Source organism: Janthinobacterium sp., assembly GCF_009923995.1.
Taxonomy (GTDB): Bacteria; Pseudomonadota; Gammaproteobacteria; order Burkholderiales; family Burkholderiaceae_D; genus Janthinobacterium.
In genome coordinates, this window is the sequence record NZ_RFSK01000026.1 from 1 (window position 1) to 57,671 (window position 57,671).

General features: G+C 63.8%; 45 protein-coding genes, 1 tRNA gene and 1 pseudogene (1 of these 47 running past the window's edge). 38 read left to right on the top strand and 9 right to left on the bottom strand.

Annotated features, from left to right (window positions below; all coding sequences use genetic code 11):
* Positions 1-81: 81 nt before the first annotated feature.
* From rpoA to dsbD, 3 genes are all read left to right on the top strand, one after another.
* Positions 82-1,059, top strand: a complete 978-nt coding sequence (gene rpoA / locus EBS11_RS14395) for a DNA-directed RNA polymerase subunit alpha (RefSeq protein ID WP_008444343.1) — start codon at positions 82-84, stop codon at positions 1,057-1,059.
* Between the two features lie 133 nt (positions 1,060-1,192).
* A complete protein-coding gene (rplQ, locus tag EBS11_RS14400) occupies positions 1,193-1,585 on the top strand; it encodes a 50S ribosomal protein L17 (RefSeq protein WP_034753219.1) in 393 nt (130 codons plus the stop codon).
* Between the two features lie 156 nt (positions 1,586-1,741).
* Positions 1,742-3,691, top strand: coding sequence for a protein-disulfide reductase DsbD (gene dsbD, locus EBS11_RS14405; RefSeq protein ID WP_290603696.1), 1,950 nt, complete (start codon positions 1,742-1,744; stop codon positions 3,689-3,691).
* 69 nt (positions 3,692-3,760) lie between these two features.
* On the opposite strand, the gene EBS11_RS14410 is transcribed toward dsbD, so the two are convergent.
* A complete protein-coding gene (locus tag EBS11_RS14410) occupies positions 3,761-4,282 on the bottom strand; it encodes a Spy/CpxP family protein refolding chaperone (RefSeq protein WP_290603698.1) in 522 nt (173 codons plus the stop codon).
* A 200-nt stretch (positions 4,283-4,482) separates the two neighbouring features.
* Between EBS11_RS14410 and EBS11_RS14415 the strand changes: the two genes are divergently transcribed.
* The 5 genes from EBS11_RS14415 to EBS11_RS14435 all read left to right on the top strand — a co-directional run bounded on the left by EBS11_RS14415 (position 4,483) and on the right by EBS11_RS14435 (position 12,094).
* Positions 4,483-5,211, top strand: coding sequence for a response regulator (locus EBS11_RS14415; RefSeq protein WP_290603700.1), 729 nt, complete (start codon positions 4,483-4,485; stop codon positions 5,209-5,211).
* Entirely contained in the window at positions 5,208-6,566 is a 1,359-nt protein-coding gene (locus tag EBS11_RS14420) for an ATP-binding protein (protein ID WP_290603702.1), read from the top strand. Before EBS11_RS14415 ends, EBS11_RS14420 begins: the two co-directional genes overlap by 4 nt.
* A gap of 87 nt (positions 6,567-6,653) precedes the next feature.
* Positions 6,654-7,829, top strand: coding sequence for an efflux RND transporter periplasmic adaptor subunit (locus EBS11_RS14425; protein WP_290603704.1), 1,176 nt, complete (start codon positions 6,654-6,656; stop codon positions 7,827-7,829).
* Entirely contained in the window at positions 7,826-10,936 is a 3,111-nt protein-coding gene (locus EBS11_RS14430) for an efflux RND transporter permease subunit (RefSeq protein WP_290603706.1), read from the top strand. The genes EBS11_RS14425 and EBS11_RS14430 overlap by 4 nt, the downstream gene beginning before the upstream one ends.
* A gap of 270 nt (positions 10,937-11,206) precedes the next feature.
* On the top strand, positions 11,207-12,094 hold the full coding sequence (locus EBS11_RS14435; RefSeq protein ID WP_290603708.1) for a hypothetical protein: 888 nt from the start codon (positions 11,207-11,209) through the stop codon (positions 12,092-12,094).
* Positions 12,095-12,173: 79 nt separating this feature from the next.
* Here the strand turns inward: EBS11_RS14435 and yihA are convergent, their stop codons facing one another.
* A complete protein-coding gene (gene yihA, locus EBS11_RS14440; RefSeq protein WP_290603710.1) occupies positions 12,174-12,911 on the bottom strand; it encodes a ribosome biogenesis GTP-binding protein YihA/YsxC in 738 nt (245 codons plus the stop codon).
* A gap of 186 nt (positions 12,912-13,097) precedes the next feature.
* Here yihA and EBS11_RS14445 point away from each other — a divergent pair, with 186 nt between their 5' ends.
* The 5 genes from EBS11_RS14445 (at position 13,098) to EBS11_RS14465 (ending at position 19,115) form a co-directional block, all read left to right on the top strand.
* Positions 13,098-13,787 carry a c-type cytochrome gene (locus EBS11_RS14445; protein ID WP_290603712.1) on the top strand — a complete coding sequence of 230 codons (690 nt, stop codon included), beginning with the start codon at positions 13,098-13,100 and terminating at the stop codon, positions 13,785-13,787.
* A 186-nt stretch (positions 13,788-13,973) separates the two neighbouring features.
* Complete coding sequence (locus EBS11_RS14450; protein WP_290603714.1) at positions 13,974-16,082, top strand: cytochrome c biogenesis protein ResB; 2,109 nt, start codon at positions 13,974-13,976, stop codon at positions 16,080-16,082.
* A gap of 49 nt (positions 16,083-16,131) precedes the next feature.
* On the top strand, positions 16,132-17,283 hold the full coding sequence (gene ccsB, locus EBS11_RS14455; protein WP_290603795.1) for a c-type cytochrome biogenesis protein CcsB: 1,152 nt from the start codon (positions 16,132-16,134) through the stop codon (positions 17,281-17,283).
* 191 nt (positions 17,284-17,474) lie between these two features.
* Positions 17,475-18,452, top strand: coding sequence for a protein-methionine-sulfoxide reductase catalytic subunit MsrP (gene msrP, locus EBS11_RS14460; protein ID WP_290603716.1), 978 nt, complete (start codon positions 17,475-17,477; stop codon positions 18,450-18,452).
* 9 nt (positions 18,453-18,461) lie between these two features.
* Complete coding sequence (locus tag EBS11_RS14465; protein WP_290603718.1) at positions 18,462-19,115, top strand: protein-methionine-sulfoxide reductase heme-binding subunit MsrQ; 654 nt, start codon at positions 18,462-18,464, stop codon at positions 19,113-19,115.
* On the opposite strand, the gene EBS11_RS14470 is transcribed toward EBS11_RS14465, so the two are convergent.
* Positions 19,112-19,294: a lipoprotein gene (locus EBS11_RS14470; RefSeq protein WP_290603720.1), complete on the bottom strand. Its 183-nt coding sequence runs from the start codon at positions 19,292-19,294 to the stop codon at positions 19,112-19,114. The two genes, EBS11_RS14465 and EBS11_RS14470, sit on opposite strands and share 4 nt — an antisense overlap.
* Positions 19,295-19,334: 40 nt before the next feature.
* On the opposite strand from EBS11_RS14470, the gene cyaY reads away from it, so the two are divergent.
* Complete coding sequence (cyaY, locus tag EBS11_RS14475; protein WP_290603722.1) at positions 19,335-19,664, top strand: iron donor protein CyaY; 330 nt, start codon at positions 19,335-19,337, stop codon at positions 19,662-19,664.
* A gap of 181 nt (positions 19,665-19,845) precedes the next feature.
* Here the strand turns inward: cyaY and EBS11_RS14480 are convergent, their stop codons facing one another.
* Positions 19,846-22,191 (bottom strand): penicillin-binding protein 1A, encoded by a 2,346-nt coding sequence (locus EBS11_RS14480; protein ID WP_290603724.1) that lies wholly within the window; start codon positions 22,189-22,191, stop codon positions 19,846-19,848.
* 307 nt (positions 22,192-22,498) lie between these two features.
* On the opposite strand from EBS11_RS14480, the gene pilM reads away from it, so the two are divergent.
* The 10 genes and pseudogenes from pilM (at position 22,499) to EBS11_RS14530 (ending at position 36,602) form a co-directional block, all read left to right on the top strand.
* Positions 22,499-23,122, top strand: a complete 624-nt coding sequence (gene pilM, locus EBS11_RS14485; RefSeq protein WP_290603726.1) for a pilus assembly protein PilM — start codon at positions 22,499-22,501, stop codon at positions 23,120-23,122.
* Positions 23,119-23,691, top strand: a complete 573-nt coding sequence (locus EBS11_RS14490; protein ID WP_290603728.1) for a PilN domain-containing protein — start codon at positions 23,119-23,121, stop codon at positions 23,689-23,691. The genes pilM and EBS11_RS14490 overlap by 4 nt, the downstream gene beginning before the upstream one ends.
* Before the next feature lie 18 nt (positions 23,692-23,709).
* A complete protein-coding gene (locus tag EBS11_RS14495) occupies positions 23,710-24,747 on the top strand; it encodes a pilus assembly protein PilP (RefSeq protein ID WP_290603730.1) in 1,038 nt (345 codons plus the stop codon).
* Between the two features lie 86 nt (positions 24,748-24,833).
* Positions 24,834-26,165, top strand: a pseudogene (locus EBS11_RS14500) (type IV pilus secretin PilQ family protein); the annotation flags it as partial.
* Between the two features lie 112 nt (positions 26,166-26,277).
* Positions 26,278-28,488 carry an Ig-like domain-containing protein gene (locus EBS11_RS14505; RefSeq protein ID WP_290603732.1) on the top strand — a complete coding sequence of 737 codons (2,211 nt, stop codon included), beginning with the start codon at positions 26,278-26,280 and terminating at the stop codon, positions 28,486-28,488.
* 76 nt (positions 28,489-28,564) lie between these two features.
* Complete coding sequence (gene aroKB / locus EBS11_RS14510; RefSeq protein WP_290603734.1) at positions 28,565-30,226, top strand: bifunctional shikimate kinase/3-dehydroquinate synthase AroKB; 1,662 nt, start codon at positions 28,565-28,567, stop codon at positions 30,224-30,226.
* Position 30,227: 1 nt separating this feature from the next.
* A complete protein-coding gene (locus EBS11_RS14515) occupies positions 30,228-31,364 on the top strand; it encodes a deoxyguanosinetriphosphate triphosphohydrolase (RefSeq protein WP_290603736.1) in 1,137 nt (378 codons plus the stop codon).
* 176 nt (positions 31,365-31,540) lie between these two features.
* Positions 31,541-32,260 carry a sulfate reduction electron transfer complex DsrMKJOP subunit DsrO gene (gene dsrO, locus EBS11_RS14520; RefSeq protein ID WP_290603738.1) on the top strand — a complete coding sequence of 240 codons (720 nt, stop codon included), beginning with the start codon at positions 31,541-31,543 and terminating at the stop codon, positions 32,258-32,260.
* 3 nt (positions 32,261-32,263) lie between these two features.
* Positions 32,264-33,370 (top strand): NrfD/PsrC family molybdoenzyme membrane anchor subunit, encoded by a 1,107-nt coding sequence (gene nrfD, locus EBS11_RS14525; protein WP_290603740.1) that lies wholly within the window; start codon positions 32,264-32,266, stop codon positions 33,368-33,370.
* A 10-nt stretch (positions 33,371-33,380) separates the two neighbouring features.
* A complete protein-coding gene (locus tag EBS11_RS14530; protein WP_290603742.1) occupies positions 33,381-36,602 on the top strand; it encodes a molybdopterin dinucleotide binding domain-containing protein in 3,222 nt (1,073 codons plus the stop codon).
* Here EBS11_RS14530 and EBS11_RS14535 read toward each other — a convergent pair.
* From EBS11_RS14535 to mutM, 5 genes are read right to left on the bottom strand one after another with little or no spacing between them, the layout of a single operon-like run.
* On the bottom strand, positions 36,599-37,213 hold the full coding sequence (locus EBS11_RS14535; protein ID WP_290603744.1) for a response regulator: 615 nt from the start codon (positions 37,211-37,213) through the stop codon (positions 36,599-36,601). The two genes, EBS11_RS14530 and EBS11_RS14535, sit on opposite strands and share 4 nt — an antisense overlap.
* Entirely contained in the window at positions 37,210-39,012 is a 1,803-nt protein-coding gene (locus tag EBS11_RS14540) for a sensor histidine kinase (protein ID WP_290603746.1), read from the bottom strand. Before EBS11_RS14540 ends, EBS11_RS14535 begins: the two co-directional genes overlap by 4 nt.
* On the bottom strand, positions 39,012-40,175 hold the full coding sequence (gene mutY, locus EBS11_RS14545; RefSeq protein ID WP_290603748.1) for an A/G-specific adenine glycosylase: 1,164 nt from the start codon (positions 40,173-40,175) through the stop codon (positions 39,012-39,014). The genes EBS11_RS14540 and mutY overlap by 1 nt, the downstream gene beginning before the upstream one ends.
* A 40-nt stretch (positions 40,176-40,215) precedes the next feature.
* Positions 40,216-42,117 (bottom strand): dynamin family protein, encoded by a 1,902-nt coding sequence (locus EBS11_RS14550; protein ID WP_290603750.1) that lies wholly within the window; start codon positions 42,115-42,117, stop codon positions 40,216-40,218.
* 37 nt (positions 42,118-42,154) lie between these two features.
* Complete coding sequence (gene mutM / locus EBS11_RS14555; protein WP_290603752.1) at positions 42,155-42,991, bottom strand: bifunctional DNA-formamidopyrimidine glycosylase/DNA-(apurinic or apyrimidinic site) lyase; 837 nt, start codon at positions 42,989-42,991, stop codon at positions 42,155-42,157.
* Between the two features lie 167 nt (positions 42,992-43,158).
* On the opposite strand from mutM, the gene EBS11_RS14560 reads away from it, so the two are divergent.
* The 14 genes from EBS11_RS14560 to EBS11_RS14625 all read left to right on the top strand — a co-directional run.
* Positions 43,159-44,943 carry a tetratricopeptide repeat protein gene (locus tag EBS11_RS14560; protein ID WP_290603754.1) on the top strand — a complete coding sequence of 595 codons (1,785 nt, stop codon included), beginning with the start codon at positions 43,159-43,161 and terminating at the stop codon, positions 44,941-44,943.
* A 60-nt stretch (positions 44,944-45,003) separates the two neighbouring features.
* Complete coding sequence (locus tag EBS11_RS14565; protein ID WP_290603755.1) at positions 45,004-45,648, top strand: outer membrane lipoprotein LolB; 645 nt, start codon at positions 45,004-45,006, stop codon at positions 45,646-45,648.
* A complete protein-coding gene (gene ispE / locus EBS11_RS14570; RefSeq protein WP_290603756.1) occupies positions 45,645-46,529 on the top strand; it encodes a 4-(cytidine 5'-diphospho)-2-C-methyl-D-erythritol kinase in 885 nt (294 codons plus the stop codon). The genes EBS11_RS14565 and ispE overlap by 4 nt, the downstream gene beginning before the upstream one ends.
* An 88-nt stretch (positions 46,530-46,617) precedes the next feature.
* Positions 46,618-46,694, top strand: a tRNA-Gln gene (locus tag EBS11_RS14575).
* Between the two features lie 151 nt (positions 46,695-46,845).
* Complete coding sequence (locus EBS11_RS14580; RefSeq protein ID WP_034753270.1) at positions 46,846-47,796, top strand: ribose-phosphate pyrophosphokinase; 951 nt, start codon at positions 46,846-46,848, stop codon at positions 47,794-47,796.
* 166 nt (positions 47,797-47,962) lie between these two features.
* Positions 47,963-48,571: a 50S ribosomal protein L25/general stress protein Ctc gene (locus tag EBS11_RS14585; protein WP_128141099.1), complete on the top strand. Its 609-nt coding sequence runs from the start codon at positions 47,963-47,965 to the stop codon at positions 48,569-48,571.
* 115 nt (positions 48,572-48,686) lie between these two features.
* Complete coding sequence (gene pth / locus EBS11_RS14590) at positions 48,687-49,271, top strand: aminoacyl-tRNA hydrolase (RefSeq protein ID WP_290603759.1); 585 nt, start codon at positions 48,687-48,689, stop codon at positions 49,269-49,271.
* Between the two features lie 201 nt (positions 49,272-49,472).
* On the top strand, positions 49,473-50,564 hold the full coding sequence (gene ychF, locus EBS11_RS14595) for a redox-regulated ATPase YchF (RefSeq protein ID WP_152256820.1): 1,092 nt from the start codon (positions 49,473-49,475) through the stop codon (positions 50,562-50,564).
* A gap of 219 nt (positions 50,565-50,783) precedes the next feature.
* Positions 50,784-51,302, top strand: coding sequence for a sigma-70 family RNA polymerase sigma factor (locus EBS11_RS14600; RefSeq protein WP_290603797.1), 519 nt, complete (start codon positions 50,784-50,786; stop codon positions 51,300-51,302).
* Positions 51,303-51,310: 8 nt separating this feature from the next.
* On the top strand, positions 51,311-52,318 hold the full coding sequence (locus tag EBS11_RS14605; RefSeq protein WP_290603760.1) for a FecR domain-containing protein: 1,008 nt from the start codon (positions 51,311-51,313) through the stop codon (positions 52,316-52,318).
* A gap of 95 nt (positions 52,319-52,413) precedes the next feature.
* Positions 52,414-54,198: an ABC transporter ATP-binding protein gene (locus tag EBS11_RS14610; protein WP_290603761.1), complete on the top strand. Its 1,785-nt coding sequence runs from the start codon at positions 52,414-52,416 to the stop codon at positions 54,196-54,198.
* Positions 54,192-55,958: an ABC transporter ATP-binding protein gene (locus tag EBS11_RS14615; protein WP_290603763.1), complete on the top strand. Its 1,767-nt coding sequence runs from the start codon at positions 54,192-54,194 to the stop codon at positions 55,956-55,958. The genes EBS11_RS14610 and EBS11_RS14615 overlap by 7 nt, the downstream gene beginning before the upstream one ends.
* Before the next feature lie 13 nt (positions 55,959-55,971).
* On the top strand, positions 55,972-56,928 hold the full coding sequence (locus EBS11_RS14620) for an iron chelate uptake ABC transporter family permease subunit (RefSeq protein WP_290603765.1): 957 nt from the start codon (positions 55,972-55,974) through the stop codon (positions 56,926-56,928).
* Positions 56,925-57,671 carry the 5' portion of an iron chelate uptake ABC transporter family permease subunit gene (locus EBS11_RS14625; RefSeq protein WP_290603767.1) on the top strand. 204 nt of this gene lie beyond the right edge of the window, so the window shows 747 of its 951 coding nt (coding positions 1-747); the start codon lies at positions 56,925-56,927; its stop codon lies beyond the right edge, outside the window. Before EBS11_RS14620 ends, EBS11_RS14625 begins: the two co-directional genes overlap by 4 nt.

The following is a 57,671-nucleotide window of genomic DNA, read 5'->3' on the forward strand; positions in this document are numbered from 1 at the left end:
CCCACTCGATCGAGTGGGCGTTTTACTAATGCCATCAGCCTTATCGGTGTAATGAGCCGAGGGTATTGAAAAGGACATTTCATGCAAAACAGTTTGTTGAAGCCACGTATTATCGATGTTGAAGCTCTCGGTGCAGGTCACGCCAAGGTCGTGATGGAACCGTTCGAGCGCGGCTATGGCCACACATTGGGTAACGCGTTGCGCCGCGTTCTGCTGTCGTCGATGGTAGGCTACGCGCCGACCGAAGTGACGATCGCTGGCGTCGTCCACGAATATTCTTCCCTCGATGGCGTGCAAGAAGACGTCGTCGACCTGTTGCTGAACTTGAAGGGTGTGGTTTTCAAAGTCCACAACCGCGATTCGGTAACCCTGACCCTGAAAAAAGAAGGCGAAGGCGCGATCCTGGCCTCCGACATCGACCTGCCGCATGACGTCGAACTGATCAACCCTGACCACGTGATCGCCCACCTGACCGCTGGTGGCAAGCTGGACATGCAGATCAAGGTTGAAAAAGGCCGCGGCTACGTTCCTGGTAACGTGCGTCGCCTGTCGGAAGACACGAACAAGACCATCGGCCGCATCATCCTGGATGCGTCGTTTTCGCCAGTGCGCCGCGTATCGTACTTCGTTGAATCGGCCCGCGTTGAACAGCGTACCGACCTGGACAAGCTGATCATCAACATCGAAACCAACGGCGTGATCTCGCCGGAAGAAGCGATCCGCCAGTCGGCCCGCGTCCTGGTGGACCAGTTGAATGTGTTCGCTGCCCTGGAAGGCACGGAAGCTGCCGCCGAAGCGCCATCGCGCGCGCCGCTGGTCGATCCTATCCTGTTGCGTCCAGTCGACGACCTGGAGTTGACCGTGCGTTCGGCAAACTGCCTGAAAGCGGAAAACATCTACTACATCGGCGACCTGATCCAACGTTCGGAAAACGAACTGCTGAAAACGCCAAATCTGGGCCGCAAGTCCCTGAACGAAATCAAGGAAGTGCTGGCATCGCGCGGCTTGACCTTGGGCATGAAGCTGGAAAACTGGCCGCCTGCCGGCCTGGAAAAGTAATTCGTAGTTGTAGCAAACTGCCTGGGACAGGTGTCCCAGGCTTTTATTTTGTAGTACCAAACCGGCCCGCGATGAAGCTTCTGCCTCATTGATCGAAGAGCTGGAATTTAAACACTCACCGAAAGGATTTATCATGCGTCACGGTCACGGCCTCCGTAAACTGAATCGTACCTCGTCCCACCGTCTGGCAATGCTGCGCAACATGACAGTATCGCTGCTGCGTCACGAAGCGATCAAAACCACCCTGCCAAAAGCAAAAGAACTGCGCCGCGTTGTCGAGCCAATTCTGACCCTGGGCAAAACCGACTCCCTGGCAAACAAGCGTCTGGCCTTCAACCGCCTGCGCGACCGTGAAATGGTCGTCAAACTGTTCGCTGAACTGGGCCCACGTTTCGCCAACCGTAACGGTGGTTATGTGCGTATCCTGAAAATGGGTTTCCGCGTCGGCGATAACGCTCCTATGGCGTTCGTTGAACTGATGGATCGTCCAGATACGACCGAAGCAGTTGAAGTTGCTGGCGAGTAATCCCAGTAATTGCATCTGAGAAAGCCAGGCCTAGCCTGGCTTTTTTGTTTTCTGCTGCAGCTATCCTTGCTGCGGTGTACTATTCTTCTTTCGCGCCGGCCCTGCAGCCACTGCACGCTCCGCGCGTCCTCTGTCGAATGGTTGAAAAGGTAGTTCATGTCCCGTTTCCCCTCCAGCGCCACCGCGCGCGCCGCCCCATTACGTCAGCTGCTGATCTGGTTTGCCAGCTGTTTGCTGCTGGCCATGGCCGTCTTTGGCGCCAATCATGCCCGCGCCGACGATGAATTCCTCGATCCCGAGCTGGCTTTCAAGTTTTCCGCGCGCATGCAGGACCCGTCCACCATCGCCGTCACCTATGTGATCGCCGACGGCTACTACATGTACCACGAGCGCTTCAAGTTCGAGGCCGTGGGCGCCAAGCTGGGCACGCCCGTGTATCCGGCTGGCAAGGTCAAGTTTGACGAGACCTTCCAGAAGAACGTGGAAACCTTCCGCAAGACGCTGACGATCACGATACCCGTGGAAGCGGCCGGCGCCTTCACCCTGAAGGCCACGGGACAGGGCTGTTCCGACAAGGGCCTGTGCTACGCGCCGCAGGACGCCACTGCCCAGCTGGTGGGCGGCGGTGGCCAGAGCGTGGCGCCTGGCGCCGGCTTGCCATCGAAGTTCGCCTTGCCGGCCGCGCCGGCAGCCGATATGGCGGCCGTCAACGGCCCGCAGGCGCAGGCGTCGCCTGGCGTGTCTGTCATGAGCATTCCCCAGGCGGATATCACCAGCACGCCCGAGCCGGTGGCGGCAGCGCCCGTGGCAGCGTCCGCTGCGCCAGCGCAAAGCGAGATGGGCAAGATCGAATCGGCCCTGAAGGGCGGCAAGCTGCTCGTCATCGTGCCCCTGTTCATGCTGCTGGGCCTGGGCCTGGCATTCACGCCATGCGTGCTGCCGATGGTGCCTATCCTGTCGTCGATCATCGTTGGCGATGGTGCCAAGGTCAGCCGTTCGCGCGGCCTGCTGCTGTCGCTGACGTACGCGCTGGGCATGGCCATCGTCTACACGGCGCTGGGCGTGGCGGCCGGCCTGGCCGGCGAAGGCCTAGCGGCCAAGCTGCAGAATCCGTGGGTACTGGGTTTCTTTGCCTTGCTGATGGCGACGCTGTCGCTGTCGATGTTCGGCTTCTATGAACTGCAAGTGCCGGCCTTTCTGCAAGGCAAGCTGACGTCCGTGTCGAACCAGCAATCGTCGGGCCGCCTGGCGGGCGTGTTCGTCATGGGCGCGATTTCTGCCCTGATCGTGGGACCGTGCGTGGCCGCGCCGCTGGCCGGCGCCTTGCTGTACATCAGCCAGACGCGCGACGTCGTCATCGGCGGCAGCGCCCTGTTCGCCATGGCGGTGGGCATGAGCGTGCCCTTGATCCTGGTAGGCGTGTCGGCCGGCACCTTGCTGCCGCGCGCGGGCGCCTGGATGGATGCCGTCAAGCGCTTCTTCGGCGTGCTGCTGCTGGGCGTGGCCTGGTGGCTGGTGTCGCCCGTGCTGCCGGGCGCCGTGCAGATGCTGGGCTGGACGGTATTGTTCGTTGGCTACGGCATGTATCTGCTGGTGGGCAAGAGCGGCGCGAAGAACGCGTGGGTGGCCAAAGCCTTCGGCCTCGTGTTTGCCGTGCTGGGCGTGCTGCAGTTGGTGGGCGTGGCCAGCGGCGGCCGCGACCCGCTGGCGCCGCTGGCGCACCTGGGCGGCGGCCAGGTGCATGCGCAAGCCTTTACGCGCGTCAAGACCGTGGCGCAGCTCGATGCGGCGCTGGCGCAGCTGAATGGCAAGCCGGCCCTGCTGGACTTCTATGCGGACTGGTGCGTGTCCTGCATCGAAATGGAAAAGCTGACCTTCGTCGATCCCGCCGTGCGCGAGAAGATGGGGCAAGCCGTGCTGCTGCAGGTGGACGTGACGGCCAATGATGCGGACGACAAGGCCATGTTGAAACGTTTTCAGCTGTTCGGGCCGCCCGGCATCATCATGTTCAACCAGCAGGGGCAGGAAATTGCCCAGTCGCGCGTGATCGGCTTCCAGAATGCCGCCACCTTCCTCGCTTCCTTGCGCAAGCTCGATGGCCAGTAAGCGTTCACTGGCGTTATAAACAAGAAAAAGGCCTGCATTGCAGGCCTTTTTGCTACCCGCTACGCGTACTTAACCGGCTTTGGGATGCTGCTGCATGCCGTGGTGGCCGCCGCGGTGACCGCCATGCTTGCCGCCGGGCACGTTGTCGTCAAACACTTTCTTCTGTTCCGGCGTCAGCTGGGCGTAGAAGGTCTTCAGCGAGGCCAGACGGCTTTCCTGGCTGGCAATGCGTTCCTTCGACATGGCGATCCATTGTTCCATGCGCTCCGGTGCCGACAGCTTGGCAAACGCTTCGCGCTTGGCTTTCCAGTCGCCCATGGGCTGTTTCGGCGCATTGGCGGCCGTGAAAGTGGCCCAGGCCGGTTCCTGCGCGGCCGTCAGCTTCAGTTTGTCATGCAAGCGGGCCTGGTATTTGGCCATGCGTTCGGCGGGATTGCCACCGCGGTGCTGGCCTCGCGGGCCGTCGTGCTGCATCTTGGTACTGGCAGCTGGCGCGCTGGCGGCGGCTTCCTGGGCGTGGACGGTCAGCGATGCCGCACCCATGCTGAGCACGCTCATGGCGATGATCATATTCTTGCGTAAGGTTTTCATTGAGGCGTTCATCTTGATTCCTTTATAAGTGATGAGAGATGTACATGTTGCTGCACATGGAAGCTATGTTGGGCGCCCCATGTTTCCCCGAAGTGTCCGCTGCCCGGCAGTTTGTATCTATATGTTTCCTCGCGTCTCCTATATACAAGACGATACAAATGCGCTGTGCAAGGCGGTTCGAAGTGGGGATAATTCGTCATATGGAACCCTCATCTACAATTCTCATCGTCGACGACGACCGCGATATCCGCAGCCTGCTGGCGGATTACCTGGAAACGAACGCCTACCGCACCCTCGGCGCGGCAGACGGCACGGCCATGTGGAAAATCCTCGATGAAACGCGGCCCGACTTGATCGTGCTCGATTTGAATCTGCCGGGCGACGACGGCCTGACCCTGTGCCGCAAGCTGCGCGCCCAGTCGACGGTGCCCGTGATCATGTTGACGGCGCGCAATGAGCCCCTGGACCGCATCCTGGGCCTGGAGATGGGGGCCGACGATTATCTGCCCAAGCCGTTTGAACCCCGTGAATTGCTCGCGCGCATACGCAGCGTGCTGCGCCGCAGCCACGCCATGCCGTCGAATGCCCCGTCCGACAAGGCACAGCAAATCCGCTTTTCCGGCTGGACCCTGGACCTGACGGCGCGCCACTTGCTCAATCCCAACGGCCTGGTAATCATGCTGTCGGGCGCTGAATTCCGCCTGCTGCGCGTGTTCCTCGAGCATCCGAATCGCGTGCTCAACCGCGACCAGTTGCTGAACCTGACGCAGGGCCGCGATGCCGATCCCTTCGACCGCTCGATCGACATCCAGATCAGCCGCCTGCGGCAAAAGCTCGGTGAAGATGCCCGCTTGCCGCAAATCATCAAAACCGTGCGCAACGGCGGCTATGTGCTGGCCGGCCAGGTCAACGTGGAGCCGCACGCGTGAGGGCGTTCCTGGGGTCGATGACCGGCCGGGTCTTCATGTTCTTGCTGATCGGTATCGTTGCTTCGGCCGCGCTGACGCAGTGGCTGGCCGTGGGCGAACGCCAGCGCGCGCTGGAGCAATACCGCGACTACCATGCCGTGGAGCGGGCCGAGCAATTGGTGATGGCGGCCGACATCGTGCCGCTCGCATCGCGCGCGGCCTATCTGAAAGTGGCCAACAAGGGCAGCGTGCGCCTGGAACTGCGTCCCGATGCCGAACACCTGCCTGGCGCGCCGACGGAATTTTCCACGGCCCTGCAAGCCAAGCTGGGCGACGGCTTCAAGGTCAGCGCGTTGGCCGAGCGGCCGTCCGCCTGCACGCAGCCGCGCAAGTCGAGCGGCCTGTTCGGCCCCAAGCCCTGGGGCGGCACCTGCGAAAACCTCGATGTACGCATGCAGGATGGCCATGTGCTGCGCCTGATGGTCTTGCCGCCGCGCCAGCAGCCGCCATTTGGCGAGCACAGCGACTGGGTCACCCTGTTGCCATTCCTGATCAGCATCGCCATCCTCGCCTACCTCGTCACGCGCATGACCATGCGTCCGCTGAAACAGCTGGCGCAGGCGGCAAAAGACCTGGGCAACGACATCAACCATCCGCCGCTGACCCTGTCGGGCGCCAGTGAAATCCGCCAGGCCAGCGCCGCCTTCAATGCCATGCAGGCGCGCATCCGCCAGCATATCTCCCAGCGCACGCAGATGCTGGCAGCCATCACGCACGACTTGCAGACACCGCTCACGCGCCTGCGCCTGCGCCTGGAAAAGGTGGCCGATACGGAATTGTATGACCGCCTGGTGGGCGACCTGTCGGCCATGCAGAGCATGGTCAAGGAAGGGCTGGACCTGGCCCGCTCGATGGACAGCACGGAAGCCATGCAGGCGCTCGACCTCGATTCCCTGCTCGACAGCGTGTGTTCCGACGCCGCCGATGCCGGCCAGAAAGTGACCCTCAGCGGCCATGCGGGCATGGCCTTGATGGCGCGCCCCATCGCCATGCGGCGCTGTCTGGTGAACCTGATCGACAATGCCGTCAAATATGGCCAGTATGCGCAGGTGACCGTCGAGCGCATCGCGGGCGCGGCGCGCATCCGCATCCGCGATGGCGGACCTGGTATTGCGCCAGATCAACTGGCCAAGGTGTTCGAACCGTTTTACCGTATAGAAACCTCGCGCTCGCGCGAATCGGGCGGCACGGGCCTGGGCCTGACCATTGCGCGCAATATTGCTGAGCAGCATGGCGCCACGGTCTTGCTCGCCAATCACGTCGATGGTGGACTGGAAGTCACCCTCATCGTGCCAGAGTATTACGCAGGAAAGTAAGCATTTCCGTGCGACAATATCGCGCTTTAAGCCCTCTGGTAACCACTTTCAACCTGCAGCCTTGCGCTGCAACAGCGTGACAGAATAATGAAAAAGACTAGCCTGGCAATCCTGGTGGGTGCGGCCCTGTGTATCGGTGGCGGCATCTGGTATTTCAATCATCAGTCCGGCACATCGGCCGATGGACAGGGAGGCAAGGGAGGCAAGGGCGGGGCGCAAGCAGCGACCACGGTCAGCGTAGTGCTGCCCCTGCGCCAGGACGTGCCGATGGTGCTGCAAGCCAACGGCAGCGTGATGCCGATCAGCAGCGTCGACCTGCACCCGCAAACGACGAGCACGATTACCAAGGTGCATATCCGCGAAGGCCAGTTCGTCAAGCAGGGCGAGCTGATGTTTACGCTGGACGCGCGCACCGAGCACGCGAATGTTGACAAGGCGCAAGCGCAAGTGCTGCGTGACCGTGCCTCGGTGGAAGACTTCGAACGCCAGCTCAAACGCAACAAGGATTTGCTGAGCAAGAACTTCATCGCCCAGGGCGTCGTCGATACCCTGCAAAGCCAGCTCGACGCGGCGCGTGCCCTGCTGGCTGCCGACCAGGCCGCCTTGCGCGCTGCCCAGGTCGATTCCAGCTACACCGTCCTGCGTGCGCCGCAGGGTGGCCGCGTGGGCGCCATCAACGTCTATGCCGGCAGCCTCGTGCAGCCGACCACCTCGCTGACCAGCATCACCCAGCTCGACCCCATCGACGTGTCGTTCACCTTGCCGGAAAGCAGCCTGTCGGGCCTGCTGGCGGCGCAAAAAGCGGGCGACGTGACCGTCAAGGCCTTGCTGTCCGATGCGGGTGGCAAGCAGCTCGACGGCAAGCTGAGTTTCATCGACAATGCCGTCGATCCGGCGACCGGTGTGATCAAGGTCAAGGCCCGCTTCAATAACGGCGGCACGGACCTGTGGCCTGGGCAGTACGTGAATACGCAGCTGACCGTGCGCACCCTCAAGGATGCGCTGGTGATCCCGCAAAACGCCATCATCACCAATACCACGGGCATCTTCGTGTATTCGATGGAAGCCGATAACACGGCCAAGGTGCGCAAGATTGCCCGTGTGTATGCGTTCGGGGCGAATGCCGTCGTCACGGGCTTGAACGGCGATGAACACGTCATCGTCGATGGCAAGCAAAACCTGCGTCCAGGCGGCAAGGTTCGCCTGGCGGACAAACACAAGGCCGCCGATGGCGCCGCCGCACCGCAGGGCAAGCCAGCATGAATCTGTCCGAACTGAGCATCCGCCGCCCCGTCATGGTGGTGCTGCTGTCCCTCTCCATCATCCTGGCCGGCGTGCTGGCGTATGGCCATATCCCCGTGGCCGCCTTGCCAAGCTACAACACGCCCGTCATCAACGTCAGCGCCGACCTGGCCGGCGCCAGCCCCGATACCATGGCGTCCTCCGTGGCCTTGCCGCTGGAAAAGCAGTTTTCCACCATCGCGGGCTTGAGCCTGATCACTTCCACGAGTACGCTGGGTAATACCTCGCTGACCCTGGAGTTTGATGCCAGCATCAATGTCAACGAGGCGGCCGTCGACGTGCAGGCGGCCCTGCTGCGCGCGCAGCGCCAGTTGCCGACGGAAATGACGGACTTGCCGTCCTACCGCAAGGTCAATCCGGCCGATGCGCCCGTGCTGTTCATCCAGATGACGTCGCCATCGCTGAACTTGTCGGATCTGAATGATTATGCGGAAAACCTGATCGCGCCCAGCCTGTCGACCTTGCCTGGCGTGGCCCAGGTCAGCGTGAATGGCCAGAAACGCTTCGCCGTGCGCGTGCGTGCCCGTGCCGACCTGATGAATGCGCGCAACCTGACGATGGATGAGCTGGCCGTGGCCCTGCGCGCCTCGAACACGAATTCGCCGCTGGGCATCCTCGATGGCCCCAGCCAGACCTTGACCATCCAGGGCAACCCGCAGATGATGAAGGCGGCCGATTTTGCCGAACTCATCGTCGCCACGCGCAACGGCCAGCCCGTGCGCCTGAAGGAAGTGGCCGATGTGGAAGACAGTTTCCAGTCGACCAAGACGGCCGGCAGCTTCAATGGCGAGCGCTCGATCACCTTGCTGGTGCAGCGCCAACCGGATGCGAACACGGTGCAAGTGGTCGATGCCGTGCGCAAACTCTTGCCAGGATTCAAGGCGCAATTGCCCGCTTCCATCCAGATCAGCCTGGTCAACGACCGTTCCGTCTCGATCCGCGAAGCCATCCACGACGTCAACCTGACCCTGGCCCTGACGGTGATTCTCGTGGTGCTGGTGATCTTCCTGTTCCTGCACCGCGCGGCGGCGACCTTCATTCCGGCCGTCACCATGCCCATTTCCCTGCTCGGTGCGCTGGCCCTGCTGTACTGGCTGGGCTACAGCCTCGACAACGTGTCGCTGCTGGGCATTACCCTGGCCGTGGGCCTGGTGGTCGACGATGCCATCGTGGTGCTGGAAAACATCGTGCGCCATATCGAGATGGGCAAGAAGCCGATCCAGGCGGCCCTGGTGGGGGCCAAGGAGATGGGTTTCACCATCATTTCCATTTCCGTCTCGCTGGTGGCCGTGTTCATCCCCATCTTCTTCATGCCGGGCGTGATCGGCCTGCTGTTCCATGAGTTTGCCGTCGTCGTCTCGCTGTCCATCCTCGTGTCGGCCATCGTCTCGCTGACCCTCGTGCCGATGCTGGCCAGCCGCTTCCTGCCGGCCGATTCGCGCGAACACAATGACAGCGATCCCACGCACGGTGAGAAAACCTTCATCGGCCGCCATTTCGAGGCGGCATTCACGAAACTGCGCAACGGCTACGTGCATCTGCTCGACAAGGCCCTGGCACACCGCAACGTGGTGCTGTTCATTGCCGTGTGCACCTTTGCGCTGACGGTGGTGCTGTACGCCACCATCCCGAAAGGCTTCTTCCCCGAGGAAGACCTGGGCCAGATCCAGGTGAATACGGAAGCCTCGGAGGATATTTCCTCGGCGGCATTGCAAGATTTGCAATCCCGCGTGGCGGCCGTGCTCAAGGCGGACCCCAGCGTGCAGGACGTGACGTCGTTCGTCGGCGGCGGCAATACGGGCCGCATGTTCATGGTGCTCAAGCCGCGCAGCGAGCGGCCGAAAATGCCCGTGGTGCTGGAAAACCTGCGCCGCGCGACAAGCGCCGTGCCCGGCATGGCCGTGTATTTCCGTCCCGTGCAGAACTTGCAGCTGGGCGGCCGCCAGAGCAAGAGCCGCTACCAGTACACCCTGCAAAGCGTCAGCCCCGACGCCTTGAATGACTGGGCGGAAAAGTTTATTGCGGGCATGCGCGCCGATCCGGCCTTCCGCGACGTCACCAGCGATTCGCAGATCAAGGGCTTGCAGGCTTCCCTGCGGATCGACCGCGACAAGGCCAATCTGCTCGGTGTGCAGATGTCCGACATCCGCACGGCCCTGTACAGCGCGTTTGGCGAGCGGCAAGTCTCGACCATCTATTCCTCGGCAGCCAGCTATTACGTGATCCTGGAAGCGGCCACGCCGGATCGCCAGTATGACGATGCGCTCACGCGCGTGTCCGTGCGCAGCAAGTCGGGCGAGCTGGTCAAATTGTCGAGTATTGCCTATGTGGAACGCACGATCGGTCCCACGTCCGTCAATCACCAGGGGCAGCTGCAGGCCGTCACCATCGCCTTCAACCTGGCGCCGGACGTGCCGCTGGGCATCGCCACGGGCAAGATCGACGTGATGGGCAAGGACATGAGCTTGCCGGCCTCCATCATCACGCGCTACGGCGGCGATGCGGCCGTGTTCCAGGATTCGCAGTCCAGCCAGATCATCCTCATCATCGCCGCGCTGGCCGTGATCTACGTGCTGCTCGGCGTGCTGTATGAGAGCTACATCCACCCGCTGACCATCCTGGCCGGCCTGCCGTCGGCGGCCGTGGGGGCCTTGCTGACCTTGCGCCTGTTCGGCATGGACCTGACCATGATCGCCATCATCGGCATCTTGATGCTGATCGGTATCGTCAAGAAAAACGCCATCATGATGATCGACTTCGCCCTGCATGCGCAGCGCAACGAGGGCATGAGCCCGCCGGAAGCCATCCGCCAGGCGTGCATCCTGCGCTTCCGTCCCATCATGATGACGTCGGCGGCAGCCCTGATGGGCGCCTTGCCCATCGCCCTGGGCCTGGGCGCGGGTGCCGAGCTGCGCCAGCCGCTGGGGCTGGCCGTGGTGGGTGGCTTGATCTTCTCGCAAGTGATTACCCTGTTCATCACCCCCGTCATCTATTTGTTCCTGGACAAGTACAGCGGCACGGGGCCGTTGACGGACGAGCAATTGCTGGTACTCGACAGCAAGGCTTGACAGGCAGCATGCTTCTCGCCGGCGCCCCGTTCCATCGTGAATGCGGCGCCGGTTTTGTATGGGCCATGATACATACGGTAACAACCGTCAAGGGCCGGCTCGGGTACTCTGGTAGCGCTGCAAGGAATGTCGCTATCCTGTACGCTTCGGGTTGGAAAGGCCGAGGAAGTGTTCCCAAAAGCAAGGGACTCTGGCACTATGGCTGCCCTGTAATGTTATTTCTTCGCTACACAGAAAGCACGATTCATTTTGCATGACACGACCCATCTGATGGCTGCCGATTCCGACATTTGTCCCACCTGCGGGCAAGTGATCCAGCCACCACCGGCCTACGGGTCCAAGACCAGCACCATGCGCAAGGTGGCGCTGGGGGTGTCCGTCTTGCTGCACGTGCTGCTGGCCGCCTATGTACTGTTGCGTAGCGACAAGATCGAAAAGATTCCGCCGCCGAAGAAGGAAAGCGCGATGGTGTATATCGCGCCGCTGAAGGACAAGCCGCAACCGAAGCCGCAGCCGAAACCCACGCCGAAGCCGAAAGATACAAAAGTTGCCAAAGTGAAACCGCCGCCGGCGCCGAGCAAGCGCGTGGTCACAAAAGACGTGCCGCGCGACAAGCCGAAACTGGAAACGTTTACGCCGCCGCTGGTATCGAAAGTGCCGTTGCCGCCGCCGCCGGCCGAAGACATGAGTTCGATGATCGAGCAGCGCCGCAAGCAGCGCGAGGCGCAAAATCCTGCGCCGCCGGCCGAGGAAAGCGAAAACGACCGTGCCATGCGCGTGGCCAAGGCGAATATCGCCGGCGCCCAGGGACGCAATTCCGGCAGCGACCGCGAGGATTCGGGCGGCGTGTTTTCCATCGTCAACCAAACCTCGTTCAGTGCCGAAGTCAAGTTCAAGGGCTGGAATGGCAACTTCAAGCGCAATTGGCTGAAGCAGGAAAAAGTGGAACTGGGCAACGAGCCCGATATCGAAACGGCCATCATCAAGAAGATGATCCAGCTGATCCGTGCCGAAAAACCCGGCGATTTCGTCTGGGAATCGCGGCGCCTGGGGCGCAACGTCAACCTCAGCGCCCGCGTCGAAGATACGGCCGAGCTGAGCGCCTTCCTGCGCCAGGAATTCTTTTCCGAGAAGCGGCCGGGGCCGGGACGGCGCTAAGGCTTCCACACAATAAAAAAGCGGCCATGCGGCCGCTTTTTTTACGCCGGCTGTTTCAGCCGGGACGTGCTGGCCTCGTTCAGGCTGGTTTATCCGCTTCCGGCTCGACGTCGTCTTCCATCTCGATCAGGTCGACCATCTGGGCGGCGCCGTCTTCGCTGATGCCGGCCAGTTCCATGATCTTGTCGTTGGCTTCTTCGATGCCGACCCGCTTCAGGGCCGAGAACAGCTGCACGGTGAACGGGAAGCCGATGCCGTCCTCATCCACATAGCTGTCGAGCTTGGCTTTTGCCTGGCGCAGCGCGTTGACCGACTCATTGCGGTTGAGCTTATCGACTTTCGTCAGGATGCAGTGGATCGGCTTGCCCGTCGGGGCGAACCATTCCAGCATTTGAATGTCCAGGTCGGTGAACGGGCGGCGCGAATCCATGATCAGGATCAAACCGGCCAACTGTTCGCGGCGCTGCACATAGTCGCCCAGCAGGCGCTGCCAGTGCAACTTCGCCGAACCCGATACTTCCGCATAGCCATAGCCCGGCAAGTCGACCAGCAGGCATTCGATCTCTTCGACGATGGTGGCATCCTTGCGGTGCTGCGCCACGTGGGCGCCGCCGATGGAGAAGTAATTGATGTGCTGGGTACGGCCAGGTGTCTTGGAGGCGAACGCCAAGCCTTTCTGATTACACAAGATGTTGATGGCGGTCGATTTACCGGCATTGGAGCGGCCGGCAAAAGCGATTTCCGGCACCGTGGTATCGGGCAGGTCACGCAATTGGTTGACGGTCGTAAAGAAACGGGCTTGCCAGAGTTTTGACATGGGAATAGTAAAGCAACAAAAGGGAGCGATAAGGGAGCGATAACGCCAAGAAGCTATTGTACAATAAGGGGTTGTTTATTGTTGCCGGCGTAGCAGCGATGCGGCTTGCGGCCCTGAAAATAAAGCAAAAATCCCCAGGGCGCGGCAATGTCCACCACTAATTTCTCACTGTCTCAGGGTGCCTGAATGAATCGTGCGTTTTCACCGTTTGTCCATTCCATGCTGCTCGCTTTGCTGGCCGTATCGGCAACAGCTTCCGCGGTCGAAGAACCGAAACCAGCCGCCGCTCCAGCGGTCGCCGTCAAGGCGGACGCCGCCAAGGGCGCCACCCTGTACGCCGACGGCGATGCGGCGCGCGGCTTGCCTGCCTGCGTGTCCTGCCATGGCGCGGCCGGCAATTCGACCATCTCGGTCAACCCGAAACTGGCTGGCCAGCATGAAAGCTATATCTACAAGCAACTGGTCGATTTCACCACGCCGCAGCGCAACCAGCCTGTCATGACGACGTACGCGAAGATGCTCAGCGACGCCGACAAGAAGAATATCGCCGCCTACCTGGGCACGCAGCTGTCCAAGCCGGGTGCCGCGAAAAACAAGGACACTATCGACCTGGGCAAGAAAATCTACCGCGGCGGCATCGCGGCCAAGCACGTTGCCGCCTGTGCCAGCTGTCATGGCGCGACGGGCAATGGCATTCCCGTCCAGTACCCGCGCATCGCCGGCCAGCACCAGGATTACACGGTGGCCCAGCTGACCCAGTTCCGCAGCACCAAGGCTGATGCCCGTAAAAACAGCGTGGACATGCACACCATCGCCGCCCGCCTGTCGGATGACGAAATCGCCGCCGTTGCCGATTACATCGCCGGCCTGAAGTAAGTTTTCATAGTGGCAATGCTTTGCCACGCGCTGCAGCGCACATGAACAAGGGCGGCCATCTCGATGGGCTGCCCTTTTTTATGGCACGGGCCAAACAGGAGTATGCTGCCGCCTTGCGCGGAGAAATTATGTTTGCTCCATGCCCCATTTTCTTGAAGATTGCATATCCCGTATGAGTAACAACGTATGAGCACAGGCACGACCGGAATCGAGTTAAAGACCCAACGCCGCAGCCTGGCTGAATTCGTCGAGCTGGTCTCGTCGATGCGCTTTGCCATCAGTTTGCTGACCCTGATCGCCGTCGCCTCCATCATCGGCACCGTGCTCAAGCAGAACGAGCCCATGCCCAACTATGTGAACCAGTTCGGGCCGTTCTGGTTCTCCGTGTTTGACAAGCTGAGCCTGTATTCGGTGTACTCGGCCTGGTGGTTCCTCGTGATCATGGGGTTCCTCGTCGCCTCGACGTCGCTGTGCATCGTGCGCAATGCGCCGAAGATGCTCAAGGACATGCGCAGCTGGCGCGACAATGTGCGCGAGCAATCCTTGCGCAATTTCCACCACAAGGCGGAATGGCAGGCGCCGCTGCCGCGCGCCGTGCTGGCCCAGCAGATGGTGATGCGCCTGAAGGACGCCGGCTACCAGGCCAAGGTGGTGGAGAAGGACAATGCCACCCTGGTGGCCGCCAAGCGGGGCGCGGCGAATAAATGGGGCTATATCTTCGCCCATGGCGCCATCGTCATCATCTGCGTGGGCGGCTTGCTCGACTCGGAAATGCCGATCCGCGTACAGCAATGGTTCTTCGGCAAGACGCCGTTTGCGGGCAGCGGCGTGATCGCCGACATTCCCGCCCAGCACCGCCTGAGCCTGTCTAACCCCACTTTCCGCGGCAATACCATGATCCCGGAAGGCTCGTCGAGCAGCACGGCCATCATTCCCCAGGCCGATGGCGTGCTGATCCAGGACCTGCCGATCACCATCCTGCTGAAGAAATTCCACATCGATTTCTACAGCACGGGCATGCCCAAGCTGTTTGCCAGCGACGTGGTCGTCACCGACCATGTCACAGGAGAAAGTTTCCCAGCAACAATTAAAGTCAACGAACCGCTGCTGTACAAGGGCCTGGCCCTGTACCAGTCCAGCTTTGAGGATGGCGGCAGCAAGCTCAAGCTGACGGGCTACCCCATGACGGGCAAGACGACGAAACGCTTCGACATCGGCGGCGAAGTGGGCGGCAGCACGCCGCTCGAGCGCAGCGATGGCAATTCCTACACGGTGGAATGGTCGGGTTTCCGTCCGTTCAACGTGGAAAACCTCAGCGCCGGCCAGGACGTGCGCGCCGTCAACAAGGCGGAAAGCTTCAACGAAAAGTTCTCCGTGGGCCTGGACAAGCGCCTCGGCTCGGCCGCGAAGAATGCGCATAACAAGGACCTGAAGAACGTCGGCCCGTCGGTGCAGTACAAATTGCGCGACAAGACGGGCCAGGCGCGCGAGTACCAGAACTACATGCAGCCCGTGACGGTCGACGGCGCGACGGTGTTCCTGGCCGGCATGCGCGTCAATCCCAGCGATCCGTTCAGCTACCTGCGCATTCCTGCCGACGACAATTACAGCGTGACGGAGTGGATGCGCCTGCGCGCCGCCCTGCAAGATCCGGAACTGCGCCAGCAGGCTGCCGCGCGCTATGCGGCGCGGGCCATGCCGCAGCCGGGCGCGGAAGCCCTGCGCGGCCAGCTGCAGGAGTCGGCGGCGAAGAGCCTGGGCATCTTTGCCGGCAGCGGGCAGGAGGGCGGTTTCCTCGCCATTTCACGTTTCCTGGAGAAAATTCCTGCTGCCGAGCAAGAAAAAGCGGCCGATATCTTCATGAAGATCCTCAATGGCAGCCTGTGGGACTTGTGGCAGGCGGCGCGCGCCAAGGATGGCTTGAAAGCCATCGAGGCCGATGACAAGCATGGCCGCTTCCTGCAGCTGGCCACGAATGCGCTGTCCGATAGCTTCTTCTATGGCGCGCCCGTGTACCTGCAGCTCGACGACTTCACGGAAATCAAGGCTTCCGTGCTGCAGGTGACGCGTTCGCCGGGCAAGAGCGTGGTGTACCTGGGTTGCCTGTTCCTCGTGATCGGCGTGTTTTCCATGTTCTATATCCGCGAGCGCCGCCTGTGGGTGTGGATCAAGGATGGCGCCGACGATGCCAAGGGCAGCAGCGAAGCGCTGATGGCCATGAGCACGCAGCGCAAGACGCTGGATTTTGAAAAAGAATTTGAGAACTTGAAGGCAAAGCTGCCGCAATCGGCGTAAGCTGCGCTGTGTCCGGGGCGCTGCAGCGTGACCGGGAATGGAGAAAATGATGGAAATTGCAAACAAGCAAATATATACGCAGGAACCAGGATTCTTTAAGCGCCTGAGCCTGATCGACTGGCTGTACGGCGCCGGCTTGCTGGCCGCCTCGCTGTTCGGCCTGGCCCGCTTCGGCGCCTTCATGGACATCTATGAAAAAGCCATCCTGCTGGCGGCCGCGCCCACGTTTGCGTGGCTGGGCTGGCACTGGAAGCCCGTGCGCTGGCTGATACCCGTGGCGGCCGTGCTGTCGCTGTTCGCCATCGAGCTGTACGGCGGCCACCTGGACATGGCAAACCAGAAGTTTTTCCTGAAGTACATCTTGTCCAGCCAGTCCGCCATCCTGTGGATGGGCACCCTGTTCGTGCTGTCGACCCTGTTCTACTGGATCGGCCTCGTCGCCCGCTCGGATTTCGGCTCGTCCGTCGGCTCCCTGCTGTGCTGGGCTGGTGTCGTGCTGGGCCTGACGGGCATGCTGGTGCGCTGGTACGAGTCCTATTTGATCGGTGCCGACGTGGGCCATATTCCCGTGTCGAACCTGTATGAAGTGTTCATCCTGTTTTCGCTGATCACGGCCATGTTCTACCTGTATTACGAGCAGCATTACGCGACGCGCCAGCTGGGCGCCTTCGTCATGCTGGTCATTTCGGCGGCCGTCGTGTTCCTGATGTGGTACACGGTCACGCGCGACGCGGCCGAGATCCAGCCCCTGGTGCCGGCCCTGCAAAGCTGGTGGATGAAGATCCACGTGCCGGCCAACTTCATCGGTTACGGCACGTTCGCGCTGTCGGCCATGGTGGCCTCGGCCTACCTGCTCAAGTCGAGCGGCTACCTGGTCGACCGCCTGCCGTCGCTGGAAGTGCTCGATGACGTGATGTACAAGGCCATTTCCGTCGGTTTCGCTTTCTTCACGGTAGCGACCATCCTGGGCGCCCTGTGGGCGGCCGAAGCGTGGGGCGGCTACTGGTCGTGGGACCCGAAGGAAACGTGGGCGCTGATCGTCTGGCTCAATTACGCGGCCTGGCTGCACATGCGCTTGATGACGGGCTTGCGCGGCCGCGTTGCCGCCTGGTGGGCGCTGGTGGGCTTGCTGGTGACGACGTTTGCCTTCCTGGGCGTGAATATGTTCCTTTCCGGACTCCATTCTTACGGAAAACTGTAAAAGTAGCCGAGAAAAAGCCCATGGCGGCGTTGCCTTGCCTTGTCGTACTAGGCGTACTGCCTGCGGCAAGGCGCCTTGCCCTGAACTTTTTTCGGGCACTGTAGTAACGTTTTTTTGCATGACAGAAGCGTCATGAACGGCCCGGGAAAACTGGTGTAAGGTACAAATAATCACCTTTTCCCGGAGCCGCCATGTTGATCAAGCGCAGTCCCAACGGCATCGAATTGCCGTATTCTTCCGAAATCACGCCGCGCGCCGTGTTCGAGTCGCGCCGCAGTTTCATCAAGCAAATCGCCCTGGGCTCCGTGTCCAGCGCGGCCTTGCTGGAAATGGCCAGCCGCGAAGCCTTCGCGCAGGGCACCAATCCCAAGCTGGCTGCCAAATTGAATCCCGCCTATTCCGCGCTGGAAAAGCAGACGGCCTACAAGGACGCCACCACCTATAACAATTTCTACGAGTTCGGCACGGACAAGAGCGAGCCGGCGCAAAACGCGGGCACCTTGCGCACGCGGCCGTGGACGGTCAGCATCGAAGGCGAGGTCAAGAAGCCCATGACCCTCGATCTCGATGCCTTGCTGAAACTGGCGCCGCTGGAAGAGCGCGTCTACCGCCTGCGCTGCGTGGAAGGCTGGTCGATGGTCATCCCGTGGATCGGTTATTCCTTCTCTGAAATTATCAAGAAGGTCGAACCGACGGGCAACGCCAAGTACGTGGAATTCGTCACCCTGGCCGACAAGAAGCAGATGCCGGGCGTGGGCAGCCGCGTGCTGCAGTGGCCGTATGTGGAAGGCTTGCGCCTCGACGAGGCGAACCACCCGCTGGCGCTGCTGACCCTGGGCATGTATGGCGAAACCCTGCCGAACCAGAATGGCGCGCCCGTGCGCATGGTGTTGCCGTGGAAATACGGCTTCAAGTCGGCCAAGTCCATCGTCAAGATCCGCTTCGTCAAGGAACAGCCGCGCACGGCCTGGAACCTGGCGGCGCCATCCGAGTACGGCTTCTATTCCAATGTGAATCCGAACGTGGACCATCCGCGCTGGTCGCAGGCCACGGAGCGGCGCATCGGTGAAGACGGCTTTCTCACGCGCAAGCGCAAGACCCTGATGTACAACGGCTATAACGATGTCGCCCCGTTGTATGCGGGCATGGATCTGAAGAAATTCTTTTAAGGGAAGAGCATGGCCATCAACCCCACGCCGAAACAGTTGTCGCTAGTCAAAAGCCTGATTTTTCTGCTGGCACTGATTCCCTTCGTGCGCATGGTCTGGCTGACCTACACGGGGCAGCTGGTGGAGCCGCTGGAATTCATCACGCGCGGTACGGGCGACTGGACCCTGTATTTCCTGTGCATCAGTCTGGCTGTGACGCCCTTGCGGCGCTTCACGCAATGGAACTGGCTGATCAAGCTGCGCCGCATGCTGGGCCTGTTCGCGTTTTTCTACGCGGCATTGCACTTCACCACTTTCTTATGGTTCGATCACTTCTTTGATGTGCAGGAAATGTGGAAGGATGTGCTCAAGCGGCCCTTCATCACGGTGGGCTTCATCGCTTTCGTGCTGCTCATTCCGCTGGCCGTGACGAGCACGAACGGCATGGTCAAGCGCCTGGGCGGCAAGCGCTGGCAGTGGCTGCACCGCTTGATCTACCTCATCGCGCCGCTGGGCATCCTGCACTTCTGGTGGATGAAGGCGGGCAAGCACAATTTCGCGCAACCGATCCTGTTCGGTACCATCGTCGCGCTACTGCTGGCAATACGCGTGTATTTCGCCTGGAGCAAGCGCGCGAAAAGCGCCAGGGCGGCCGCGGCAGCCACCCCGGTGCGTTCTGCTTAGGTCACGGGCACGATCACGGGCGGCGGCGGCACGGGGGCCGGTTCGACGGGGCCTTTGGCTGGCGCGCCCTTGGCCGCTGGCGGCTTGGGCAGGTACAGTGGCCCCGGCTGGCCGCAGCCGGCCAGGACGCTAGTAACCACAATGGCGATGCCGATATAAAACGCTGAGGATGACTTCACGATTAGAATCACGGTTTGATTAAGATCTTTGGAGTGTAGCATGAGCGAATCGGAATTCCTGGCCCTGGCCGAAGCCACCCTGACGGACATCGAGGCGGCGCTGGACCGGCTGAACGATGCGGACGTGCTCGACGTCGAATGCAGCCGCAGCGGCAATGTGCTGGAAATCGAGTTCATCGACAACGGCACGAAAATCATCGTCAACAGCCAGGCCCCCATGCGCGAGATGTGGGTGGCGGCCCGTTCCGGCGGTTTCCACTACAAGCGCGTGGGCGACGCGTGGATCAACACGCGCGACGGCTCGGAACTGTTCGCGGCCCTGTCGGCCATGGCCAGCGAGCAGGCGGGCGCGCCCGTGATCCTGAAGTAATCTTTGCGCCGCATCAATAAAAAAAGGGCAGCCTGTGCAGGCTGCCCTTTTTTTATTTTAAACACCTGACAACACCGTAGCGAGCGGATGGGATTTGCGGCTGGGAAGCGGAGCTGTGCTTTAGCACAGTGAGCATCGGAAACCGCAAAGCGCGACGCGCAGCAGGTTTGGTTGGGTGTTTTTAGAACAATTCGTTCTTGACGGCTTCCTTGGCTTTCTCTTCCTCCGGCGTGCCGCGCGCGGCGCCTTCCAGGCTGCCGACGCCCGTGCCCGGTGGATTTTCCGCATAGTAATACTCGTCGCCCACGAGGATCAGGCCTTCCGGTACGGCACGTTCCTCGACGGGGATGCTCTTCAGGGCTTTCGCCATGTAGTTGATCCAGATCGGCAGGGCCAGGCCGCCGCCCGTTTCCCGGTTGCCCAGGTTGCGCGGCTGGTCGTAGCCGATCCAGGCGATGCCCACCAGCTTGGCCTGGTAGCCGGCGAACCACGCATCGATGGAATCGTTGGTGGTGCCCGTCTTGCCGGCCAGGTCGGGGCGTTTCAGGGCCATGGCCTTGTTGGCCGTGCCGAAGCGCACGACGTCGTTGAGCATGCTGTTCATGAGGAAGGCGTTGCGCTCGTCGATCACGCGGTTGGCTTCCTCGCCCGCCAGGTCCGGCTTGGCTTGCGACAGGACATTGCCGTCGCTGTCCGTCACCTTGGCGATCAGGTAAGGGTTGATCTTGTAGCCGCCGTTGGCGAAGACGGCATACGCGCCCGCCATCTGCAGGGGCGTGACGTTGCCGGCGCCCAGGGCCAGGGTCAGGTAGGGCGGGTTCTTGTCCGCGTCAAAGCCGAAGCGCGTCGCGTATTCCTGGCCGTACTTGGCGCCGATCTTGTGCAGGATGCGGATGGAAATCATGTTTTTTGATTTCATCAAGCCCTTGCGCATGGTCATCGGACCGTCGTACTTGCTGTCGTAGTTCTTCGGTTCCCACGCCTGGCCGCCCGTCTGGCCCGCGTCGAAGGAGATGGGCGCGTCGTTGATGATGGTGGCCGGCGACAGGCCCCGCTCCAGCGAGGCGGAGTAGATGAAGGGCTTGAAGGCGGAGCCGGGCTGGCGCCATGCCTGCGTGACGTGGTTGAACTTGTTGCGGTTGTAATCGAAGCCGCCCACCATGGCGCGGATGGCGCCGTCCGTGGTGCTGGCCGAGACGAACGCCGATTGCACTTCCGGCATCTGCGTCAGGACCCAGTTGCCGCCTTCCTGCATGACGCGGATCACGGCGCCGCGCTTGATGCGGCGGTTCGGTGCCGCTTTTTCCGACAGCCAGGCCGAGCCGAAGGTCAGGCCGGGGCCCGTGATGGTGATTTCCTCGCCGGCCGACGTGACGGCCTGGATGGACTTGGGCGACGCCTGCAGCACCATGGCGGCGATGATGTCGTCGCTGTCCGGGTGGTCGGCCAGTTCCGTTTCGATGGCGTCATCCGCTTCGGCCTTGGTTTTCGGAATCTCGATATACGCTTCCGGGCCGCGATAGCCGTGGCGTTTCTCGTAATCCATGACGCCCTTGCGCAGGGCGATATACGCGGCGTCCTGGTCGGCCTTGGTGATGGTGGTGTAGACGTTCAGGCCGCGTGTGTACGTGTCTTCCTTGAATTGCTCGTAGACGAGCTGGCGCGCCATTTCTGACACGTATTCCGCATGCACGCCGAAGGCGCTGCTGTCGGTTTTCACTTTCAGCTCTTCATTTTTCGCTTCTTCGTACTGCGCCGGCGTGATGTAGCCCAGCTGCGCCATGCGCTGCAGGATGTATTGCTGGCGCATGCGCGCGCGTTTCGGGTTGACGACGGGGTTGTAGGCCGACGGCGCCTTCGGCAAGCCGGCCAGCATGGCCGCTTCGGCCACGGTCAGGTCCTGGATATTTTTGCCGAAATAGATTTGCGCGGCCGAGGCGAAGCCGTAGGCGCGCTGACCCAGATAAATCTGGTTCATATACACTTCCAGGATCTGGTCCTTGCTGAGGTTTTTCTCGATCTTCCAGGCCAATAACACTTCATAGGCCTTGCGTTTCAGCGTCTGTTCGCTGGACAGGAAGAAGTTGCGCGCCACTTGCTGCGTGATGGTCGACGCGCCTTGCTTGGCGCCGCCCGTCAGGTTGTGCAGGGCCGCGCGGGTGATGCCCAGATAGTCCACGCCGCCGTGTTCATAGAAGCGGTCATCCTCGATGGCCAGCACGGCTTTCTTCATCACATCGGGAATATCCTTGATGTGCACCATGTTGCGGCGCTCTTCGCCGAACTCGCCGATGAGCACACTGTCGGAGGTGAAAATCCGCAGCGGCATCTTCGGCTTGTAGTCGGTCAGGGTATCGAGCGCCGGCAGGTTCGGATACGCCATGGCCAGGCCGAATACCACCAGCAGCACGCCGACGACGCCCAGACCCAGGAACGATACCAGGGCCATCAGCAGAAAGCGTTTGGGTTTGCTGCCCTTCTGGGGCGGTTTCGAGCCAGCGTTGCCGGCGGAGGATGAAGATGTCATGCGTGTCATGTCTTTCAGTAAATTTATGCCGCTTAATTATAAGCGAGCTTGCCGGGGCGGCAGCGCGCCATGGCGCCTGCCTGCGGGCTGCTTGATACTTGTCGCTACTCTATATAAGCGCGTATTGGCTCGCTGGCAACCAGGATTTGGTAACAATTATTCTGCGCCAGATCACATCACCCCCAGATAGTCGCCGCGTGCCGCAAGTCCAGGCGGGAAAGCCGTTTACAAGCCGTCACTGCCGGGGCTAGGATTTCTGACGACAGTGGCCATCCCGCGGTGACATTTCTTCATGAAAAACATATCCATGCGTCGTCTACCGGGCTGGGGCTTGCTCGGCGTTGATGTGGGGCACGATGCCATACGCGTCGTCGAACTGGTGCGCCGGCGGGGGACATTGTCTTGCCGGTATCGTGGTGCCGCCCCGCTGGCACCGGGAATCATGCTGGAGGGCAATGTCGAGGATGTGCCGGCCCTGGCCGCGGCCCTGCAGCAGGCTTGCCGCGATAGTGGCAGCACCTGCACGCGGGTGGCGCTGGCCATGCCGGCCACGGCCCTGATCACGCATGCGATCCGGCTGCCGGCAGGCTTGCCGGAAGAGCAGCTGGAAATCCTCGTGGAGCTGGAGGCGGCGCAGTACATGCCGTTTGCGCTGGAAGACGCCAGCCTGGATTTTCTCACCCTGGGTCCGGCACCGCCGCTGGCGGGCAAGCAAGGGCCGGAGATCGACGTGCTGCTGGTGGCGGCGCGGCGCGCCAGCGTGCAGCGCCGCCTCGACGCAGCGAAGGCGGCAGGCTTGCAGGCCGTCGTCATGGATAGCGAGGCGCTGGCCGTGCAGGCGGCGCTGGCGCAAGGGGGCTGGCAAGCCTTGCCCGATGGCGGCGCCTATCAGCTGGCCTGGGGCCTGGCCTTGCACCGGTACGCCCGATGAAGGGCCAGGCACCAGTGCCGCGCATCAATTTGTTGCCGCATCGGCAGGCGGCGCGGCGGCGGCGCATCCAGGCATTGTTGTGGCTGCTAGCCGGCGGCGCATTCTCAGGCCTGCTGCTGGCGCTGGGTACGGCGGGCTGGCTGCATCTGCGGCTCGATGCGCTGGCGCGCCGCCAGGACGACTGGCGCCGCGCCACGCAGCAGGTGGAGCTTGCCCTGCAGACGGGCAGGCGGGTGCAGGACGAGACGGCGGCATTGCTGGCGCGGCGGCAGGCGATTGCCGGGCTGCAAGAACAACGCAATGCCTGGGTGCACATGCTGGAAGTGCTGGCGCGCGCCATGCCGGCCGGCGTGGCCTTGCGCGGCGTGCGCCAGGAAGCGGCGCTGCTGCGCTTGCAAGGGCATGCCGTTGCGCAGGACAAGGTGGCGGCGCTCATGCTGGCGCTGGCCGAGGCGGCGCCGGCGTCGAAGCCGGAACTGCTGGAAGTGCGCGGCGCGGCGGACGGTGCGGTGGAATGGACGATACGGCTGACATGGCCTGCACCGGCAGCGCCTGGCAAGCGACCGTAAATCGGGAGGTGGCTGATCATGCTGAGCCTGAAACAAGCGTCGCTGTGGCCGCTGCGGGCCCGCCTCGCCGCGGCCGTCCTGGGCGCCGTCCTGGTGGCCGCGCTGCTGCACCTGGCCTGGCTCGACGGGCTGCATGCCGCCGTGCAGGCTGCGCACGGGGAGGAAGCGCGTCTGCGCACGGCCTACCTGCAAGCCCATGCCGGCGCAGGACGCTTGCCGGCCTGGCGTGAACAGCAGCGCCAGGCGAGCGCCGAGCTCGCCAATCTGGAACAGCAATTGCCGAACCATCAGCAGATGGCGGTGCTCTTGTCCGATATCAATACGGCAGGGCAGTCGCGCGGTTTGCAATTTACCCTGTTCAAGCCGGGCGCCCCCCAGGCGCAGGCGCACTATGTGGCGCTGCCCATCGCCGTCCAGCTGCGCGGCGGCTATCACGCCATGGGCGAGCTGATGGCGGACCTGGCACGGTTGCCGCGCATCGTGACCGTGCACGAGTTGGCATTGACTGCGGGCAAGGATGGCATGCTGACCCTCGATGCCGTGCTGCACGCGTATCGCTTGCCCGATGCGCAGGAGCGGGCCGCGCAAGCCCGCTTGCCGCAGCCGGCCCGGCCGGCGCCAGTGGCTTGGCAGGCGGCGCCCGCCTTCGTGCCGCATCCGTATGCAGTTGCCGGCTTGCCCGATCCGTTCGGTACGCGGCTGCCGGGATCGCCGCCAGCATCGGCCGGTGTGGCGGGACCGGACTTGCGCCGTCCCCGCGAACCGCTGGAAAGCATGGCCATGGCGGCCTTGCGCATGGTCGGCAGCGTGCGCCACGCGGGGCGCCTGAGCGCGCTGCTGCAGGCGGGGCCACGCGTGTACCGGGTGGAGCTGGGCCAGCATCTGGGACCGGACCATGGTGTGGTGACGGCCATCAGCGAGCAGGCCGTGCAATATCGTGAACTGCTGCGCGAGGCGGACGGCCCGTGGCGCGAACGGCGCGGCAGCCTGGCCTTGCAGGCGGCGGGGGCAACCGGCGCCGTCGCACCGTCAAGCCCGCCCGAGGCCGTGCCATGAACGCGCGCCGCATGCTCGTGGCCGCGGCCCTGTTCCTGCATGCGGGCTGCATCGCGCAGGATGACGTGGCGCACGTGTCGGCGCCGCGTCTGTATGCGGGCGAGAAAATCTCCGTGGATTTCCAGAACGTGGGCGTGCGCGCCGCCCTGCACATCCTGGCCGATGCTTCCGGACAAAATATTGTCGCCAGCGACAGCGTGGCGGGCAACCTGACCCTGCGCCTGCGCGACTTGCCGTGGGACCAGGCGCTCGATATCGTGCTGCAGGCCAAGGGCCTGGACATGCGGCGCAATGGCAACGTGCTGTGGATCGCGCCGCGCGAAGAAATCCTCGCGCGCGAAAAGCTGGAACTGGAACAGCGCGCGCAGATCGCGGAACTGGAACCGCTGCAATCGGCCATCTTCCAGCTCAATTACCAGAAAGCGGAAGCGTTCCGCACGGTATTCGGCCTCGATGCGGGCGAGGGGCGCAGCCGGCTGCTGTCGCGCCGCGGCAGCGTGCTGATCGAGCCGCGTACGAACCAGCTGTTCGTCACCGACGTGCCGGCGCGCCTGGAGCAGATCCGTCTGTTGATCGCCAGGACGGACATTGCCACCCGGCAGGTGATGATCGAGGCGCGCATCGTCGAGGCAAACGACAGCTTCAGCCGCAACCTGGGCGCGCGCCTGGGGTTTTCCGACCAGCGCCTGGCGGCGGGCCAGGTGCCCGGCTTTTCCCTGGGCGGCAGCGGACGCCGCGCGGCCATCGGCGGCAGCTACCAGGGCGTGGGCGAGGCGACGGGGCAAACGGTGGCTGGCAGCGGCGCCTTCGTGCCGAACACGCAATTCGTCAACTTGCCGGCCGCCAGCATCAATGGCTTGCAGCCGGCCAGTTTCGCCCTGAGCCTGTTTTCGGCGGCGGCCAACCGTTTCCTGAACCTGGAGCTGTCCGCACTGGAGGCGGACGGCAGGGGCAAGATCATTTCCAGCCCCCGCGTGGTGACGGCCGACAAGGTGCTGGCGTTGATCGAGCAGGGCATCGAATTGCCCTACCAGGTGGCCACCAGCAGCGGCGCCACGTCGATCACGTTTCGCAAGGCGAATTTGCGCCTGGAAGTGACGCCGCAGATCACGCCCGATGGCAACGTGGTGCTGGAAGTGGACGTCAACAAGGACAGCGTGGGCCAGGAAACGCGGTCCGGCTTCGCCATCGACACCAAGCACGTGCGCACGCAGGTGATGGTGGAGGATGGCGGCACGGTCGTGCTGGGCGGCATTTATCAGCAGTCCGAACGGGGCACGGACAGCAAGGTACCGTTGTTGGGCGACATCCCCGTGCTCGGTGTTTTTTTTCGCAGCACGGGCCGCAGTCAAGAAAAAACGGAACTGATGGTGTTCATTACACCGAAAATAGTGGCAGATCAGCCAGCAACACGTTAATGTCACATCTTTACGTTTAAGTAACAATGCGGACGAAAGCGGACTGATGGCGACTATGCGGAATGTATCTTGGGGCAACACTTATTGGAGTCGGGTATCGAATTGGCTGGTCTTGCTGGCGTTGGGCGCCTTGCTGGCGGCCTGCGGCGGCGGTGGGGGTGATCCGACCATCGACGGCGGCAGCAGTGGCGGCACGACGGGGGGCGTGGCGGCCGCGGTCAGCGTCACGCTGTATAACGCGGCTGGTCAGCCTAGCAACGCACTGAGCAGCACGACGCCGCTGACGGCCAGGGCTTCCGTCGTCGACAAGAATGGCACGCCTGTCAGTAATGCACTGGTGACGTTTTCCACAGATGCCACATTGGTTTCCTTTTCAACAAGCAATGGCGCGGCGCTCACCGACGCCAAGGGTATCGCCAGCATCACCTTGTCGCCGCTCAATTCGTCGGTCACCGGTGCCGGTAAACTGAGCGCCACGGTGACGGCTGGCAGTGCCACCGTCAGCGCTGAGGCGAACTATGCAGTTACCTCGGTGCAAGCATCGGGTGCCAAGCTGGCGCTATCCCTGCTGAACGGGTCGAGCGCCAGCAGTGCGCTGTCGAGCGCGACCCCGCTGACGGCCAGGGCGCTGGTCAGCGACTTGAGCGGAAAACCGCTCGCTGGCGCGCTTGTGGTGTTCTCGACAGACAACAGCCTGGCCGTCATGTCCTCATCGACGGGCACGGCATTGACGGATGCCGCCGGCGTGGCCAATGTCACCTTGCGGCCCGTGAGCATGTCTGCCAGCGGCGCCGCCAACTTGCGCGCGACCGCGACGGTCAATGGTGCCGTCGTCAGCAACGAGGTCAATTACTCGGTAGGGGCGACCGAACTGACGCTGGGCACGCTCCGGCTTGCTCCGGCCAGCATCGCTGCCTATGGTTCGTCGATGGTTTCCGTCGACGTGCTGGCAGGCGGCAATCTGTATACGGCGCAGAAGGTCAACGTGAGTTTCAGTTCCAGCTGCACCATTGCAGGCAAGGCTACGCTGGCTGCCAGCGTACCTACCAGCGGCGGTACGGCGACAGCCGTGTACCGGGACAATGGCTGTGGCAACAACGACATGATTAACGCCACCGTCGATGGCACGGGATTCGGTTCGCACGCCACCATGTCGGTTGCCCGGCCAGCGGCGGCATCGGTGCAGTTCTCCGCAGTCAGTCCGGTGGGCAAATCGATCGTGATCCAGGGCCAGGGCGGCTTGTCGCGCACGGAAACGGCAACCCTCACTTTCCGCGTTTTCGATACCTTCAACAAGCCGCTGGCTGGTCAGCCGGTGGTATTTGACCTGGTGAACGGGGCAGACATTACGCTTAACAAAACCAGCGATAGCACCGACGCCAACGGCGAAGTCATTACCACCGTCAATTCCGGCAAGACGCCCACCACTTTCCGCGTCAAGGCCAGCCTGGCGTCCGGCGTCTCGACCCTGTCCGACTCCATCCTCGTGACGACGGGCCTGCCGGTGCAGACGGCATTTTCCCTCAGCGTGGCCAAACCCAATGTGGAAGGCTGGTCGTATGACAGTGCGGTCGGCAGCCCCGCGACGACCATCACGGTCCTTCTGGCCGACCAGGCGGGCAATCCTGTCCCCGATGGCACGCCGGTGGCATTCCAAAGCAGCCTGGGGGCAGTCGGTTCTGCCAGCATGGGTGGGTGCACGACCACGAATGGCGGCTGCACGGTCGATTTCCGCAGCCAGAATCCGCGCGTGGCGACCAATCCGCCGACTACGCCGTGCAACGATGTGGCCCATGGCGGCACACCCGACGCCGACTGGCCGGGCCTGGCCATTGTGTGCGCCAGCACGACAGACGGTAGCAAGCCCCTGTTTGCAAGGATTGGCATCTTTTTGAGCGGCAGCCGTGCCGAGAACCTCACGCTGGCCGACGGCACGAAGAGAGTCAGTCTCGATGGCAGTACCTACGATCTGGGCACCGTGAAGGCTGCGGACGTGCGCCAGTTCACGCTGCGTATCAGCGATTTGCACCAGAATCCCATGCCTTCCGGGAGTACGGTGGCGATCACCAGCCTGGTCAACGGTGCCGCCACGATATCGCCGATCAGCGTGCAAAACATCTTCCCGCATGATGGCGCCGGCGTCGACGACAGGACGGGCGGCAACATTCAAGGTAACCAGGGAAGCTGGCATGCCGTTACAATTAACAGCCTGACGCCGACCAGTTGCACGGTTGCGTTGGCCAGCACGTTTAATGTGACGGTGACGACGCCGCTGGGCAACACCACCAGTTATCCGTTTAAACTGGCATTCTCTTGTCCTTGACGCGAGGGGGACGGGCGGTGCTGCGCAGGAGGCAGGCCGCTCGTGGCGTCCGTTTATTTTCTGAATGATATAAAAAGTGTCTGAAATCTCTAACAGTAATATCTTCCTTGTCGGCCTCATGGGCGCAGGTAAAACCACGATCGGGCGCATCCTGGCCCGCAAGCTGGGCTTGCGCTTTGTCGATTCCGACCACGAAATCGAGGCACGCACGGGAGCGACCATCCCGTGGATCTTTGAAATCGAGGGCGAGGCCAGCTTTCGCCGGCGCGAGGCCGAAGTCATCCGCGACCTGAGCGCCCAGGAAGGCATCGTCATGGCCACGGGCGGCGGGGCCATTCTCAATGCAGACAGCCGCGCCTACCTGAAGGAACGCGGCACGGTGGTCTACCTGCGCGCCAGCGTCAGCAACATCCTCACGCGCACCAGCCATGACAAGAACCGGCCCCTCCTGCAGACGGCCGACCCGCGCAAGAAGCTGGAAGAATTGACGGCGCAGCGCGAGCCCCATTACCTGGAAGTGGCCGACATTGTGATCGACACGGGCCGTCCTAACGTACAATCGATGGTTCAGACTATCCTGATGCAGCTGGCCAGCCTCGAATGCGAGGCCTCGCCGAACTGCGTCATTCATGCAGAGCCTTCGATGAACGAGCAATCCAAAATGTTGTTGAGCGTAGACCTCGACGAACGCAGTTATCCGATCGCCATCGGTCCCGGCCTGCTGGCCGACGCCGATGCGCTGCTGCGCCATATCAGCGGTCACAAGGTGGCCATCGTCACCAATACCACCGTCGCCCCCCTGTACCTGGGCCGCCTGCAGGCGGCGCTGGCCAGCGATGGCCGCGAAGTGATCAGCATCGTCCTGCCGGACGGCGAAGAGTACAAGAACTGGGCCAGCCTGATGCAGATCTTCGATGCGCTGCTGGCTAACAAATGCGACCGCAAGACTACCCTGGTGGCGCTGGGCGGCGGCGTGATCGGCGACCTGACCGGCTATGCGGCGGCCAGCTACATGCGCGGCATCGGCTTCGTGCAGGTGCCCACCACCCTGCTGGCGCAGGTCGACTCCTCCGTCGGCGGCAAGACGGGCATCAACCACCCGCTGGGCAAGAACATGATCGGCGCCTTCTACCAGCCGCGCGCCGTGATCGCCGACACTTCGACCCTGGAAACCCTGCCGGCGCGCGAGCTGTCGGCCGGCCTGGCCGAAGTGATCAAGCATGGCGCCATCATCGACGCAGCGTTTTTCGACTGGATCGAGGCGAACATGGCCAAGCTGATGGCGCGCGACAAGGGCGCGCTGGCGTATGCCATCGCCCGTTCGTGCGAAATCAAGGCCGACGTGGTGCGCCAGGACGAGCGTGAAGGCGGCTTGCGCGCCATCCTGAATTTCGGCCACACCTTCGGCCACGCCATCGAAGCGGGCCTGGGCTACGGCCACTGGCTGCATGGCGAAGCCGTCGGCTGCGGCATGGTGATGGCGGCCGACCTGTCGTGCCGCATGGGCTATATCGACCAGGCGGCTGTGGAGCGTGTGCGCAAGCTCGTCGCCGCCGCCGGCCTGCCGATCAAGGCGCCGGACCTCGGTGTCGAGCGCTGGCTGGAACTGATGGAAGTGGACAAGAAGAACGAGGGCGGTGCCATCAAGTTCATCCTGTTGCAACCCCTGGGCAGCCCGAACATCACGTCCGCGCCGCACGAGCTGGTGCTGGCCACCCTGGCCGCCGGAGTGCAGTAACATGCTGCCCGAAGACTTCCTCGCCCCCTATGCGGCCCACTCGGCGCAGGGGCAGGGACGTCGCTTTGCCGAGGCGCCGCACGCCTCGCGCAGCCAGTTCCAGCGCGACCGCGACCGCATCATCCACTCCTCGGCCTTCCGCCGCCTCGAGTACAAGACCCAGGTGTTCCTCAACCACGAGGGAGATTTGTTCCGCACGCGCCTGACGCACAGCCTGGAAGTGGCGCAGGTGGGCCGCTCCATCGCGCGTAACCTGCGCCTCAATGAAGACCTGGTGGAAGCCATCGCGCTGGCGCATGACCTGGGCCACACGCCGTTCGGCCACGTGGGCCAGGACGTGCTCAACGAATGCATGCGCGAGCACGGCGGCTTCGAGCACAACCTGCAAAGCCTGCGCGTGGTCGATACCCTGGAAGAGCATTACGGCGCCTTCGACGGCTTGAACCTGATGTTCGAGACGCGCGAAGGCATCCTGAAACACTGCTCGCTGGCGCACGCGCGCGAACTGGGTCCCGTAGCCCAGCGCTTCATCGACCGCACGCAGCCGACGCTGGAAGCGCAGCTGACCAACCTGGCGGACGAAATCGCCTACAACAGCCATGATATCGACGACGGCCTGCGTTCCGGCCTGATCACCATCGACCAACTGGAAGAGGTGGAATTCTTCGGCCGCCTGTGGCGCGACGTGCAGCAGGCGTTCCCCGGCCTGTCGGGACGGCGCGCCATCTACGAAACCCTGCGCCGCCTGATCACGGCCCTGGCCGACGATTTGATCGTCACCTCGACGCAGCTGATCGCCGACGCCGCCCCGCGCGACGTCAGCGAAGTGCGCGCCAGTCCACCGCTGATCCGTTTTTCGGACCCCATGCGCAAGGATGCGACAGAGCTCAAGCGCTTTTTGCGCGCCAACCTGTACCGCCACTACCAGGTCAACCGCATGCGTGTGAAGGCCAGCCGCATCGTGCGCGAACTGTATGACAGCTTCATGGCCGAACCGGCCCTGCTGCCGCCCGATTATCAGGTCAGCGGTGACGATGTCAGCAAGCAGGCGCGCAAGATCGCCGACTACATCGCCGGCATGACGGACCGCTACGCGATCCGCGAACACCGTCGCTTATATTCTTTGGATGAGTTGTAGGTCGGATTATGCGTGGCCTTGCCGCGCCACTCCGGCCTACCTCGCATTTTCGATCCTGTCAATCGGCATGATCATCTAGCTCCCCACCCGATCCCCCCAATACCCTAGCCGCACCTTCTTTTCTATCATGGCAGCAAGTCAACAAGGGCTTGCCGCCCATCGTCAAGGAGAGTGCCATGATTGAATCGCGCCGCAGTTTCTTGCGCGCCTTGCCAACCGTTACCATCGGGGCGGCCATCGCGCCGCTGCCCGGCAAGGCCGCCATGGCGGCCACCCAGGGCGAAGGCGGCCAGCGCTGGGCGATGGTGGTCGATGTGCAGAAGTGCATCGGCTGCCAGGCGTGCACCGTCTCCTGCATCATGGAAAACGCCGTGCCGGAAAACAGCTTCCGCACCGTCGTCTCCACCTATGAAGTCAAGGAAGACAAGCGCTGCGGCACCTACATGCTGCCGCGCCTGTGCAACCACTGCGCCAACCCTCCCTGCATCCCCGTCTGTCCCGTGGGCGCCACTTTCCAGCGCAAGGATGGCGTCGTCGTCGTCGATGGCGACCGCTGCGTGGGCTGCGCCTACTGCGTGCAGGCCTGCCCCTACGACGCGCGCTTCATCAACCACGAGACGGGCAAGGCCGACAAATGCACGTTCTGCGCGCACCGCGTCGACGAAGGCTTGCTGCCCGCCTGCGTGGAAACCTGCGTGGGCGGTGCGCGCATCTTCGGTGACCTGAATGACCCGCACAGCGTCGTGCACCAGCTGCTGACCGAGAACAAGGTGAAGGTGCTCAAACCCGAGCAGGGCACCCAGCCCCACGTGTTTTACCTGGGACTTGACACGCGCTTCGCCGGCCACGTCGAGGGCGAAGCGACACTTTGGCAACCGAGCAAACACGGGAAATAAACCATGGACAGCCACATCACCGAAATTCTCAACGTCACGCGCGAAGCGGCATGGCTGCCGTGGGCGGTGCAGTATTTTTTCCTCATCGGCCTCAGTTACGGCAGCTTCATGCTGACCCTGCCGTACTTCGTCTTCGGCCGCAAGGCGTATGAGCGCCTGGGGCGCATCGCGCTGCTGGCGGCCCTCGTGTGCGGCATGACAGCGCCCGTGGCGCTGCTGGCCGACCTGCACGGGCCGGGCCGCTTCTACCACTTCTACATTTACTTCCAGCCGCAGTCGTGGATGTCGTGGGGTTCCTTCTTCATTCCCCTGTATCTGGGCTGTCTGATGGTGTACGCGTGGCTGGCGCTGCGCGTGGACTTCGCCACGGGGGGGCAGGGCCAGGACCGCCTGGCCTTCGCCTACCGCCTGCTGGGGCGCGGCGGTGCCGCTTCCCTGCGGGCCATCCGCGTCGCCGCCGCCTTCACCCTGCTGGCCGCCTTCGTCGTCGGCCTGTACACGGGCATGGAAGTGATGGTGGTGCGCGCCCGTCCCCTGTGGTTCACGCCCTTCCTGCCGGCGCAGTTTGCCGCCACGGCCTTCGTCGGGGCCGTGGGCCTGGCGCTGCTGTTCAACCGCTGCCTGCCGGGCCGCGACCAGGCGCTGGAAGTGTCCCTGAACCGCGCGCTGGTCCTGTCGCTGGCGCTGGTGCTGGCCCTGGGCGGAGGCTGGCTGTTCGTCAGTCTTTCTGGCGTGAGCGCCAGCCACAGCATGGCCTTTACGCAGGTGGCCGGCATGCCGCAATGGCAGTTCACGGCCGTCTGGGCCGTGCTGTCGTCCATCGTGCCGATGGCCTTGGCCATCTGGCGTCCGGCCACGAGTGGCCTCGTCAACGGCCTGATCGCGCTGCACAGCGCCTGGATGATGCGCTGGACGATCTTCATCGGCGGCCAGACGATCCCGAAGACGGGGGCGGGCCTGTACGACTACCACCTGCCGATGGGGAACGATGGCTTGATGGGGATCATTGGCACGGCCGGCCTGTGGATCGCGTTGCTGTTGCTGATGCTGGAATTTTTGCCATGGGCGGGACGCCTGGTACGCAGCCGTCCCGCCATGGCCACGCACTGAGGAGTTGAAAATGAACGAACGCACCCATAACGACGACCGCAACGACGTCCCGGAAGACGAGAACGAGAAGCGCCGCAAGCTGCTGCGCTACGGCGCCATCGGCGGCGGCCTGGCCGCCTTTGCCGCCAGCTTTTCCACCACGGCCGGCCGCATGGTCGACCACGCGCTGGGCAAAGACAAACCCGTGCAGAAGCTGCACGGCAATTCCCTGGTACCCGAGTTTTCCGTCGACACGGCCACGGGCAAGCTGACGGTCAATCCGGACCAGCAAGTGAGCTACACCATGTGCATGGGCTGCACCACGTTTTGCGGGGTGCGCGTGCGTCTGGATAAAAAAAGCGGCAAGGTGCTGCGCGTGGCGGGCAACCCGTACAGCCCCATGTCGGCCGACCCGGCGCTGCCCTACCAGACGCCGATCCGCGACAGCTTTGTCTCGCTGTCGCGCTTCCAGGAAAAGGGGCTGAAGGGCCGCTCCACGGCCTGCGGCCGTGGCAACGGCGTGCTGGAACAGATGGAGTCGCCGTTCCGCGTGCTGGCGCCCATGAAGCGCGTGGGACCGCGTGGCGGCGGCCAGTGGGAACCGATCGCCTTCGACCAGCTAGTGAAGGAAGTGACGGAAGGCGGCGACCTGTTTGGCGAAGGCCATGTACAGGGTTTGCGCGCGCTGCGCGAGCTGGAAAAACCCATCGATCCGGCGCAGCCGGAGCTGGGCCCGCAAGTGAACCAGGTGGGCCTGATGTGCAGCACCGACGATGGCCGCCTGGCATTCGGCACGCGTTTTTTCAAGCAGTCGTACGGCAGCCTGAACCTGGTCAACCACGGTTCGTATTGCGGTGGCGCCTACCGCAGCGGTTCGGGCGCCATGTTCGGCGACATGAAGAAAATGCCGCACGCGAAAGTGGACCTGGAAAACACGGAATTCTGCATGTTCGTCGGCACTGCCCCTGGCAATGCGGGCAACCCGTTCAAGCGCCAGGGCACCCTGATCGCCAAGGCGCGCTCGGGCAAGCGCGATTTCAGCTACGTCGTCGTCGACCCCGTGCTGACGAATGCGGACAGCCTGGCGGCGGGCGACCGCAGCCGCTGGGTGCCCATCAAGCCGGGCACGGATGGCGCGCTGGCCATGGCGATGATACGCTGGATCATCGAGCACGAACGCTATGACCGCCACTTCCTCGCGCAGCCGAACCTGAAGGTGGCGGAGGCGGCGGGCGAGGCCGCCTGGTGCAATGCCACGCATTTGATCATCAGCGAAAAGGGCCATCCGCGCGACGGCCGCTACCTGCGCGGCTCCGACATCGGCGCGGTCGAACTGGCGGAAGAAGAGCGCTACAAGGATGGCGACCCGTTCTGCGTGATTGACGCTGCCACGCAGGCCATTGTGCCGCACAGCGCCGCCAAGGGCGAGGCGCGGCTGTTCTTCGATGGCCCGCTGGACGTTGCGGGCGCGCCGCTGCACCTGAAGACGGCCATGACGATGCTCAACGAGGAAGCGCAGCGCCACAGCATGGAGGAATACGCGGCTGCCTGCGGTATTTCGCGCGACATCATCGAAGGCCTGGCGCAGGAACTGACCAGCCATGGCAAGCGCGCCGCCGTCAATGCGCACGGCGGCATGATGTCGGGCGCCGGCTTTTATAACGCGTATGCCCTGGTCATGCTCAACACCCTGATCGGAAATTTGAACCGCAAGGGCGGCACCCTCGTCAACGGCGGCAGCTTCAAGGATGCGGGCCCGGGTCCGCGCTACAACCTGGAGAGTTTCGACGGCGAGATCAAGGCGGCGGGCATGCCCATCGGGCGCAATGTGCCATATGAAAAAACCTCGGAATTCAAGCTGAAGAAAGAAGCGGGCAAGGCGTATCCGGCCAAGGCGCCGTGGTATCCGAACGCGCCCGCGCTGGCCACCGAATGGCTCACCAGCGCCATGAATGGCTACCCCTACACCCTGAAGGCGCTGATCCTGTGGAGCTGCAATCCCGTGTACGGCATCACGGGCTTGCGCACGCAGATCGGCAAGGAGCTGGCCGATCCGAAGAAGATTCCCCTCATCGTCGCCATCGACCCCTTCATCAATGAAAGCTCGGCGTTTGCCGACTATCTGCTGCCCGACACCCTGCTGTATGAAAGCTGGGGCTGGGCCGGCGCCTGGGGCGGCATGCCCGTCAAGATGAGCACGGCGCGCTGGCCCGTGGTCGAGCCGCGCGTGCAAAAGACGCCGGACGGCCAGCCCATCTGCATGGAAACGTTCTTCATCGCGCTGGCGAAGACGATGGACTTGCCCGGCTTCGGCCCCGATGCCTTGCAGGACATGGATGGCCAGCGCTTCCCCCTGCAGCGGGCGGAAGACTGGTATCTGCGGGGCGGCGCCAACATCGCCTGGCAGGGCAAGACAGCCGTGCCGGAAGCCAGCGACGACGACATTGCGCTCTCCGGCGTGGCGCGCATCCGCCCCGAACTGGAGCGCACCCTGAAGCCGGAAGAGTGGCGCAAGGTGGCCTTCATGTTGGCGCGGGGAGGGCGTTACCAGAGCTATGGCGAGATGTTTGGCCTGCGCCTGCCGCCACCGGCGAACCCCAAGGCGCCGGTGGCGCCTGCCCCGGCCGTCGATGAGACGCCGTATCCGCAGGACTGGTCCACGCACCGCTATCTGAAGCCCATGATGCTGTACAACGAGGGCCTGGGCGTGAGCAAGAACAGCTTGAGCGGCAAGCGCTTTCCCGGTACGCCTGCCTGGCGGGTGGCGGCGTTTGCCGACGGCACGCCCGTGCGCAAGACTTATCCGGTGAGCGAATGGCCGTTCGAATTGATCAGCTTTAAATCGGCGCTGCAGAACTCGTACAGCATCGGCGCGCGGCGCTTGCGCGGCATCCACCCCGACAACCCGGTCGCCGTGCATCCCGACGATGCGGCCCGCCTGAAGCTGGAAAATGGCGATGAGATTTATCTGGAAACGCCGGGTGGCAGGGCCAGGGCCACGGTGATGCTGCGCCATGGCGTGCAGCGGGGCGTGATCGCCGTGGAACACGGCTTCGGCCACAAGGAGCACGGCGCGCGCGCCCACCGCATCGGCAAGCTGCGCCAGCCCGACGAGCCGGCCATCGGCGCGGGCATCAACCTGAACGACCTGGGATTGACGGACCCGAGCCGCGGCGACAAGAACGTGTTTGTCGATCCCGTGTCAGGCACGTCGGTGCGGCAGGGACTGCCGGCGCGTATCGTGCGGGCTTAAATCGCCCCACCCGCCATCAGCAGCCGGGCCACCTCGGCTGCTGAATGCAGGCCCAGTTTTTCCATCGTGTTATGGCGGTGCACCTGCACCGTCTTGTCGCTGATGCCCAGCTCGCGGGCGATGACTTTCGAGGCCTTGCCTTCGGCCATCAGCAGCGCCACTTCGCGCTCGCGCGCGGTAAGCCTGGCCAGCGCCGATTGGGCCGTCGTCGTGCTGGCGGCGTTGCGGCTTTCCTCCACGCTGCGTGCCACGGCCCGGCTGACGGCGTCCAGCAAGACCTGGTCTTTGCACGGCTTCTCTAAAAAATCGCAGGCGCCCGCCTTCATCGTCTGCACGGCCATGGCCAGGTCGCCGTGGCCGCTGAGGAAAATCACGGGTAGCGCAATCGCATGGCGCGACAGCTCCTGCTGCAATTCCAGTCCGCTCATCAGGGGCATGCGCACGTCGAGCAGCAAACAGCCGGGGACATGGCCATCGTAGCGCTGCAGGAAGTCGCGCGCCGATTCGAAGGCTTGCACTTGCCAGCCGGCCGAATCGAACAGATAGGCCAGCGAGCGGCGCATGGCGGCGTCGTCGTCGACGACAAAGATGATCGCATCGCTTTCGTTCATGGTGTGTCCTTGTTTGCTTGCATGCCCGTATCTTCCGGCAGGCGGAACCAGACCGTCAAGCCTGGCGCGTCCGCGTTGGCATGGGCCGACAGGCTGCCGCCGAACGATTCGATGATGCTTTTGCTGAGCGACATGCCCAGGCCCAGGCCCTCGGCCTTGGTGGTAAAAAACGGTTCGAACAGGCGCGCCATCTGCGCCGCTTCCAGGCCGCATCCCGCGTCGCGCACGGCTACCGTACAGGCGCCGTTTTCGCGGTGCAGCAGCACGCCGATCGGGTGCTGGGGATTACCGTTTTCCAGCTGCGCATCGAGCGCATTTTTCAGCAGATTGAGCAGCACCTGCTGCACCTGCTGCGGGTCGGCCAGCACGCGCGGTGCCGCGCTGACCGCCTCGTGGCGCCAGTCGATGCTCGCTTGCGGATGGGCCGCGCGGAACAGGGTCACGGCTTGCTCCACGGCGTCGGCCAGGGCAAAGGGCGTGCTGTGCGTGGGACGCTTTTGCGCCATGGCGCGGATGTGGCGGATGATGGCACCCGCGCGCTCGCTTTGCGTGGCGATTTCCTGCGCGCCGTCGAGCAAGGGGGCCGCCTCCAGCCGGCCCGCCGCGATGCGGCGCGCCATGCCGCGCGCGAAATTGCCGATGGCCGCCAGCGGCTGGTTCAGTTCGTGCGCGATGGCGCTGGCCATCTCGCCCAGGATCGCCAGGCGCGCCGTGTGGTCGAGCGTGGCCTGACGCTGGCGCGCCTGCTCTTCCAGCGCGCGCTGCTGGTGCTGGGCTGCGCGCAACTGCTCCGTGCGGCGGCTGACCAGGTATTCCACGCGCACCGTGTGCACGGCCCAGGCGACGAGCAGGGCCAGCACCAGCAGCATCCAGCCCCAGTAGCGGCGCAGCGCCGTTTCGAACGTCAGCTTGTCCAGGTAGGCGTAGGGGCCGATGCGCAAGTCGCGGAACAGCTCATCGACGATCTGGTAGTCGCTCGGCACCGTCCAGCTGTAGCCTTCGCTGGTGCGCGGCATGGCCAGCAGCGCTTGCGCCACCTTTTTTGCCAGTGCCGGCGGCGTCTGGCGCAGGGCGACGAAAGGCCAGTCCGGATATAGGCGCGAGGACGTGGCGCAGCGAAAACCCGGTATCGGCCGAGTGGTGATCACGCGCAGTTCATCGGACTGCACTTCTCCCCGCGCCACCATCTGTTCGAGCAAACAGGTGCGCACGATGCCCGCATCCATGCGCCCCGCGCGCACGGCGTCGATGATCTGCTGCGACGGAAAACCGCTGTAGCGCAGGCTGGCAAAATCGCGGGCCGGATCGATGCCCGCTTCGCGCAGTTCGCGCGCGGCGATCTGGTAGCCGCCGAACGCATCGGGTGCCACAGCCATCACGTTCTTGCCCGCCAGGTCCGCCAGGTCGTGCAGGGGCGCCGTGCTGCGCACGACGATGGCCGAGCCGATGGCCTGGCGCGGCGAGTCCGTCCATGGCGATTCCAGGGTGGCGATGCGGCTGGCGCCGTCGCTGTGTTCGAGTGCCACGTAATGGCCGCTGCTGGTGATGGCAAAGGCGATCGCTTGCGACTGCACGGCGCGCGTCAGTCCTGCCTGGTCGTAGTCGGCCAAGGTAAAACGGATGCCGGGGATGCTGGCCTGCAGGTGGCGCGTCACATACGACCAGTCGCGCTGCACGGCGTCGCCGCCCTTGTAGGCGAGCACGCCAATTCTCACCTCCGGCAGCTCGGGCAGGCCATCCGCCGCGCGGGCACCGTGCAGACACAGCGCCGCCAGCGCGAACAGTACAAGACGCCGCACTAGAACATGCTGCGCTGTGCCGCGCGTGCATCACCGAACAGGTCCAGCAGCAGTTTCTTGATGGGCGCCGGCAGGGGCGCCTCGGCGATTTTCGCGCCGTCGTACCAGATGTGCGTGGACTCTCCGGCCAGCGCCAGGCGCCGCGCCAGGGTGATACGGCAGGGGACGATGTGCAGCTTGTAGTGCGTAAAGACGTGCACAATGGGCAGCAGCCGTTCCTGCGTTTCGATGGTACCGAATGGCGCCACGGCACGCGCCAGCGCATCCTGATCGATGGCGCGCGGAGAGTCTGCATCTGCCAGCACGTGGCCATCCAGTTCGGGCAAGGACAGCAGGCCGCCCCAGATGCCCGAGCCGGGGCGCTGCTCCAGCAGCACCTGGCCGTCGTCGATGATGACGAGCATGACGGCGTGTTTTTCCGGACTGGCCTTCTTTGGCTTGCGCACGGGCAGATCCTTGGTGCGGCCGGTGGCGTAGGCCACGCAGCGCGGCTGCAGCGGGCAGCGGCCGCAATCGGGGCTGCTGCGCGTGCACAGGGTGGCGCCGAAGTCCATCAGGCCCTGCGTGTAGGCTTCGATGCCGGTCTCCGGCAGCAGCGCTTCGGCGCGGCGCCACATGGCTTCCTCGACCCGTTTTTCGCCGGGATAGGCATCGATGCCGAAGGTGCGGGCGAAGACGCGCTTGACGTTGCCGTCCATGATGGCCGCGCGCGTGCTGCTGGAGAACGCGGAGATGGCGGCCGCCGTCGAGCGGCCGATGCCGGGCAGGTCGGCCAGCAGGGCGGGATCGCTGGGGAAGACGCCGTCATATTCGGCTACCACGCGCTGCGCGCACTTGTGCAGGTTGCGCGCCCGCGTGTAGTAACCGAGGCCGCTCCACTGCGCCATCACGTCTTCCACGGGGGCTGCTGCCAGGTCGCGTAGGGTGGGGAAGCGTTCGAGGAAGCGCGCGTAGTAGCCCAGCACGGCCGTCACCTGCGTTTGCTGCAGCATGATTTCGGACAGCCAGATCAGGTAAGCGTCGCGCGTGTTTTGCCACGGCAGCGCGTGGCGGCCATGCTGCTGTTGCCAGGCGATGACGGTGGCGGAAAAAGTGGGGTCAATATAGTCTTCAAAAAGTGCCGCGCCCGTGGCGGGCGAGAGCGGATGCAGCAGACGTTTCATGCAGGGTTCCAGTATCTTGTAGCGTGTTATGGCGTGTGTGTTAAGTGGCGCTGGTGGCGCGCACGGTGGCGAGCAGCTGCGCCAGCTGCACCTTGTCGCGTTCGAGCGCCGCCAGGCTGGCTTCAAAGCCGGCGATTTTCTGTTCCAGGCTGCCCGTCGCGTCGTGGATGCGCTGGATCGAGGCAAAGCGCAGTTTCAGCTGTTCCTTGTATTCGACGATCTGTGCTTCGAGGGGCGCCATGATGACCTTCAGCCAGGCGCTGGCGTCGTCGTTGGCGTTGCTGAAGCTGCGGCGCACGCGCGAGGCGATGGTGTCGAAGAATTTTTCCATCAGCACGACGCGGCTGGTGGTGAGCAGGGTCGCCGTGCCGAATTGCTTATGGTAGACGGCCTCGATGTCGGCAATCTCCTGGCGGTAGCGGGCCAGCGAAAACGGCATCGGCAAGGCCAGCGCCAGGCCGTGTTCGGCGGCGAATTTGCGGTACATCACGTTCATCATTTCCGTGATTTCCGTCGTCTTGCCTTCCGAACGGTCGAGGTTATGGCCGATGCGCTCGAAATACTGGCGCATGGCGTCGCGCAAGCCCGTGAAGAAGCGGCTGCGCTGCATGGCCGTGCGCACGCCGTCGATATCGTCGCGCACGATGTCCATGCCCAGGCTCGTGTACAGCTCCGTCGACAGGCGCGTAAATACGGCGCGCGTCGCCTGCAGCTTGAACAGGCTGCTGTCGAATTCCTTCTTCTCGATATCCACGCGCCGCATCATGTGGGCGATGACGCTCTGGTTCTTGCCGCGCAGGCTATGCAGCTCGTGCAGCTGCTCGGCGATGCCGCGCGCGCGCGCCGCCGCCTGCACCTGCTGCGCCGATTGAATCGCATCCAGGTCGAATGTCAGCTGGTGCCGGATGATGTCCTTGCGCGCGGGGATCAGCTCCTCGAACAGGGCCGTTTCCAGCGCCTGCAGGCGGCTCTTGTCCAGCAGCGCCGCATCGTGGTTGATCTTGCCCACCAAGGCCTTTTGCGCGGAGACGGGAAATACCTGGCCGGCGTCCAGGGTCAGGAGGTGCGCCACGCTGGCCTGCTGGCGTTCGATGGCCTGCGCCACTTCCGCATCGCCGCGCAACTCGTCCCACATGCTGTCGATCTTGTTGAGCACCACCAGGCGCCCCGCGCCGGCGCCGATATGGTTGCGCCAGACTTCGATGTCGCTGCGCGTGACGCCCGTGTCGGCCGCCAGGATGAACAGCACCGCGTGCGCATTCGGGATCAGGTTCAGGGTCAGCTCCGGTTCCGTGCCGATGGCGTTCAGGCCGGGCGTGTCGAGGATGACGAGGCCCTGCTTCAGCAGCGGATGGGGGAAGTTGATGATGGCGTGGCGCCACATGGAGATTTCCACCTGGCCGTGCTCATCGACCATGGATGGGGCATCGGCATCGTCGGCGTCGTACAGGCCGTAGCGGGCGGCTTCCTCCGCGCTGACTTTTTTGGTCAGGCTGACCTGGCGCAGGGCTTCCTGCATGTCGCCGCCCGCCTCGATGTTCAGCGGCAGGACGGTCCAGGCGGCGGGCAGGTCGCGGTAGTCGCTGGTCGACAGGTTCTGCGCGCGCGTCTCGATGGGCAGCAGGCGGATGGACGGCTGCCAGGCGGCGTCGTACAGCAGTTCGGTGGGACACATGGTGGTGCGCCCAGCGCCAGAGGGCAGGATGCGCTGGCCGTAGCCGGCAAAGAAGATGGCGTTGATCAGCTCGGATTTGCCGCGCGAGAATTCCGCCACGAAGGCGACCGATAGACGGTCATCGAGCAGGCGGGAGACGCAGCGCGCCAGGCGCAGCGCACTGGCGCCGTCGACCAGGCCCGCCGCGCTGGCGGCCTGCCGGTATGCCTGCAAGGCGGCCAGCACGTCCTGGCGCCATGCGCTGTATTGTTCCAAGTCCCTGACCATCTGGCTCCCTTTGCCTATGACTTCTTGCTTTTGACCGCTACTTCTGGCAATTCACGCAGTAAAACGTGGAACGCTGTCCCTGCACGATTTGCCGGATTGGCGCGCCGCATACGCGGCATGGCTTGCCCGTGCGGTTGTACGTGAAATATGTCTGCTGGAAGTAGCCGGACTGGCCGTTCACGCCGATGAAGTCGCGCAGGGTGCTGCCGCCCTGGACGATGGCTTCGGCCAGCACGTCGCGGATGGCCTGCGCCAGTTTCTCGTAGCGGGCCAGGCCGATGCGCCGCGCCGGCGTCTTCGGGTTGATCCCTGCGCGGAACAGGCTTTCGGAACAATAGATATTGCCCACGCCGACGACGATGTCGCCCGCCATCAGCACCTGCTTGATGTTGGTGCCCTTGTTGCGCGTTTTTTCGAACAGCAGCCGGCCCGTGAAGCCGCCTTCCAGCGGTTCCGTTCCCAGGCCGCGCAGCAGCACGTGGCTGTCGAGCGGGCCGTCGGCCTCATCGTGCCACAGCACGGCGCCGAAGCGGCGCGGGTCCGTCATGCGCAGCACCTGGCTGGTGCCGTCCGCGTCTTCCACGATCAGGTCGAAATGGTCGTGCTTTTGCGCTTCCGTCCCCGGCGGCAGCACGCGCAGGTGGCCCGACATGCCCAGGTGGATGATCAGCGTGCCGTGGCGGAAGTGGATCAGCAGGTATTTGCCGCGCCGCCCCGTCAGACCGATGGTTTGTCCGGACAGCTGTTCGCCCAGGGCAGGGGGGAAGGGCCAGCGCAGGCCGTCGCGGCGCAGCACGACGGAACGCACGGCGCGGCCCTCGAGATGGGGCGCGACACCGCGCCGTGTAACTTCAACTTCTGGCAATTCTGGCATAGGGCTCGAACGAATGAACAGCGGACAAAAAACAGGCGGGCGACCGGCCGATGGCTGGCCCGGAGAGCATACGTCACGCCAGTGTATATATTTCGTTACATACGTGAAGTACGCAATCTGCGGGTTGGGCGTAGAATCAAACTTTGCCGTTTAGCCAGGATCAGCCTTTGAAAAACGCTTTCGCCATTGTAACCTTGTCCGCCCTGATGGCCACGCATGCCATGGCGCAGACGCCTGCCGTCCCTGCCGATGGGGCGGCCAGCCCCGCTGCGGCCACGGCGCAGCCCTTGCCGGGCACCGAGTCCGGCGACGACGCCAGGGACGAGAAGCTGCCCAAGGTGGAATTGAGCAGCGACCTGCTGTACAAGCTGACCAAGGCTGAAATGGAATTCAAGAGCGGCCAGTGGCAGGGGCCGTATGTGACCATGATGGTGGCGGCCCAGCAGACGCGCGATCCGCGCCTGGCGCGCCGCGCTTCCGAAATGGCGCTCGCCGCCAAGCAGGGTGGCGAGGCGCTGGCGGCTATCCGTCTGTGGCGCGAGCTGGCCCCGGAATCGGACGAAGCGACGCAGTTTTTCCTCGGCTTCGTCGTCCTGACGGACAAGATCGAGGAGGCGGAACCGATTTTCGCCGAACGCCTGGCCAATGCGCCGGCGGGCGCGCGCGGCGTGGCCCTGTTCCAGATGCAGCAGATTCTGGCGCGGGCAAATGACAAGCTGTATGCCTACTCGATGGTGACGCGCCTGGTGCAGCCCTACCTGGACATGTTCGAGGCGCACCTGGTGCTGGCGCAGGGCGCCCTGTCGATCGGCGAACGTGACCGCGCCATCGGCGAAGCGAACAAGGCGCTGGCCATCAAGCCTAATTCCGAACTGGCCGTGCTGACCCTGGCGCAGGTGACAGGCGAAGCCGAGGCGGCAGGCAAGGTGCTGGCCGCCTTCCTGGACAAGAATCCCGATGCCGTCGAGGTGCGCGGCGCGTATGCACGCCTGCTGGTTGAGCAAAAGCAGCTCGAGCCGGCGCGCGACCAGTTCCTGCTGCTGCTGAAAAGCCAGCCCGATAACGTGGGCGCCCTGTATGCGCTCGGCATCGTGGCGCTGCAGCTGGAAGATACCAAGGGCGCCGAGCAGTACTTCAAGCGTTTCCTGGCCGTGCTCGACAAATCGCCTGGCGATGCGCGCGATCCGTTCAAGGCCCTGATGATCCTGTCGCAGATCGCCGAGACGCGCGGCGACACGGCCGGCGCTATCGCCTGGCTGGACAAGATCGACAACCGCGAGTCGGCCGGCTATTTCGATGGCCGCCTGCGCCGCGCCCAGCTGATCGCCCGTGGCGGCAATCTCGATGCGGCGCGCAAGGCGCTGACGGAAATCGAAACGGACGATCCGGCGAACCAGGCGCAGGTGCTGCTGGTGGACGCGCAATTCCTGCGAGACGCCGGCTACGTGCAAAGCGCCTACACGGTGCTGGAAAACGCCTTGCTGCGCTTCCCCGACAATCCGGAACTGCTGTACGACTATGCCTTGCTGGCCGAGCGCCTGGACAAACTCGATCTGATGGAGGCCAGCCTGCGCCGCGTGATGGCGCTGGCGCCCGACAACCAGCATGCGTACAACGCCCTGGGCTACTCGCTGGCCGAGCGCGGCGTCCGCCTGCCGGAAGCGTACGCGCTGATCGAGAAGGCGCTGCAGATGGCGCCTGGCGACCCGTTCATCATGGACAGCATGGGCTGGGTGCAGTTCCGTATGGGCAACCTGGCCGCCGCGGAAACGGCGCTGCGCCGCGCCTATGCCGTGCGCAGCGATCCGGAAATCGCCGTCCACCTGGGTGAAGTGCTGTGGCAGAAGGGCGACAAGGACGAAGCGCAAAAGCTGTGGCGCGAAGCGCAAGTCAAGGACCCGAAAAACGATGCGCTGAAAAGCACCCTGGCGCGCCTGAATGTCAGCCTGTGATTGCATCGATTAACTCCACTATCCAAACCAGCGTCGCGGCGCTGGTTTTTCCTTTTGCCCATGTCTAGACATCTCCTGCCCCTGGCTGCACTGTGCCTGGCCCTGTCGGCCTGCTCGACCCTGCCTTCCCCATTTTCGTCCGGCGCCCCGACATCGAGCGCAAGCGTGGCGCCCTACCGCGAGCAGGTGGAGCTGACGGGCCGCCTGAACGTCGTCTACCAGAAGGATGACAAGCCCGAGTCGGCCACCGTCAACTTCAACTGGCAGCAGACGGCTCAGCGCACCGACGTGACCCTGTTTACGCCCGTGGGCAGCACCCTGGCGACCATCGCCGTCACGCCGCAGGAAGCCGTCCTGACGCAAAGCGGCAAGGCGCCGCGCCGCGCACCCGACGTCGATACCCTGAGTGCGCAGATGCTGGGCTGGTCCTTGCCCGTGTCGGGTTTGCGCGACTGGCTGCAAGGCTATGCCATGGGCGCCGACGGCAAGCGCTTCGTCGCCTCGCCCGCCAATGACAGCGTGACGACCAAAGATGGCTGGCGCTTGCGCTATGTGTCGTGGCAAGATGCTGCTGACAATACACCGGGCGCCTTGCCGCAACCGCGGCGTATCGATGCCGAGCGCACCACCAGCGCGCAGGCCGATGCCGTGTCGCTGCGCATCGTGCTCGATCCCGCGCCTTCCGCACCTGTAACCGCACCATGACACTGACGACCCTGAACAATTGCCCGGCCCCCGCCAAGCTGAACTTATTTCTGCACGTCAACGGCCGCCGCGCCGATGGCTATCATCTGCTGCAGACGGTGTTCCAGCTGCTGGACCATGGCGACACCCTGCATTTCGCCTTGCGCGACGATACGGCGATCCGCCGCGTGACGGCACTGGCCGGCGTGCCGGAAGAGCAGGACCTGATCATCCGCGCCGCGAAACTGCTGCAGGCCGAGGTGCTGCGCCGCACGGGCGCCTTGCCGCGCGGCGTCGATATCGCCATCGACAAGGTGCTGCCCATGGGTGGCGGCCTGGGTGGCGGCTCGTCCGATGCGGCCACGGTGCTGATGGCGCTGAACCGCCTGTGGCAGGCGGGTTTGAGCCGCGAGGAATTGATGGCGCTGGGCTTGCCGCTGGGCGCCGATATCCCGTTTTTCATCTTTGGCGAGAATGCCTTTGCCGAAGGCGTGGGCGAGGCCCTGCAGCCTGTCGTCACGCCCGATTGCTGGTACGTGGTGATCGAGCCGGGCGTGCAGGTGCCCACCGCTGCAATTTTTTGCGTGGAAGGCTTGACGAGGAATACTGAACCCGTCACAATAGCGGACTTTTCCAGGCACCTCGCAGAAGGAAACGATGCGGGCGGGTTTGGTAAAAATGATTTACAGCAAGTGGCATGCAGTCTTTTCAAGCCGGTAGCAGATGCGGTAGAATGGCTGGGTGCTTACGGTGAGGCCAGGATGACTGGTTCCGGTGCTTGTGTATTCAGTGCGTTTTCCAGTGCAGAAGAAGCGGATGCGGTGCTCAGAAATGTGCCACCTGTCTGGGTAGCCTGGAAGGCAAAAGGGCTGAATCACCATCCGATGCTCACGATGTTGTGATGAAAAGTAAGCAGCAAAAAAAGATTTTGCTTAGCGTCAAATAGTCGGTATAATACTGGCCAACATGACGGCAAGCAGTCAGTAACGTAGGGGAATCGCCAAGCTGGTTAAGGCACTGGATTTTGATTCCAGCATGCGAAGGTTCGAATCCTTCTTCCCCTGCCACCCATTTCACCGTAGTCTGTCGATGCGAAGTTGGCGTCCAGTGCGGGAAAAAGCAGATGTGTCGCCACGCGGCATATTCTAAACAGTGACTGACCGGGCCTATGCCCGGTTAGTGCTTTTCAAGACTTCTATATCACCTCTTGGGACTCCCATGGCTTACGAAAACCTGATGGTTTTTACCGGCAACGCGAATCCAGCGTTAGCAGAGGGGGTCGCAAAAAACCTCGGCATCCCTCTCGGTAAAGCAAACGTTTCGAAATTCTCCGACGGCGAAGTAATGGTCGAGATCAACGAAAACGTGCGCGGCAAGGATGTTTTTGTTTTGCAATCCACCTGTGCTCCAACCAACGATAGCTTGATGGAAATCATGCTGATGGTTGATGCCTTGAAACGTGCTTCCGCTGGCCGCATCACCGCCGCGATTCCTTACTTCGGCTACGCCCGCCAAGACCGTCGTCCCCGCTCCGCGCGTGTGGCGATTTCGGCCAAGGTGGTGGCGAACATGCTGGAAGAAGCCGGTGTCGAGCGCGTCCTGATCATGGACTTGCACGCTGACCAAATCCAGGGTTTCTTCGATATTCCAGTCGACAATATCTACGCTTCGCCAATTTTGCTGGGCGACCTGCAAAAGAAAAACTACCAGGACCTGCTGGTGGTGTCGCCGGACGTCGGCGGTGTGGTACGTGCGCGCGCCCTGGCAAAACGCCTGGGCTGCGACCTGGCCATCATCGACAAGCGCCGTCCAAAGGCGAACGTGTCCGAAGTGATGAACATCATCGGTGAAGTCGAAGGCCGCAACTGCGTGATCATGGATGACATGGTCGACACGGCAGGCACCCTGACCAAGGCTGCCGAAGTGCTCAAGGAGCGCGGCGCGAAAAAAGTCGTGGCATATTGCACGCACGCGGTGCTGTCCGGCCCGGCGATCGACCGTATTTCGGCCTCGCCACTCGATGAGCTGGTCGTGACCGACACGATTCCCCTGTCCGAAGCGGCCCTGGCCTGCGGCAAGATCCGTCAATTGACGTGCGCGCCGCTGCTGGCCGAGACGTTCAAGCGCATCATCAAGGGCGATTCGGTTATTTCCCTCTTTATCGATTAATTCGACAAGAGCAGCAACAGACGTCACCTGCGGCGCGACCGGCTTTTTGCCTGTTGCGCCGTAGTATTTTAGTTTTCGGGGCGCGCATGCGCCCATTTTCGAGGATTCCTGGTCGCGGGAGTCCTCATAACACAAGGCGCAAGCCTTGTTCTTCTTGGAGTTTCACATGAAAGTTATCGCATTTAAACGCGAATTGCAAGGTTCCGGAGCGAGCCGCCGCCTGCGCATTTCCGGCCAAACCCCTGGTATCGTCTACGGCGGCGCTGAAGCCCCAGTGCTGATCTCGCTGGATCACAACGCCCTGTACCACGCGCTGAAAAAAGAAGTGTTCCACTCGTCGATCCTGGATCTGGAAATCGACGGCGTTTCCCAGCAAGTTCTGCTGCGCGACTTCCAAGTCCACGCATACAAACAACTGGTTCTGCACGCTGACTTCCAACGCGTTGATGCTAAGCAAGCTATCCACGTGAAAGTGGCACTGCACTTCGTAAACGCTGACGTTTCCCCAGCAGTCAAACTGCACGGCGCGACCATCAGCCACGTAGCGAACGAAATCGAAGTTTCGTGCCTGCCAGGCCAACTGCCAGAATTCATCAACGTTGACCTGTCGAACATCGACGTCGGTCACTCGCTGCACGTTGGCGACCTGGTCCTGCCAGCTGGCGTGACCGCTGTCACCCACGGCGCCAACCTGACCATCGCTACCGCTTCGGTACCGGCTGGCCACGTTGCTGCTGAAGCCGCTGCTGCTGAAGTTGTTGCTGACAAGAAGTAATTTTGCCGCCGCAGCAATGCGGTAGTTGCAAGGAAAAACCCGCCAGGTTCGCCGCGCGGGTTTTTTTCTGCCTGTTTTCACCGATAATGCTTTCTTTTACCTAGCAGACACAGCCATGCCCATACGCCTGATCGTCGGCCTCGGCAACCCGGGACCCGAATACGAACAAACCCGCCACAATGCCGGCTTCTGGCTGGTGGACAACCTCGCCAACAGCCTGCCCGGCACGCGCCTGCAGCGCGATTCCCGCTACAACGCCATGCTGGCGAAAACGTCGATAGCCGGCAAGGAAGTCTGGCTGCTCGAACCGCTGACGTTCATGAACCGCTCGGGCCAGTCCGTGGGCGCGCTGGCGCGCTTTTTCAAGATCGCCGCCGATGAAGTGCTCGTCGTGCACGATGAACTCGACTTGATGCCTGGCATCGCCCGCCTGAAGAAGGGCGGCTCGGCCGGCGGCCACAATGGCTTGAAGGACATCACGGCCGCGCTGGGCACGCAGGATTACTGGCGCCTGCGCCTGGGCATCGGCCACCCGCGCACCCTGAGCCTGCAGCAGCAGGTGGCCGATTTCGTGCTGCACCGCCCGCGCCGCGAAGACCAGGAGCTGATCGAGCAAGCGATCGAGAAATCCTTGCAGGTCATGCCGCAGATCGTCGACGGCAAGTTCGAGGCGGCGACGATGAAGCTGCATACGGCCTGATGGCGGCACGATGCGCACGCTTTGCCGCTGCCTGGCAAGCAAAGGCTTTTGATGCGCGCCTGTCAGGGGTACAATTGACCCCTTGAAATGCAGCACACGCACTATCCCCGGAAAATGGTGAACAATCGCCCCATTTTCCCTAACAGCACCGCAAGCACGCCGATTGGCGGCGCCATGTGCTTTGATTATTAAAGGTTTTTCATGAGTCTCCAATGCGGTATCGTCGGCTTGCCGAACGTCGGCAAGTCCACCCTGTTCAATGCACTGACGAAAGCCGGCATCCCGGCTGAAAACTATCCGTTCTGCACCATCGAGCCGAACGTCGGCGTCGTCGAAGTGCCGGATCCGCGCATGGATGCGCTGGCCGCCATCGTCAAGCCGGAACGCATGGTCAACGCCATCGTGGAATTCGTCGACATCGCCGGCCTGGTGGCCGGTGCATCGAAGGGCGAGGGCCTGGGCAACCAGTTCCTGTCGCACATCCGCGAAACGGACGCCATCGTCAACGTCGTGCGCTGCTTCGAAGATGACAACGTCATCCACGTGGCCGGCAAGATCAACCCGCTCGACGATATCGAAGTCATCCAGACCGAACTGGCGCTGGCCGACATGGGCACCGTGGAAAAAGCCATCCACCGCGAAAACAAGAAAGCCCGCTCGGGCGACAAGGATGCGGCCAAGCTGCTGGCCATCATGGAACGCATGATGCCGTACCTGAACGATGCGAAACCCGTGCGCGCCATGGGCCTGGATGCCGACGAAATGGAACTGATCAAGCCTTTGTGCCTGATCACGGCCAAGCCGGCCATGTTCGTGGCTAACGTGTCGGACACGGGCTTCACGGACAACCCGCTGCTGGACCAGCTGACGGCCTACGCGAAATCGCAGAACGCCCCCATCGTCGCCATCTGCGCCGCGCTGGAAGCGGAAATCGCCGACCTGGACGACGCCGACAAGGGCGCTTTCCTGGCCGACATGGGCATGGAAGAGCCAGGCCTGGATCGTTTGATCCGCGCCGGCTACAAGCTGCTGGGCCTGCAAACCTACTTCACGGCGGGCGTGAAGGAAGTGCGCGCCTGGACCATCCCCGTGGGCGCCACGGCGCCGCAGGCGGCCGGCGTGATCCACACCGACTTCGAACGTGGCTTCATCCGCGCGCAAACCATCGCCTATGACGATTTCATCGCCTACAAGGGCGAAGCGGGCGCCAAGGAAGCGGGCAAGATGCGCGCCGAAGGCAAGGAATACGTCGTCAAGGATGGCGACGTGCTGAACTTCCTGTTCAACGTTTAATTCCCGCACCCGCCCCGCGCGGGCAGCAAAAAAACCCTGCAAGTCATTGATTTGCAGGGTTTTTTGTTGCCTGTTCGGCGGAGGCCGACGCTTTCCCATGCCGCAGCTGCGGGCCAGGCCGGTTGCGCGCGCCTTGCTTTTTCCTATACAATGAGAATAATTCTCATTTATACCTATGTGCCCGCCATCCCGCTGGCCATCGACCACAGGAAGGGCATCGTGAGCACCGCCGAGTTAGCGCTTCAGCAGCAAGTCAGCAGTCTGTACACCGACCACCATGGCTGGCTGCGGGGCTTGCTGCGCCGCAAGCTGGGCAATGCCTTCGATGCGGCCGACCTGGCGCACGATGTGTATCTGCACCTCATGAAGACGGGCAAGGTGCCGCCTGCGGGGGAATCGCGGCGCCACCTGACGCAGATCGCCAACGGCATGGTCATCGACCTGTACCGGCGCCGCCAGATCGAAGCGGCCTACCTGGAAGTGCTGGCCCTCGTGCCCGAAGCGCTGGTGCCGTCCGAAGAGGAGCGCGCCCTGGTGCTCGAAGCGCTGGCGGAAATCGACGCCGTGCTGCACCGGCTGCCAGCCAAGGCGCGCACCGCCTTGCTGTTGTGCAAGCTCGACGGCATGAGCTACCGCGACATCGCCGCCGAATTGCAGGTATCCGTCTCATCCGTCGAAAAATACATCGCCGCCGGCCTGCTGGCCTGCTACCAGGCCTTGCACGGCCCGGTCAACTGACCTTACGCATGTCCACGCTGCGCTCCGACAGCCGGAACAACGATGACGCCCCCATCGACCAGGCCATCGTCCGGCAGGCCGCCCGGTGGATGGCCCGCCTGTGGTCCGACGACGCCAGCGACGCGGACCAGGCCGATTGTGCCCGCTGGCGCGCCGAGCACCCGCAGCATGACCTCGCGTGGCAGCGCCTGCAGGCATTCGAAGGCAAGCTGCACAGCGTACCGCGCGACGTGGCCCGCCACGCGCTGCGCGAGCCGGCGCCCGCCGCCTACCTGAACCGCCGCCGCGCCCTGAAGCTGCTGGCCGTGCTGCTGCCCGTGGGCGGCATGCTGTATGCGGCGCGCGGCACGGATGCCTGGCAAGTGGCGACGGCCGGGCACAGCACGGCGACAGGGGAACTGCGCGACATCATGCTGCCTGACGGCACGCGCGTCATGCTGGCCTCGGCTTCGGCCATCGACGTGCGCTACGACGCCGGCGAGCGCCTGCTGGTCTTGCGGGCCGGCGAAATCCTCGTCACCACGGCGCACGATCCCGCGCAGCGGCCTTTCCGCGTGCAAAGCCGCCACGGCACGGTGCGGGCGCTGGGCACGCGGTTTACCTTGCGGCAAGACGAACACACCTCGCGCGTGGCCGTCTTCGAGGGGGCGGTGGAAGTGCGCCTCGCGCATGCGCCCGGGCGGCCCGTGCGCATCGCGGCAGGCGGGGGCGCCGTCTTCTCGGCCGACATCGTGCAGTCCGCCGACCCCGTGCCGGCCAGCGCGGCGGCCTGGACGAAGGGCGTGCTGGTGGCCGACAACCTGCGCCTCGATGAACTGCTCGCGGAACTGGCCCGCTACCGGCCCGGCCTGCTGCGCTGCGATGCCGCCGTGGCCGGCCTGACGGTCAATGGCGTGTTTTCCTTGCGCGACACGGACCGCGCGCTGCACAACCTGGCGCTGGCCTTGCCGGTGCAGATCGTCGCGCGCACGCGCTACTGGGTCACGGTACAAGCCCTCCCCCAGGCCGCGGCCTGACAATTTTGCCGGCCCGGTTGAGGGTTTTGGCATCTCGTTCGGGATATAGGGTGAGAGCCACTCTTTTCTTCTGACACCATGCATGTCCTTTTTTCATGAGTACCCATGACGCGGCCCCGGCCGAATCCAGACAGGCCGGCCCCATCAGCCGGATACTGCATCCCATCCGCGGGCGCCTGATCGTTGCCGCCGTGCTGGCCGGCACCGGTTCCATGCTGACGCTGGTGCCGCTGGCCGGCATCGCGCGGATCGCGCAAATCGCCATGGACCCTGCGCCAGCGCAAGACGCTCCCTGGCCGATCATCCTCGCCAGCGTGGCTTGCCTGTTCCTCGGCATGGCGCTGATCTCGCTGGGCGAGCTGGCCGCGCACCTGGCCGACAACCGCATCACCCACCAGTTGCGCCTGCAAGCCATGCAGCGCCTGGGGCAGGTGCCGCTGGGCTGGTTCACGAGCCGCGCCTCGGGCGAGGTCAAGCAGGCGATGCAGGACGATATCAACACCCTGCACAGCCTCACGGCCCACTTCTACACGACGACGGGGCGCGCCGTCGGCGCCATCGCCATTTCCGTCATCTATCTGTTCGCCATGGACTGGCGCCTGGCCATCGTCTCGCTCTTGCCATTTCCCGGCTTCTTCCTGTTCTTCGGCCGCGCCATGAAGGCCAGCGGGACGAACATGGAGCAATTCGTCGCCGGCATGGGGCGCATCAACAATGCCGTGGTGGAGTTCGTCAACGGCATCCCCGTCGTCAAGGCGTTCGGCGCCACGGGCCGCGCGCACGGCAGCTACCGCGCGGCCGTCGACGCGTTTGCCGATGCCTTCGCCGCCTTCACGCGTCCCCTCGTCGGCTCGATGGCGAACGCCAATGCGCTGATCGCCCCCGTGGCCGTGCTGGGCGTGGTGGTAATTGCCGGCACCGCCTTCGTGGCCGTGGGAACCATGGCGCCCCTGGAGATCCTGCCGTTCGCGCTGGTGGCGCCCGGCATGTCCGCGCCCATGTTGCTGCTGCATTACCTCACGCATGACCTCAACAACGCCGCCGGTGCCGCCCAGCGCGTGCAAGCCTTGCTCGATACGCCCGTGCTGGCGCAGCCGGCGCCGGAGCAGCAGCAATTGCCGAACGGCACCGAGATCCGCATGGAAGGCGTCGCTTACGCCTACGACGGGCAGCACAAGGTCTTGTCGGACATCAACCTGACCCTGGCGCCCGGCACGGTGACGGCCATCGTCGGCGCCTCCGGTTCCGGCAAATCGACCCTGGCGCGGCTGCTGCTGCGCTTTTTCGACCCCACGCAAGGGCGCATCACCCTGGGCGGCGTGGACTTGCGCCACGTCGCCACGTCCGAGCTGTACCGGCGCATCGGCTTCGTGCTGCAGGAAGTACGGCTGATCCACGCCAGCGTGCGCGAGAACATCGCGCTGGGCCGGCCCTCGGCCAGCCTGCACGAGGTGGCAGAGGCGGCGCGCCTGGCGAACATCCATGAACGCATCCTGGCCTTGCCGCGCGGCTACGATTCCGTGATCGGCGAGGATGCGCAACTGTCCGGCGGCGAGCTGCAGCGGGTGAGCATCGCCCGCGCCGTGCTGCTCGACCCGGCCGTGCTGGTGCTCGACGAAGCGACGGCGGCGGCCGATGCGGAAAATGAAGTGGCGATCCAGGATGCGCTGTCGCGCTTTGCTCGGGGCCGCACCTTGCTCATCATTGCGCACCGGCTCGACACCATCATGCACGCTGACAATATTGTCGTCGTCGACAACGGCGCCATCGTCGAGCAGGGCAGCCACGCGAGCTTGCTCGCAGGCAAGGGCCGCTATGCGCAACTGTGGGCGCTGGGCGGCTGCCTGGCGTCCCCCGAAGAAGCGGAGTTCCCATGCTGAAGACGTTCATTCAATTGCTGGGCGATGATGCGCCCGTGTTCCGCCGCTACTGCGCCATGGCCATCGCGTATGGCGTACTCAGCGGGTTGACGATCACGGCGCTGGTGCTGGCCCTGGGGCGGCTGCTGTCCGCCGACGTGGGGGGCGCGGCCCTGTGGCTGCTGGTGCTGCTGGCCGGGCTGCTTGCCTGCTGGGGCTGGCGTCGCCAGGTGGAAAGGGCGGGCGTGCGCGTGGGCGTGACGGTCTTGCAAGGGGCGCGCCAGCGCCTGGGCGACCATGTGGCGCGCCTGCCCGTCGGCTGGTTCACGCCGGAGAACACGGCCAAGCTCGGTCACGTCATCACGCAGGGCATGATGAACGTGGCCCAGCTGCCCGCCCACGTGCTCACGCCCGTCATCTGCGGCGCCGTCACGCCCGTGGTATTGCTGGCCGCGCTGTTCGTCCTGCACTGGCCGCTGGGCCTCGTTGCGCTGCTGGCGCTGCCCCTGCTGGCCGGCGCCCTGCGCCTCACGGCGCACCTGGGCCAGCGCGCCGACGATGCCTATCACCACCATTTTGCCCAGACCAGCCAGCGCCTGGTGGAGTTTGCGCAAGCGCAATCCGTCTTGCGCGCATTCAATGGTGACGGTGATGGCGGCGGCACGCGTTTCCTGCAGCGAGCCATCGACGCGCAGCGCCATGCCGGCACGCGGCTGATCTATCTGTCGGCCTTGGCGTCCGTGCTCAATGCCTGGGTCGTGCAAGCCATCTTCGCCGGCCTGCTGGCCGCCGCCGCGCTGTGGCTGCAGAGCTTGCTGGGTGCCGCATCCGCCGCGGGCGATACCCTCGCCGTCATCGTCGCATTGCTGCTGGTGGTGCGCTTCGTCGATCCGCTGCAGGAAGTGGCCAGCTATGGCGAAGTGCTGCGCGGCGCGCGGGGGCCGCTCGACGCGGCGCGCGATATCTTCGCCGTGCAGCCCCTGCCCGAGGCGGCCGCGCCGCGGGCGCCGCACGGCGGTGCCGTCGAGTTGCGCGATGTGCACTTCCGCTATGCACAGGATCAAGCCGACGTATTGACGGGCATCAACCTGCACTGCGCGCCGGGCAGCATGACGGCGCTGATCGGCGCGTCCGGCTCCGGCAAGACGACCCTGGTGCGCCTGGTCGCGCGCTTCTTCGACGCCAGCGCAGGCTCGGTGCTGGTGGGCGGCGTCGACGTGCGCCACATGTCGAGCGAGCAGCTGGCCGGCCAGATCAGCCAGATCTTCCAGGACAGCTATCTGTTCCAGGGCAGTATCGGCGACAACATCCGCCTCGGCAAGCCGGGCGCCGCCGATGCCGAGGTGCTGGAAGCGGCGCGCCTGGCGGGCGTGGCCGAGATCATCGCCCGCCTGCCGCAGGGACTCGATACCCCGGTAGGCGAGGGCGGGGCGCGCCTGTCCGGCGGCGAACGCCAGCGCATCGCCATTGCCCGCGCGCTGATCAAGGATGCGCCGATTCTGCTGGTCGACGAAGCGACGGCCGCGCTCGACGCGGAAAACCAGGCCGCCATCGCCGACGCGCTGGCGCGGCTGCGCGGCAAGCGCACGGTGATCGTCATCGCCCACCAGCTGTCGACGGTGGCCATGGCCGACCAGATCGTCGTGCTCGATGGGGGCCGGGTCCGCGAGCAGGGCGCGCCGGCACAGCTGCGCGCACGCGATGGTCTGTATGCCCACTTCCTGGCCCAGCGCCAGGCGGCCAAGGGCTGGCGCATCGCCTCCGTGGCGCCGCAGCAATGAACGGGATGACGAGTTGACACGCGCACCTCTGTTTTGCCTGTTCTTCCTGCTGTGTGGTGCTTCGCTGCTGGTGGGCGCGCGGGACATTGCCTGGACGCAGCTGTTTTCGCTGTCCGACGGGCTGTCCGATGACATCTGGCTGACCCTGACGGCCAGCCGGCTGCCGCGCCTGGCGGCGCTGGTGCTGACGGGCGTGGGCCTGTCCGTCTGCGGCGTCATCCTGCAGCACATCGTGCGCAACAAGTTCGTCGAGCCGGCCACTTCGGGCGGCCTGGACGCAGCCAAGCTGGGCATCCTCGTCGCGCTGACGGTGGCGCCGGCGGCGGGCACGGCGGGCAAGATGGCCTTCGCGCTGGCTTTCTGCTTCGCCGCCAGCCTGGTCTACGTGGCGCTGATCCGCCGCATCCGCTTCAAGAACACGATACTCGTGCCCGTCATCGGCCTCGTGTATGGCGGCGTGCTGAGCGCCGTGGCCGAGTTCTATGCCTACCGCAACAACATCCTGCAAAGCATGCAGGGCTGGCTGCTGGGCGACTTCTCGAAGGTCGTGCAGGGCAACTATGAAATCATCTATCTGGTGCTGCCCATCGTCGCCCTCACGTATCTGTACGCGCAGCGTTTCACGGTGCTGGGCATGGGCGAGGGCATGGCGACCAGCCTGGGCCTGAACTATGGGGGCACGGTGGCGCTGGGCCTGATGCTGGTGGCCGTCACGGTGGCGGCCACGGTGATCACGGTGGGCGCGATTCCCTTCGTCGGCCTGGCCATCCCGAACCTGGTGGCCTTGCGCTACGGCGACAACCTGGGCCGCACCCTGCCCATCGTCGCCCTGTGCGGCGCTTCGCTGCTGCTCGCTTGCGACATCGCCGGGCGCTTGCTGATCTACCCCTTCGAAGTGCCGATCGGCCTGACGGCGGGCGGCGTGGGCGGCCTGCTGTTCCTCTTCCTGATCATCCGGGGGCGGCAATGAGGCGGATCGTCAACCCGCGGACGCTGTGGCTGGCCGTGCTTGTTCTGGCGCTGGTGTTCCTTTGCGTGGGCGCAAACTTTGATGTGGAGTACGTCATCCCCAAGCGCCTGGCGCGCCTGGCCGCCATCGTCATCGGCGGCGTCTGCGTGGCCGTCTCGTCCATCGTGTTCCAGACCATCGCGGGCAACCGCATCCTGACGCCCGCCGTCATGGGCTACGAAGCCGTGTATTTGCTGCTGCAGTCGCTGCTGATCCTCGTGATGGGCATGCACAGCCTGGTGCTGCTGGGACAGAACGGCAACTTCGCGCTGTCCATCGCCCTGATGCTGGCCTATTCCTGGGCCATCCATTACTGGCTGTTCAAGGATGGCCGGAACAATGTGTATTTTTTGCTGCTGCTGGGCTTCGTGCTGACGATGGTGATCGGCACGTTTACCCAGTTCATCCAGCTGCGCATCAGCCCCGGTGAATTTGCCATTTTGCAAGGGTTCAGCCAGGCCTCGTTCAACAAGGCGCAGCCCGTGCAATTGCTGTACTCGGCCGTGCTGGCGGGCGCCGCCTGCGTGGCCATCGTGACAACCTTGCCGGCGCTCGACGTGCTGGCGCTGGGGCGCGAGCAAGCCACGTCGCTCGGTATCGACTACCGGCGCATGGTGCGGCTGCAGCTGGCGCTGATCGCCGTGCTCGTGGCTGTATCGACGAGCTTGCTGGGGCCCACGGCCTTCATGGGCATTTTTGTTGCG

Coding starts and splice junctions, on each gene's coding strand:
- rpoA (WP_008444343.1), top strand. CDS start 82: ATGCAAAACAGTTTGTTGAAGCCACGTATTATCGATGTTGAAGCTCTC.
- rplQ (WP_034753219.1), top strand. CDS start 1,193: ATGCGTCACGGTCACGGCCTCCGTAAACTGAATCGTACCTCGTCCCAC.
- dsbD (WP_290603696.1), top strand. CDS start 1,742: ATGTCCCGTTTCCCCTCCAGCGCCACCGCGCGCGCCGCCCCATTACGT.
- EBS11_RS14410 (WP_290603698.1), bottom strand. CDS start 4,282: ATGAAAACCTTACGCAAGAATATGATCATCGCCATGAGCGTGCTCAGC.
- EBS11_RS14415 (WP_290603700.1), top strand. CDS start 4,483: ATGGAACCCTCATCTACAATTCTCATCGTCGACGACGACCGCGATATC.
- EBS11_RS14425 (WP_290603704.1), top strand. CDS start 6,654: ATGAAAAAGACTAGCCTGGCAATCCTGGTGGGTGCGGCCCTGTGTATC.
- EBS11_RS14430 (WP_290603706.1), top strand. CDS start 7,826: ATGAATCTGTCCGAACTGAGCATCCGCCGCCCCGTCATGGTGGTGCTG.
- EBS11_RS14435 (WP_290603708.1), top strand. CDS start 11,207: ATGGCTGCCGATTCCGACATTTGTCCCACCTGCGGGCAAGTGATCCAG.
- yihA (WP_290603710.1), bottom strand. CDS start 12,911: ATGTCAAAACTCTGGCAAGCCCGTTTCTTTACGACCGTCAACCAATTG.
- EBS11_RS14445 (WP_290603712.1), top strand. CDS start 13,098: ATGAATCGTGCGTTTTCACCGTTTGTCCATTCCATGCTGCTCGCTTTG.
- EBS11_RS14450 (WP_290603714.1), top strand. CDS start 13,974: ATGAGCACAGGCACGACCGGAATCGAGTTAAAGACCCAACGCCGCAGC.
- ccsB (WP_290603795.1), top strand. CDS start 16,132: ATGGAAATTGCAAACAAGCAAATATATACGCAGGAACCAGGATTCTTT.
- msrP (WP_290603716.1), top strand. CDS start 17,475: ATGTTGATCAAGCGCAGTCCCAACGGCATCGAATTGCCGTATTCTTCC.
- EBS11_RS14465 (WP_290603718.1), top strand. CDS start 18,462: ATGGCCATCAACCCCACGCCGAAACAGTTGTCGCTAGTCAAAAGCCTG.
- cyaY (WP_290603722.1), top strand. CDS start 19,335: ATGAGCGAATCGGAATTCCTGGCCCTGGCCGAAGCCACCCTGACGGAC.
- EBS11_RS14480 (WP_290603724.1), bottom strand. CDS start 22,191: ATGACATCTTCATCCTCCGCCGGCAACGCTGGCTCGAAACCGCCCCAG.
- pilM (WP_290603726.1), top strand. CDS start 22,499: ATGCGTCGTCTACCGGGCTGGGGCTTGCTCGGCGTTGATGTGGGGCAC.
- EBS11_RS14490 (WP_290603728.1), top strand. CDS start 23,119: ATGAAGGGCCAGGCACCAGTGCCGCGCATCAATTTGTTGCCGCATCGG.
- EBS11_RS14495 (WP_290603730.1), top strand. CDS start 23,710: ATGCTGAGCCTGAAACAAGCGTCGCTGTGGCCGCTGCGGGCCCGCCTC.
- EBS11_RS14515 (WP_290603736.1), top strand. CDS start 30,228: ATGCTGCCCGAAGACTTCCTCGCCCCCTATGCGGCCCACTCGGCGCAG.
- dsrO (WP_290603738.1), top strand. CDS start 31,541: ATGATTGAATCGCGCCGCAGTTTCTTGCGCGCCTTGCCAACCGTTACC.
- nrfD (WP_290603740.1), top strand. CDS start 32,264: ATGGACAGCCACATCACCGAAATTCTCAACGTCACGCGCGAAGCGGCA.
- EBS11_RS14530 (WP_290603742.1), top strand. CDS start 33,381: ATGAACGAACGCACCCATAACGACGACCGCAACGACGTCCCGGAAGAC.
- EBS11_RS14535 (WP_290603744.1), bottom strand. CDS start 37,213: ATGAACGAAAGCGATGCGATCATCTTTGTCGTCGACGACGACGCCGCC.
- mutY (WP_290603748.1), bottom strand. CDS start 40,175: ATGAAACGTCTGCTGCATCCGCTCTCGCCCGCCACGGGCGCGGCACTT.
- EBS11_RS14550 (WP_290603750.1), bottom strand. CDS start 42,117: ATGGTCAGGGACTTGGAACAATACAGCGCATGGCGCCAGGACGTGCTG.
- mutM (WP_290603752.1), bottom strand. CDS start 42,991: ATGCCAGAATTGCCAGAAGTTGAAGTTACACGGCGCGGTGTCGCGCCC.
- EBS11_RS14565 (WP_290603755.1), top strand. CDS start 45,004: ATGTCTAGACATCTCCTGCCCCTGGCTGCACTGTGCCTGGCCCTGTCG.
- ispE (WP_290603756.1), top strand. CDS start 45,645: ATGACACTGACGACCCTGAACAATTGCCCGGCCCCCGCCAAGCTGAAC.
- EBS11_RS14580 (WP_034753270.1), top strand. CDS start 46,846: ATGGCTTACGAAAACCTGATGGTTTTTACCGGCAACGCGAATCCAGCG.
- EBS11_RS14585 (WP_128141099.1), top strand. CDS start 47,963: ATGAAAGTTATCGCATTTAAACGCGAATTGCAAGGTTCCGGAGCGAGC.
- pth (WP_290603759.1), top strand. CDS start 48,687: ATGCCCATACGCCTGATCGTCGGCCTCGGCAACCCGGGACCCGAATAC.
- ychF (WP_152256820.1), top strand. CDS start 49,473: ATGAGTCTCCAATGCGGTATCGTCGGCTTGCCGAACGTCGGCAAGTCC.
- EBS11_RS14605 (WP_290603760.1), top strand. CDS start 51,311: ATGTCCACGCTGCGCTCCGACAGCCGGAACAACGATGACGCCCCCATC.
- EBS11_RS14610 (WP_290603761.1), top strand. CDS start 52,414: ATGAGTACCCATGACGCGGCCCCGGCCGAATCCAGACAGGCCGGCCCC.
- EBS11_RS14615 (WP_290603763.1), top strand. CDS start 54,192: ATGCTGAAGACGTTCATTCAATTGCTGGGCGATGATGCGCCCGTGTTC.